Source organism: Candidatus Ancaeobacter aquaticus, assembly GCA_030765405.1.
Classification (GTDB): domain Bacteria; phylum Auribacterota; class Ancaeobacteria; order Ancaeobacterales; family Ancaeobacteraceae; genus Ancaeobacter; species Ancaeobacter aquaticus.
The window spans coordinates 1-57,671 of the sequence record JAVCCP010000045.1; the positions used below are offsets into that span (position 1 = coordinate 1).

Consider the following 57,671-nt stretch of genomic DNA (forward strand, 5'->3'; position numbering starts at 1 on the left):
AATGCTTGCCTTTTCTACTATGCTTTGTGCCATGGTATTGTTCCATGCCTTGATCCTTTCCTCTAGTGTTTCCTGTTTAGGACCACTGAGGATAACGTTTCCGGGCATGGAACGCTTCCCTTTATACACCTACGGCATTTTAATTTACACTTTTCAATACATAATGCTTTACGGGAATTATCTTGACAATAATTGCATAATGATTTAGAATTCCACTCAGAAAATTGATATTCGTGTAACTCTATATTTTTAAAAAGGAGGACGTATATATGAAAAAGTTATCAATGGCTATTGTAAGTTTTATGGTGATTATGTCATTATCTTCACCAGTATTTGCGCGTGATCTGCTTGATGCTATTGTAGGTAACGATGGCGTTTTACACACGGTTTGTAAGGTAGCCGCGGAACTCGGTTCTAAACCGGTTAAAATTGTTTCCGAATTTCTTGGTGGAAATCATTCAAGAGATTATGGGTACGATGGATATCGCCACGGCGGATATCAGCATGAAGAAGATTATGGACACTATCACAGTGAAGAAAATGGGTATGGATACTGTCATCATGGTTTAGACGGCAATAGATTTTCTGGTGTCTAAGTGAGATATAGTTTATGAAATAATAAAACCCTCCCGGTAAATCGGGAGGGTTTTTTATTTCACTTGGTGGATTGAGTTTGTGTTACTTAAAGATACTTTATGTAGATAAAAAAGTTAGTGCTATTTTCATTCTGAGGTATTCTTGCAATGGAAACGAGAAGAAAATTCATTGAAAAAATAATTAAGGGAACATGTGCGTTAACACTTGCATCAAGAATAGATTTCTCCGGCGCTAAACATTTTAATTATTTTGGTAAAGATGCATACGCATCGACTCCTGCATCTCATGAAGCGCTCTATTATACTAAGATGAAAAATACCAGTGTGGTAGAATGCAGCTTATGCCCTTGGATGTGTCGTGTCCCTGATGGAAGTAGAGGGTTGTGTAAAGTAAGAGAAAACAGGGCTGGTACCTATTATACCCTTAATTATGGAAAACCATGTACCATTCATACTGATCCCATAGAAAAAAAGCCTTTGTATCATTACCTTCCCGGAACAAATGCATTTTCTCTTGCTACTGCAGGATGTAATATGGGGTGTGAGTTTTGCCAAAATTGGCGTATATCTCAATTTGGTCCTGAAGAAGTCCAGAGTATTGATATGCCACCAAAAAACATTATTACTGCGGCAAAAAAAAGTGGAGCGCCAACAATTGCATATACGTATTCTGAACCTGTCATATTTTATGAATACATGAGAGATATTGCGCAGTTGGCACGCCAGGAGAATATTGGTAATGTAATGATCTCAAATGGATTTATACAAAAAGAACCAATGAAAATATTATGTAAAGATTTAACAGCCGTAAAAATTGATTTTAAGGGTTTTACCAACACCTTTTACAGAAAAGTATGTCATGGGGAGTTAGAACCCGTAAAAGATACGTTATTATTATTAAAAGAAATAGGAATATGGTTTGAGATCGTTGTGCTTATTGTGCCGACATTGAATGATTCATCAGCAGAAATAACTGAAATGTGTCGATGGATATATAAAGAATTAGGACCAGATGTTCCGGTTCATTTTTCACGCTATTATCCTACGTATAAAATTGTTAATATTCCTCCCACACCTATTCGTACCCTCGAAAGAGCAAGAAAAATTGCTATGGATTCTGGTATGCATTTTGCCTATACGGGTAATTTACCCGGTCTTGATGGGGAAAATACTTTTTGTCCCAATTGTAAAAAGGCAATTATAAAACGTGTTGGATATTTTATTGAATCTGTAGATATGAAAGATGGACATTGCGCATTTTGTGGACAAGCTATACCGGGTGTCTGGAGTCAAAAAAATGCTCTTTCTTGGTATACTAAGGGGATGTGAAATAGAATAGATACAGTTTTTTGTGCTGGATTAATCTATTGTGATACGCTATACTGCACACCCATAATAATACATAACTAAAGGAGATACAAATGAGCCATAAAATTAATGAAAAATGTCAAAAAGCAGGTGAGTGCTTAAAGGTATGCCCGGTTGATGCAATTTCTGAAGGAGATCCCATATATATTATAGATCCAGAAGCGTGTATTGATTGTGGTGCATGTATAAGTGTTTGTCCTCATGATGCTATCGATTCTGAATAGAAATATAATCTCAGTTAAACGTATAACTAAAAGGAAACGTGTCCTATGAGTGATTTCAAAATTGTTTTTGGGGGTGTCAGAGGAAGTCATTGTGTTCCTGGCGCAGATACCGTTGCCACTGGTGGAAATAGTACATGTGTTGAAGTTATTGCAGGTGGAAATAGAATAATTTTTGATGCGGGGACAGGCATTATTCCTATAGGGAAAGAAATTCGTAAAGAATATTTTTCAAAAGCGAATAAAGGCAAGAACAAATCTTTAGTAATGTATCTCTTCTTTACACATACTCATCATGATCATACTGAAGGCCTGCCATTTTTTGAACCCGCTTATTTTGGGACAACGAAGATATATATGTTTGGCCCGCGTACCTTAAGTCAGGATTTGGAAAAAGTTCTTGAAAATGCGATGATCCCACCATTTTTTCCTATTACTATGGAAGATATGGGGGCTCAAAAGATTATTAATAATTTAACCGAGAAAAATATTGTGCTCATTCATAGTAAGGGAGCAAAGCCAGTTACCTTAAATAAATTTATTGATTCGTATACAATGAAAAAGGAGTCGGTAAAAATAGGTGTTTTAAAGAATTATAGTCATCCACGTGATGGGGTGCATGTATATTCAGTTGAATATAAAGGGAAAAAAGTTGTTTTTTCAACTGATGTTGAAGGATATGCCGGTGGAGATCAGAGGCTAATACAATTTTCTAAAGGAGCAGATGTGTTGATTCATGATGCGCAATATGTAAAAGAATCTTATGCAAATCCTAAGTATCCTAAACAGGGCTGGGGGCATAGCACTATTGATATGGCTGTTGAAGTTGCTCAAAAAGCAGAAGCAAAGAAATTAGTATTATATCACCATGATCCAGATGATACGGATAAAATGGTAAATGAAAAGGAAAAGCAAGCGCAAAAACGTTTCCCAAACACGTTAGCAGCTCGTGAGGATTTGATCATTACGGTTTAGTGCTAACGCTTTGAATACACATGCATAAAAAAACATGGGATTATATATGAAAAAAATTTCATTTATTTGTGTGCTACTTCTTTTCTTCGTATCGGCATGCTCAACAGTGCAATATACAAAACGAAGTTCATTGATTCTTGTTCCGGAGAGTCAGGAAATAGCTTTAGGGATTACATCATTTCAAGAGATAAATCAAAAAGAGAAAATAAGTACAGATGCTAGTCAGAAGGCTCTTATAGAAAAAGTTGGCCGCAAGATTGCCGCGGTAGCTGATAGACCTGACTATAAGTGGGAGTTTGTTCTTTTTGACGCGCCTGATAAAGTAAATGCCTTTGCGTTACCAGGAGGGAAAGTTGCGTTTTACACAGGTATAATGCCTTTATGTGCTGATGAAAACGGTGTTGCGGTTGTCATGGCGCATGAAATAGCTCATGCAATAGCGCGGCACGGTGCGGAAAGAATGACACATCAATTAGCCGCAGGTTTTGCAGGAGATGTTTTATCATCAGCAATTACTAAGCAAACGCCCAATGCCCAAAAAGCAATTTTGACCGGGTATGGACTTGCTTCGCAATATGGGGCAATTTTACCTTTTAGCAGGAAACAGGAGTATGAAGCAGACCATATAGGATTGATATTGATGGCCAAAGCAGGATATAAACCTTCACATGCGGTTGATTTTTGGTCTCGTATGAATACATTAAATAAAAAAAGCAAAATTCCGGAGTTCCTTTCGACGCATCCTACCGATGAGAAGCGAATTAAGCAGATACAAGAGAGGATTCCTGAGGCAAGAGGGTACCTGCAACAATAACTGTCACAGCCTGCAAAAGTTGACAAAGAGATACCCACTCTGAAATTCAATAATTTTTTATTAAAAATTGTTGACAAAACTATGTCAGCTGGTATACTCACACACTCTTACCGAAGTGTAAAAGGTGAATATAGAATATAACGTGCTTAAGTAGCTGCAATATAATGGAGTTAGAGAGATGAATAAAACGTATAGTGCCAAACCGGCAGAACAAAAAAGAAAATGGTACGTAGTTGATGCGAGCCAATATCCACTTGGTCGACTCGCAACAAAGGTTGCAAATGTATTGAGGGGAAAACACAAACCAATATTTACATCGCATGTTGACACTGGTGATTATGTTGTTGTTATTAATGCAAGCAAGGTAAAGGTTACCGGCAAGAAAGCTGAGACAATGGTATATAAGCATTATTCAGGTTATCCAGGCGGACTTAAAATTGAAACGTTTAAGACAGTCCTCGGGAAAAACCCTGAAAAGATTATTATTATGGCAGTCAAAAGAATGCTTCCTGATAATAGACTCTCAGCTCAAATAATTAAAAAGTTAAAAGTGTATCCAGGTGTTGAGCATAAGAATGAAGCTCAAAAACCTGAGACATTGAAGTTCTGAAATAATGGATAGATTATAAAGGAGGAATATGTCTAGCGAAGTTGTTTTTTATGCTACTGGAAGAAGAAAGACTGCAATAGCAAAAGTGCGTATTTTTAATGGTAAAGGACAGATGCTGGTCAATAACAAAAGTTTTGACGAGTATTTTAAAAGAGAAATTCTTAAAATGATTGCCTTACAACCATTAGAGCTTACCGAATGTATGGGTAAATATGACATTTCTGCGAGTGTTGTAGGTGGTGGGCTTGCTGGACAAGCTGGTGCATTACGGCATGGTCTTACACGTGCTCTAGTAAAAGCCGATGATAGTCTCAAAGCTGTTCTAAAGAAGGCAGGGCTTTTAACGAGAGATCCTCGAAAAAGGGAGCGCAAAAAGTATGGTCAGAAAGGTGCCCGAAAAAGATTCCAGTATTCGAAACGATAATACGGTATATTGTGTGTATCTAATTATTGCTAAAAGAGAGCCCCGAGACGACAAATCGGGGCTTTTTATTTTTATACAGTAAGTTTAATATAATAGAAATATAAGGAGCGTCCTATGATCAAAGTCGCTATTGTTGGAGCTACGGGGTATGGTGGGCAGGAACTTATTAAGCTTTTGTTACGGCATCCTAAAGTAGAGATTACACAGCTAGTGTCTCAATCAAACAAAAATAAATCAATAGGTGAAGCGTTTCCATATTTCAAGAATCTTATTGATCAAAAATTTGTATCTTTAGATCTTGCGCGAATTTCAAAAAAAGCAGATCTTGTATTTTTGTCTCTTCCGCATAAATCAGCGATGAACATTGCGGGGAAGCTCTTAAAAAAAGGTATGCGAGTAATTGATTTTAGCGCTGATTTCCGATTAAAAAATAAATCATTGTATAAATTATGGTATGGCATTGATCATCCTAATGATGATCTTCTTGCGAGTGCTATCTATGGTTTGCCTGAGTTTTATCGTTCGAAAATTAAAAAAGCTACGTTGATTGCAAATCCAGGCTGTTATCCAACTGCGGCACTTTTATCGATTCTTCCCGCATTGAATGAAGGATTGATTAATAGCGAGGATATAATAATTGATGCTAAAACCGGTGCTTCAGGTGCGGGACGGATGCCATCCGATGCGTTACATTTCCCTGAATGCAATGAATCAATAACTGCATATAGAGTAGGGACACATCAACATATACCTGAAATTGAACAAGAATTATCGTTTTTCGCGAAAAGAGATGTTGAAGCTGTTTTTATGCCGCATTTAATTCCGATGAATAGGGGGATTCTTTCGACATCATATTGCAAGTTGAAGGCAGGCATTTCTCTTAAAGAGATGAGGGCTTTTTACGCCGAATTTTACAAAAAAGAACCGTTCGTACGTGTTTTAAAGAAAAATATGTTTCCTCAAACAAGGAATGTTTCAGGGCTTAATTTTTGTGATATAGGTATTCATGTTGATGAAAACTCTCAACGACTTATTGTTGTTTCAGCTATTGATAATCTTATGAAAGGTGCCGCTGGACAAGCAGTGCAAAATATGAATATCATGTACGGCATTAAGGAAACGATGGGTCTGATCTAAACAAACCTGGTGTGCAGTGTATAAGAACGAATGGGTAAAAATATGAAAATTACAAATGGGTCAATTACAACTCCAAAAGGATATAAGGCAGGTGGAATTTCCTGTGGGACAAAAACGAAAGGCAAAAAAGATTTGTCTTTTGTTGTTAGTGATATCCCTGCTGTTGCAGCCGGAGTTTTTACGACGAATGAGGTAAAAGCCGCGCCGGTAAAACTTACACAAAAACATTTGAGAAACGGAATGCTGCAGGCAATCATTACTAATAGTGGTGTCGCTAATGCCTGTACGGGCAATGAGGGAATGGAGAACGCTCTAAAAATGGCTCAGGCAACTAAAGAGGCATTGGATCTTAAAAAAAGCACGCTTGTCGCGGTCTGTTCTACCGGTGTTATAGGAAAACAATTACCAATTAAAAAGATACAAAAAGGAGCGCATGAGCTTTCTAGTAAATTATCTCGTCATGGCGGAGTTGAAGCCGCAGAAAGCATTATGACAACAGATACGCATGCAAAGCATTGTGCAGTTAAATGCAAGATATCCGGCAAAGAAATCAGTATAGGCGGTATTGCTAAGGGTTCTGGGATGATCGAGCCGAATATGGCTACTATGCTTTCGTATATTACGACAGATTGTGCAATATCAGAAAAACTTTTGCGTAAAGCGCTACAACAGTCAGTAGATAAAAGCTTTAATTGTATTTCAGTTGATGGCGATATGAGCACAAATGATACTGTGCTTATTATGGCAAACGGGAGTGCAGAAAATAAACAGATAGCACAAGAGGACAGTAATTATAAGATATTTTGTAATGCTCTTGATATGGTAACTACATATCTCGCGAAACTCGTCGTCGGTGATGGTGAGGGGGCAACAAAGTTTGTTGAAGTAAATGTAAAAGGCGCTCAGAGTGATTCAGATGCTCATGATGTTGCTCGTGCTGTTACGCGAAGTAATTTATTTAGGGTCGCACTTTACGGGGAGGCGCCCTATTGGGGTCGTATCATGTCTGCTATCGGTTCGTCAGGTGTACTGATAAAAGAAGAAAAACTATCGATACAAGTTAATGGTAAGAACATTGTCTCAAATGGTATTTCAGATGAAAATAAAGTGGCTATTATGAAAAATCAGTTAAAGAAGAAAAATATAATCATTACGATCGATCTTAATCAAAAAAAAGGTTCTGCATGCATGTGGATGTGTGATTTATCACATGGATATGTGGCTGTTAATGTTTAATAGTACTTAGCGTAGGCGATAAAAATGGAACGATATATTGCAAAAGCAGCAGTACTTGTTGAAGCACTGCCATATATCCAGGCATATTCTAACAAGTATGTCATTATTAAATATGGCGGCAGCGCTATGAGTGATAATGAACACGCTGATAATTTATTGAAAGACATTGTTTTTTTAGAATGCGTAGGAATAAAGCCAATTCTTATTCATGGTGGCGGCAACCTCATAACATCACGTATGAAAAAGGCAGGAAAACATTCATCATTTGTTCATGGGTTGAGAGTAACGGACGAAGAAACAGTGAATATAGTCAATGATGTCTTATTAGAAATAAATGGTCGTATTGTTTCAAAGATACATGAATATGGAGGGCGTGCGCAGGGACTTACCAGTAGTGATAAGATAATTGTCGCAAAAAAACACTATGTTGAAGAAATAAATAAAAAAACAGGCAAAAAAGAGAAGATTGATATTGGGAATGTTGGAGATGTTGTTAAAATTAAAGTCTCCCCAATTAAACAAATAACTGATAGAATAGGTGTCCCTGTAATCGCTCCGGTCGGTGTTGGTTCTAATGGGGTGCTCTATAATATAAACGCAGATACTGCTGCATGTGGTATTGCTGCGGCAGTTAAGGCTGAAAAGCTTGTATTAATGACTAATACAAGGGGTATTATGGAAGATCCACATGATATAAAAACATTGATACCATCGCTGAAGACAAAGGATATTTCGACATTAATTGCCAATGGTGTTATTAACAGTGGAATGATACCAAAAGTAAAGGCATGTGTACTGGCGTTGAGGAGCGGTGTGCATAAAATACATATTATTGATGCACGGATCTTGCATTCAGTTTTATTGGAGATATTTACGGATAAGGGAATCGGAACACAAATAATGCGATAGCAGAAGAATGTGCTGTATGAAGGGATTTTAAAACCAATGAATAAAACAATTAATTTATATGACAAATATGTGTTAAACACCTATACAAAAACGCCGATTGTTTTTGTAAAAGGCAAAGGATCTTATTTATGGGATGATAAAGGAAATAAGTATCTTGATTTTTTCCCCGGGTGGGGCGTGAGCGGACTTGGACATTGTCCAAAAGCCGTTGTTTCAGCTATAAAAAAACAAGTCGATACGCTTATGCATATATCAAATAATTACTATAATGAATTACAGGGTAAACTTGCAGAGATTATTTCCAAACAGTCTTTTGGCGGTAAAGTGTTTTTCTGTAATAGCGGCGCAGAAGCAAATGAAGCGGCGATTAAGCTTGTACGTAAATATGGATCAAAGGTTGGTCGGTATGAAGTTATTACCATGTTAAAGTCCTTTCATGGAAGAACACTTGCTGCGGTAAGTGCCACAGGACAAAAACAATTTCATGATGGGTTTCGCCCGCTTGTTCCTGGGTTTCGCTACGTAAAGTTTGGTGATATTGAAGAATTAAAGAGATCCATTACTGATAAAACTATCGCAATTATGCTTGAGCCTATACAGGGTGAAGGCGGGATAAATTATGCAGGTAAAGAATATTATACGGCACTAAGAAAATTATGTGACAAGAATGGCATTCTTTTGATCTTTGATGAAGTGCAGACAGGAATGGGCAGAACGGGAAAAATGTTCTGTTATCAAAATTTTGATGTTGTTCCAGATGTAATGACTTTGGCAAAAATGATTGGCGGAGGTATGCCGATCGGTGCGATGGTTGTTAAAAACGAACTAGCTAATGTTCTTGGGCCAGGGACACATGCCACGACATTTGGGGGAAGTCCTTTAGCTTGTTCGGCAGCTCTTGCGGTATTTGATACAATTAAAAATGATAAACTAATGAATAACGCCAAACAGATGGGAAGTTACTTAAGGAAACAACTGGAATATTTGGCTGATTCATATCCTATAATTCGTGATGTGCGAGGACTGGGTTTAATGATAGGCGTGGAACTGAACGCTGATGGTGTTGAGATAGCTAAAGCATGTACCGAACGAGGTCTTCTCATTAACTGTACTAATCAAGTTGTTCTGCGGATAATGCCGGCGTTAAACGTGAAGAAGAGTGAGATTGATAGTGCAGTTTCAATTCTAGATGGGGTGTTAGGGTCCTTACAATGAAAATAAAAGATCTTATTTCTTTAGCAGATTTATCACACACACAGATTAAAGATATACTCACGGTAGCCGATAAACTTAAGAAGAAGAACCAGCCAATGCTTTTAAAAGATAAAGCGCTAGCTCTTATTTTTAAAAAATCATCGACGCGTACACGAGTATCTTTTGAAGTTGCCATTTATCAATTGGGTGGATATTCAACGTTTCTGCGGACAGAAGATGTTCAGATAGGTCGCGGTGAATCTATAGCTGATACCGCAAAAGTATTGTCGCGATATATTGATGGGATCGTTATACGGACATTTGATCATAGTGAGATAATAGAACTTGCTCAGAATGCCACAATACCTGTCATTAATGGATTAAGTGATTATTCTCATCCATGTCAAGTCTTATGCGATTTAATGACGATAAAGGAAAAACGGGGAAAACTTAATGGATTAAAAGTTGCCTTTATAGGTGATGGATCGAGCAATATGGCTCATTCATGGATGTTTGGCGCAGTTAAAATGGGTATACATTTAGCGGTTGCAACACCTCGCCAATATCAACCGCTTCCAGAGGTGCAAAGAATCGCTAAAAGCTGTAAAGATGGTAAAGGCAGTTTTTACATTACCTCAGATCCTAATGAAGCTGCTAAAAATGCAGACATTCTTTATACTGACGTTTTTGTAAGTATGGGGCAAGAAAAAGAGATGAAAAACCGGCTCAAAACATTTAAACCGTATCAGATAACACAAAAGCTTCTTGATCGTGCACATAAAAAATGTATGGTCATGCATTGTCTTCCTGCGCATAGAGGGCAGGAGATAGCAGCGGATGTTATTGACGGGCCGCAATCAGTTGTTTTTGATCAAGCTGAAAATCGATTGCATGTGCAAAAAGGGATATTGGCGCTGCTTATGAGCGGCAAAAAGATTTAAATTTAATAGAGAGTGTGAGTATAAGGGGGTATGATGAAAAAAGTTGTATTAGCGTATTCTGGGGGACTTGATACATCCATTATCATACAATGGCTTAAAGAAAAATACAGTTATGATGTTATTGCCTATTGTGCGGATCTGGGTCAAGGTTCAGAACTTACAGGATTACGTAAAAAAGCGTTAAAAACAGGCGCGTCAAAGGTGTATATCTGTGATTTACGTGAAGAGTTTGTGCGTGATTATGTGTTTCCTTTAATTAAATCCGGTGCGATTTATGAAGGTGTCTATCTTATGGGCACGTCAATTGCACGGCCGCTTATTGCAAAGAAACAGATTGAAATCGCACATAAAGAGAAGGCTGAAGCGGTATGTCATGGGTCCACAGGGAAAGGGAATGACCAGGTACGATTCGAGCTTACGTATTACGCGATGGATCCATATATTAAAGTAGTTGCGCCGTGGCGTGAATGGGATTTTGATTCTCGAGAATCATTAATCCGTTATGCGAAAAAACATAATATTCCGGTGCCGGTAACAAAGGCAAAACCGTATTCGAGTGATAGAAATCTATTTCATATTAGTTTTGAAGGAGGCATATTAGAAGATCCCTGGAGAGAACCGCGTGAAGATATGTTTCTATTGTCTCAATCGCCTGAGAAGGCGCCGAATAAAGCGACGTATGTTGAAATAGAGTTTAAAAAGGGTACGCCGTGGGCAATTAATGGAAAGAAGTATTCTCCATACGCGTTGCTCAAACGATTAAATGAACTTGGTGGTAAAAATGGTATCGGTCGAATAGATATCGTTGAGAATAGATTTGTAGGAATGAAGTCGCGTGGTGTGTATGAAACGCCAGGTGGGACCATATTGCATGTCGCTCACCGAGCAATCGAATCTATTACTATGGATAGGGAAGTAATGCGGTTAAGGGATTCGTTTATGCCAAAATATGCTGAATTGGTATATTACGGATTCTGGTTTTCTCCGGAAATGTCTTTAATGAACACTATGATCGATGAGACGCAGAAAAATGTGACTGGTGTTGTCCGGCTTAAATTATATAAAGGGAACTGTATAGTGGTTGGAAGAAAGTCAAAAAAATCATTATATCGAGAAGATGTTGTCACATTTGAAAAAGATGACGGGGCATATAACCAAAAAGATGCTGAAGGATTTATACGCCTACAGGCTCTTCGACTGAAGATACACGCTATGCTTGAAAATAAATAATAAAATAAGGTACCATTATGGTGAAAAAATTATGGGCAGGGCGATATAAGAAGGATACCCACAAAGATGTCGAGCAATTTACGCAATCGGTATCGTACGATAAGCGTTTAGCGCAATACGATATCATTGGAAGTATTGCACATGCAAAGATGCTTGCACATGTCGGCGTTATTTCAAAAAAGGAGAGCAGCACGATACAAACTGCTCTGAAGAAAATTGCTTCTGATATTAGTAAGGGTTCATTTCGGTTTAAGGCTGAACTTGAAGATGTCCATATGAACGTTGAGGCAGCACTTATTAAAAAAATTGGTGCTGTAGGGGGGAAATTACATACTGCACGAAGCCGAAACGACCAGGTGTCTTTAGACTTGCGAATGTATTTGCGTGACGAGGTAGATGCAATCATAGATGGTATAACTGTGCTGCAGAAATCGCTTCTAGAATTGGCGCAAAAGTATAAAAAAGTGATTATATCCGGATACACTCATATGCAGCACGCGCAACCGGTTCTTTTTGCCCACCATATGCTTGCATACGTAGAAATGTTTGAACGAGATAAAGATCGGCTGTCTGATTGTAAGAAACGGATTAATGTTCTTTCCTTAGGTGCATGTGCGCTTGCGGGAACATCAATCCCTATAGATCGGGCATTTGTTGCTAAGGAATTAGGGTTTAAGAGTGTGTCTCAAAATAGTATTGATACGGTATCAGACCGAGATTTTGTAATAGAGTTCTTACAAGCTGCGTCAATTATGGGAATGCATTTTTCTCGCATATCAGAAGAATGTATTTTATGGGCTTCAACAGAATTTGATCTTATCGATATCGATGAATCTTTTTGTACGGGATCGAGTATTATGCCGCAAAAAAAGAATCCTGATATTGCGGAATTGATACGCGGGAAATCAGGGCGTTTATATGGTAATCTCACAAGTGTTCTTGTGATGATGAAAGGATTGCCGCTTTCATATAATCGAGATATGCAAGAAGATAAAGAACCGCTTTTTGATTCTGTTGATACAGTAAAAGCAATACTTGGTATACTCTCAAAAATGCTTAGTTGTATTACACTTAAGAAACAATCGAAAAATGTATTTAGCGGTGATTTCTCGTATGCAACAGATGTTGCAGAATACTTAGTGAAAAAAAGTGTTCCGTTTAGAAACGCGCATGAGATTGTAGGGAATTTGGTATCTTACTCAATAGAGAAGAATATCGAGATGTATGATATCCCTTTAAAAGAATTGCAAAAACATGCACCTCAGTTTCAGCGTGATATCTATAAGGTAATGGAAATAGGAAATGTAGTATCGTCAAAACGTTCGTCCGGTGGAACAGCGAATGTAAATGTTGAGCGTTCAATGAAAATCTGGAAAAAGAAGCTTTTTTAGTGAGGATACTTATGCATGATTTTACATATAAAGGATTAAAGCTATATGCCGAAGATGTTCCTGTAGAGAAAATCGCAAAGAAATATAAGACACCCGTATTTGTATATAGTTATAAAACTCTTGTTGATCATTTTACTAAACTGCAAAAAGCTTTTACCTCTATAGATACGTGTATTTGCTACTCAGTAAAATCAAATTCTAATGGCGCAGTCTTAAAGGCTCTAATCGAAAAAGGTGCCGGACTGGATGTCGTCAGTGGCGGTGAATTATATAGAGGACTAAAGGCCGGTGCCGATGCGAGTAAAATTGTTTTTGCCGGTGTAGGAAAAGGATATGATGAAATAGAGTTAGCTATTAGAAAAAATATTTTATTTTTTACGGTAGAGTCAAAACAGGAGTTAGAAGTGATAGCGCGTGTAGCAAAAAAATGCGGAAAAGTCGCGCATGTTGCTTTACGCGTTAATCCTGATGTTGATCCAAAAACACACAAATATATTTCGACCGGTAAAAAAGAGAATAAATTTGGACTGAATTTCAGTGCTGCATTAGCTTTATATAAAGATATAAAGAAGATGAAAAATATTGTAGCTCGCGGTGTGCATATGCATATCGGGTCTCAAATTACCTCAATACAGCCTTTTTTAACGGCAATTGATAAAATGCAGCGTTTTATTGAAAAAGTGAAGTCAGAGGGTATTAATCTTGAATATTTCGATATAGGGGGTGGGTTAGGCATAATATATAAAGATGAAAAGCCTCTTACTGCCGAACAATTTGGTAATCATGTAATTCCTCGATTAAAAAAGTTGCAGCTTAAAATTGTTCTTGAGCCGGGACGATTTATTTCAGGCAATGCAGGGATAATGGTTACGCAGGTACGGTATGTTAAAGAAAGTGGGAAGTATTTTGCTATTGTTGACGCGGGGATGAATGATTTGATACGCCCATCGCTTTATAGTGCTTACCATGAGATACTACCGGTAAAGAAAAATAGCAGGAAAAAAGTCAAACTTGATGTAGTGGGTCCTATTTGTGAAAGTGGTGACTTTTTTGCGCAGGATAGAATGATGCAACTAGTGCATCCCGGAGAATATATTGCTGTTATGAGTGCGGGAGCATATGGTTTTACTATGTCATCAAATTATAATTCACGTCCACGAGCAGCTGAAGTACTTGTTAAAGGTAAATCAATGTATGAGATAAAGAGAAGAGAAACATATAAAGATTTGTTGCGAGGAGAAAGTATCCCGGACTTTTTAGCGTAAAATGGGGTTGAGAAACAATACTATGACTATGAAAAAATCAATTCAGTTCACTAAAATATCGGCGGCAGCGAATGATTTTATTTTGATTGATAATCGAAAAGCTGTACTGAAAAAAAACTTAAAGAAATGCGCTCAAATACTCTGTAATAGAAAAAATGGTATTGGCGCGGACGGTTTGATTATTATTGAGCTTTCACGTAAAGCTGATTTTAAAATGAGGATTTTTAATCCTGATGGTTCTGAAGCAGAAATGTGCGGTAATGGGGCACGTGCATGTGCGCTTTTTGCTTATGAAAATGAAATCGCGGGTGGCATGATGTGTTTTACAACACTTGCGGGAGTGATAGAGGCTCGGGTGTTAAAGGACGGGGTTTCTATTAGGATGGTTGCTCCGAGTACAATAAATAAAGATATCAAGATAACACATGAGGACAAAATATATTCTTTTGACTTTGTAGATACAGGTGTGCCGCATGCGGTACATTTCAACAAAAACATTAAAAATATAGACGTAAAAACACTCGGGAAACATGTCCGGCAGGCAAAAGAGTTTCAGCCTCATGGGACCAATGTTAACTTTGCTAAAATAATTGATAAGCATGCTATTGAGGTGCGTACCTATGAACGTGGTGTAGAAGATGAAACATTGGCTTGTGGAACAGGGTCTACGGCGTCTGCACTCGTTGCCGGTGAAAGATATGGATGTCTATCTCCAATAAAGGTGTTAGTGCAAAGTGGAGATTATTTAACGATAAGTTTTAAACGAACAAGAGATAACAGTTTTGAAAATATTTGCATGAAAGGTCCTGCTAAAGAAATATTTGTAGGTACTCTTTCGCATATACTATGATCTAAGATATTAAAGAGGAGGTTTGATATGTTTAAAGGTTCCATCGTTGCTTTGGTAACACCGTTTAAAGATTCTCAAGTAGACTATACAAAGATTGAAGAGCTCGTAGAAATGCATGTTTCCTCTGGTACGCACGGGATTGTTCCTTGCGGCACTACCGGTGAAGCCCCGACACTTGATTTTGAAGAACATATAAAGGTAATTGAGACGACAGTTAAAGCTGTAAATAAAAGGGTTCCAGTTATTGCAGGTACAGGGTCTAATAGTACTGCTGAGACAGTATATTTGACAGAACAGGCCAAGAAGGTTGGTGCTGATGCTGTTTTAATAAGCACCCCATACTATAATAAACCGCCACAAAAAGGGTTGTATGAGCATTATAAGAAAGTAAATGATTCTGTTGATATTCCGATCGTTCTCTATAATGTGCCTGGAAGAACTGCGGTGTCGTTTACCACTGAGACTGTAACGCGTCTTGCCGAACTTAAAAATGTAGTTGCACTTAAAGAAGCAAGTGGCTCTGTTGATACAACATCACAAATCATCGCACAATCTGATATTACCGTTTTATCAGGTGATGACTCATTAACATTGCCCTTGATATCTGTTGGCGCAAAAGGTGTTATTTCAGTTACGGCAAATGTCGCTCCAAAGGAAATGAGCGCGCTTGTCGAAGCGGCATTAAAGGGTGATTATGATACTGCACGTAAAATGCACTATTCATTAATGAGTTTGTTTAAGGTTCTTTTTGTTGAATCAAATCCTATACCGGTTAAAGCGGCCTTAGAGCTTATGGGTAAGATTTCAGGGGATTTGCGGTTACCCTTATGTAGAATAGATGATGCCAATAAAGAAAAAGTAAAAAAGGTATTACAGGAATGTTCATTAGTTTAGTTATGGAGGATATATGATACAGGTTGTTGTTTGTGGTGCGACAGGTAAAATGGGACGAAGGATTATTGCGTGTGCCGCCGAGGATGCAGATATAAAGATAGTTGGGGCAGTAGACAGAAAAGATAATCCAGATATTGGAAAAGATAGTGGTGAGCTATCAGGATGCGCTAAAAACAGTGTTCCAATTTCTGGTGATCTTGCAGCTGTTATAGATGGGGCTGATGTTGTAATAGATTTTTCGTTTCATGAAGCGACAGTAGATGTGGCTGAATGTTGCAAAAAGAATAAAAAACCATTGGTAATCGGTACAACAGGATTTTCAACACAAGAATTAGAGAAGGTGAAAGCAAATGCTGATTCTATAGCTCTTTTAATTGCCCCAAATATGAGTATTGGTGCAAATGTGTTATTTCATAAGGCGGGAGAGATTGCACGTATATTGGGGGATGATTACGACATAGAAATTATTGAAGCGCACCATAAGTTTAAAAAAGATGCTCCGAGCGGTACGGCAAACAAAATTGCGGAAGTATTAGCCGAAGCACGTGGGAGTGATATAGAAAAGTGTGGTGTTTATGGACGTAAAGGTGACAATGCGCTGAGAAATAAAGAAGATATTGGAGTGCATGTTGTTCGTGGCGGTGATATCATTGGCGAACATACAGTGCTTTATTGTGGTATGGGTGAACGTATTGAACTCTCACATAAAGCGTCTACAAGAGATAATTTTGCTAAAGGTGCCCTTCGTGCAGTAAAGTATTTAAAAGATGCCGCGCCGGGTATCTACGATATGGGAGACGTTTTGTCGCTGAAATAATATATATATATTAGACAGCTATTAAAGAGAATATGAAGGAGGATATATGAGTATGAAAATAGAACTTTCAAACAGAATAAAGAGATTGCCACCATATCTTTTTGCTGAAATTACGAGGATGAAAAGAGCATTGGAAGAGCAGGGTAAAGATATTATTGATCTTGGTGTCGGTGATCCTGATCACGCTACGCCCCAACATATCATAGATACTCTGACTGAAGCAACGAAAGACCCGAAGCATCATAAATATGCAACTGATTACGGAATGATTGAGCTCAGGGAAGAGATTGCAAAATGGTATAAGGAACGTTTTAACGTTACGCTAGATCCTAAGACGGAAGTGCTTCCACTTATTGGTTCAAAAGAGGGTATAGCGCATATACCGCTTGCGTTTGTGAATAATCACGATGTTGTTTTAGTTCCTGATCCTGCATATCCAGTGTATCAGTCAGGATCAATATTCGCTGGTGCCGAGATATATTATATGCCGTTAATGGAAAAAAATAACTTTTTGCCGGATTTTGATGCAATCGATCTTCAAATTGCGCATCGCGCAAAAATGATGTTTTTAAATTATCCGAATAATCCAACGGCTGCGGTATGTGAAAAAAGCTTTTTCGATAAAGTCGTGGCATTTGCCCAAGAGAATAATATTATTGTTTGTCACGATGGCGCGTATTCAGAAATTGCTTTTGACGGCTATAATCCACCTTCTTTTCTTGAAGCTGAGGGGGCAAAAGATGTGGGAATAGAGTTTCATTCGTTATCAAAAACATATAATATGACAGGGTGGAGAGTCGGTTTTGCAGTAGGAAATAAAGATATTATTGCGGGTCTCAGTAAAGTTAAGGCTAATCTTGATTCGGGCATATTCATGCCTATTCAGGTTTCAGCAATTGAAGCGTTACGCGGGCCTCAGGAATTTAGAAAAGAACTGATAGATATTTATCAGGAAAGGCGTGATGTTCTTGCAGACGGTTTGGAATCACTTGGATGGCATGTAAAGAAACCGCAAGCCGCATTTTATATATGGGTAAATGTTCCTCCGGGTTACACATCAAGTGAATTATCAAAATTGTTGCTTGAGAAAGCAAATATTGTTGTTACACCTGGAAATGGTTTTGGTAAATACGGTGAAGGTTATATCCGAATGACTCTTACTATGCCTAAAGAACGACTTGTAGAAGCAGTACAGAGAATAAAAAAAATGCATGATGAATGGAAGTAACACTATACTATATACCATATGCTAACAGATTTTCTTGATAAAGAAATTGTATATATAGGTCTTGGCTCAAATATGGGGGACAGAGTTTCTCTTATACGTAAGGCCGTAGAGCTTATTCGTAAAATACCGAGAATAAATGTGCTTGAGGTATCATCACTCTATGAAACCGAACCGGTTGATATGAAAAGTGATGATTGGTTTATTAATTGTATAGTGGCAATTGAAACTGATTTGGCTTGTTTTGAGCTTCTATTCATACTTCAAGAGATTGAAACAACTATGGGGAGAAAAAAGAGTGCGGAAAAGGTTTCACGACCAATAGATATAGACATACTTGTATGGGAAAACAGGGTGTTAGGAAGTGAGTCTTTATGCATTCCACATAGCGAGCTCCACAAGAGAAAATTTATATTGATACCTCTTGATGAGATTAATGCTAATATGAAAATACCCAAACATAATATGACGCCGCAGGAACTTTTGGATAATTTAGAAGGTGAAGATGCACGGTATGAGATAAGAATAATGGAGGACAAGATTGATATCTAAAGTAACAACCACAGTGCTTAAAGTTAAAAAAGAGAAAAAAGAAAAGATCATTGCGCTTACTGCATATGATTCTATTACTGCAAGGATACTTGATCAAGCAGGGATTGACATTATTCTTGTCGGAGATTCATTAGGGAACGTGCTCTTGGGGTATAAAAATACGCTTCCTGTGACGCTTGATGAGATGGTTCATTATACAAAGGTAGTTTCACGTGGCGTTCAAAATGCACTCCTTGTAGGTGATATGCCATTTATGTCCTATCATATCAATGTTGAAGAATCTGTACGAAACGCCGGTAGATTTATCAAGGAGGGAATGGCTGAAGCTGTAAAGCTTGAAGGTGGGAAAGAAGTATGTGAGAAAGTAATGGCTATTGTTGGTGCAGGTATCCCTGTTTTAGGGCATATCGGGCTTAAACCGCAGGAATCGCTCCGCACGGGCGGGTATAAAATTCAGGGAAAAGATTCTGTTTCCGCGCAAAAAATTATTAAGGATGCTGTAGCACTCGAAAAAGCAGGTGCATTTGCTCTTGTCGTAGAATGTATCCCTGCTGTTCTTACAAAAAAAGTCACCCAATCTGTATCGATACCAGTAATAGGTATAGGGGCAGGGAAAGAATGTGACGGACAAATACTTGTTACGCATGATATTCTGGGACTCACAAATGGGCAGACACCGAAATTTGTAAAAAAATACGCAGATATATCAGGTGAGATGACACGAGGGGTAACAAAATTTATTGGTGAATGCAAGAAGGGGACGTATCCAGACAGTAAACACAGTTACTAGAAAATAATAATACATATTGTAAGTGCGCAAAATTATCATTTTGCGCTTTTTCATTATATAGGAAAAATATGAAAGTTATTGGCAACACTTTACATATACATAAAGAAATAACGAAACTCAAACGCAGAGGTAAAAAAATAGCCTTTGTGGCAACCATGGGTGCGTTACATGCCGGACACTCAGCATTAATAAGAAAAGCACGAAAAACTGCTGATATCGTTATTGTAAGTATTTATGTTAACAAACTTCAGTTTGGTCCACGTGAAGATTATTCTCGATATCCGAGAAATATTAATAATGATTTGCTTACGTGTAGAGCACAAAAAGTAGATATTGTTTTCAATCCTAAAGAAGATGATTTTTACTCTGATACTCATTCAACATATGTAAATGAAGATGTTCTCTCAGTAGGTCTGTGTGGAAAAAATAGAAAAGAACATTTTGAGGGTGTAACAACCGTTCTTGCGAAGTTATTTAACTCTGTACGGCCGGATATTGTTTATTTCGGGCAGAAAGATTATCAGCAATATAAAGTTGTTGAACGTATGGTTCGTGATTTGCAGTATCCGATTAAAGTAGTTATGGTTCCTACGGTAAGAGAAAAAGATGGGCTGGCACTTAGTTCACGTAATGCCTACTTGACTGCCGAACAGCGAAAGAAAGCAGCTAAAATAAATATGATCATTAAGGAAGGAATAGAAAAGTATGCTCAAGAAGCAAACGTAGCAACCGCAGAAAACTATATGTGTAAGAAGATGAAGAGTATCGGCATTCATAAGATCGATTATGTGAAAATTGTAAAAAAAGATAATTTATCTGACAAAATCGAGAAAAATAGTGATATAGTATGCGCAGTCGCTGTGTGGGTAGGGAAGGTTAGATTAATTGATAACATAATAATGAAGTGTAGAAAAGGTGCTTGAAAATGAAATTTAATGAAACTGCATATAAAGAAAAACTCGTCGCGGAGATACGTGAGCTGAAAAAAGAGCAAGATGCTGTTATATTGGCGCATAACTATCAGAGGGATGAAATACAGGAAATTGCTGATTATATAGGGGATTCACTTGAATTGTCACGAAGGGCTGTTACGGTAAAGAATAAAACTATTGTATTTTGCGGTGTCCATTTTATGGCTGAATGCGCGGCGATCTTAAATCCTGATAAAACCGTGCTTTTGCCGGTTAAAGAAGCAGGATGCCCGCTTGCCGATATGATTACGGTAGATAAGTTAAAGGAACTCAAGAAGAAACATCCCGGAGTACCGGTTGTCTGTTATGTGAACACTTCAGCTCATATAAAAGCTGAAAGCGATATCACCGCTACATCTTCAAACGCAATTAAAGTAGTGAATTCACTCAAATCCGATAAAGTTATTTTTGTTCCAGATAGAAACTTGGCAGTGTATGTTGCAAGTCACTCTGATAAGGAAATAATTCTCTGGGACGGCTACTGTATAAGCCATAAAATATTAACTGAAGAGGATGTTAAACGGGCAAAACATCGACATCCACAAGCAGAGTTTCTTGCTCATCCTGAATGCCGGATTGAAGTATTGCAGCTTGCTAACCATATAGCGAGTACAAGCGGGATTTTAAAATATGCCAGAGAATCTAAGTGTAACGAATTTATTATTGGTACGGAAGTAGGGGTTCTGTATAAGTTGCGGCAAGACAGTCCGAATAAGAAATTCTATTCGCCGTCACAACATCTATTATGTGCGAACATGAAGTTAACAACCCTTGGATGGCTTGCCAGATCTTTGAAGAATATGCAGTATAAAGTAACGGTAAAAGAGCCGGTTCTATCAAAAGCTAAAAAGACATTGGAACGAATGCTCGAGGTAGTGTAAAACCACTTCTTATAAGGTTTTTGCAATGATTAAGAATATCGGGATAATTGGGTGTGGTAATATTGGCTCAGGTGTTGCTCGTTATATTGAAGATAAGCTTACAGGGAAAGCATGTCTTAAAGCTTTATGTGATACAGAAAAAGATAGAATTGATAAACTTACTCACTCCCTCAAATTAAACCCGCTCATACTCCTTCAGGATAAACTTATTGATGAATGCGATATTATTATTGAAGCGGCGCATATGGCTGTGGTGCGTGATATTCTGCATCAAGTAATTTCACGAAAGAAAACACTTATTCTCGTTAGCAGTGGGGGAATTCTTGGGAATGAAGATCTTATTGATATGGCAGAACATAGTGGCGCTCAGATACATGTAGTGAGTGGCGCTATTGCGGGGTTAGACGCATTAAAAGCGGCAAAGATCGGTGGAATAGATTCTGTCGAGATAATAACAAGAAAACCCCCTAAAGGGCTTCTTGGCGCGCCATATTTAATCGAACAGGGAATTAATCTTGATTCATTAGAACAAGAAACAGTTATTTTTAGCGGCACAGCGACAGAAGCGATTAAAGGTTTTCCTAAAAATGTTAATGTAGCCTGTACACTGGGCTATGCGGGTATAGGCCTTGATAAAACCGATGTAACAATAATATCTGGTCCTCACATTACCACTAATTCACATGAAGTCATAATTAAAGGCTCATGCGGTGAAATTAGAACAATAACAGATAATCTTCCCAGCCCAGAAAACCCCAAAACAAGCTATTTAGCAGTTTTATCGGTAATGGCTAAGCTTGAGGATATAGTAAGTACTTGTCATATAGGATCTTAAATGACATTTGTTTTTATACTTATGTAGTTGACTCCACCACATACAATATATAGTTTAGGGAACCAGCTTTTTCACAGAAACAAGGGCAGTCGTGAGAGCTTGTTGCACCAATCGAAAAAAGCACCCCAACCCCTTGACAAAACCAATTTTATAGTTTATAATACCAATGTGAGAAAAGAAAATGTCTTTGTATCTAAAAACTAAGAGGTATTAATGAATAGTTTTAGTAAAACATTATTCTATTCAACTACAATTAAAACAATCGCCCTTGCGGTAACAATATCCTTCCTTTGCCAAAACATCGCTTGTGCGAATTCATATACTCTTGCTCCTACTTCTGGCAATAAAAAATTTGAGAAGTTTAGAAAAATATGTGAAGAGCTAAAGGGACATAGAAAAACTGTTGAGGAAGAAAAACCCAGCAAAGCATCTGAAGAATCAGAAAAAAAGGTTACTCAACCTGATTTTGCCGAAGAAGATTTATTGAGAGTGTCTGAGATAGAGATGGATTTTGAATTTGGCAGGACAAAAGTAGCAGTCGTTGAGATAGATCCTAATATTTATGGAGTTCATCTTATTGCAAAAAGTGATTTACAAGGGTCGTATTCTCTGAATAGGACTACGGAGACTTTGCTGCTTAATATTGGAGAAGGTGTTGTTTTAACTGATCCGGATAAAATTCGAGAGCATGTTTGGACAGATGAAGATGCTATAGAAGTTTTTAAAAACCAATATCCAGATCTTAAAGTTGTAGCATATATAGATAACTGCAGCCTTTTTTCGAACCGTGGATTTGTTGCATATATTAATGGGGATCTATTCTATTTTACGGAAAATGTAAGTAGCAATAGAGAGAAAGAAAAAGACAAGCAAAAAGTTCTTTCTAGTTCTCACACTTCCTTAGTAATAATGAAAAGTGGGGAGATTAGAATGGGGGAGGTTTCGTATAGTGAAGTAAAAGGTACGATACATGTTGCATTAGATGGTGCTGATATAACAGACGAAGTTGCATATGCTACATTTGGCCAATTCCTTTTAGATGGCCAAGGCGTTCCCCGAAGAGATATGAAAGAAATTGTTCCGCAGTTTCAAGATCTCCGACACGTGTATAAAACCCCAAAAATCACAGCGAATGAATTATCTGGAATAAAAGCTGAAGTGCAAAAAGGAAGAGAAATGGTAAGCAAGCCAGAACTTTTCTTTGGAATATTGCAACTTTCTGAAAACAACTATCAGTTGGCAAAGGATGCCTGGAACTTCCCTGTTTCTCTTCCATTAAAAGTAAAAGTTAGTTTTAGTGATGGCGATGAGTATATTGATGTAGAACCAGAACTTTTGAGCAAGGGTCTTGAGGAGATAGGTTATGTAGAGAAACCTAAGCTGAAAGAGATTAAACAAGAAGGTGATTTTTATATTGGCAGGAAGAGATTACACATCTTTTTCAAGAAGGGACCTTATCCGCGTACGATTGTGGGTATTGTGCCTGTTGGTAAAGAAAACAGACTTGTGGTTGCTGGCGTTGAAGGTCTATCTGGTATAAAAGGTACTACCATTATTGAAAGTGCCCAACTTGCAGCTCAACTGGGTATGAAACAGGCCATGCTGTTGGATCACGGGATGAATGCCAAAATATTTGCAAATGGACGTTGGCTAGTTCCTGTAAAAGCGACCAATAGACGAAAAGGAAAAACCTCAGCACTTTTTATTGCCAGGAAGAAAGAACCTGTCCAAGAGCTTGTAGAGCTTGAAAAAGCAGAGAAAAAAGCAAAACTTACTAAAACTAAGGGAAAAGAGCTTAAAAAACAGCCACTATTGCTTGAACATAAACCTCTTGAAGTAAAATCAATCGAAGTAAAATCAATCGCTGAATGTCTTTTACCGCCTGTTTCCTTAAGGTCTCGCGGAGATTTGGAAAGAATGCGCGATAAATTGATGGATGTGTTCACCCTGGAAACATTGAAAAATATATCAAAGACAATGCCTGAGGTGTGGGACAGCGGAGACAGGTTAATCCATTTGGATAACGGGGCTTTCCGTAATTTTGTCAATAGCATTGCGGAAATCGCGTCTAAAACCGGCAGGACAAAGTTCCAGTTGAGAGATAAGATCACAATAGAAGATCTAAATAAGCGTTTTTTAAAATTACCCGAAAGCGATGTAAGGGAAGTAATGGTCGTTGAAGAAAGCGAGTTACCTTTTAATCAAGCCTATCAGGCATTGGGATATTTAGTGAGTGCAGGAAAAGAACAATTTAATTTGGCTTATACGGCTAAAATCCTGGGCAGGACAGGTTTGATATCAGCTGGTGTTTGGAAGATGATTTTGGCAACGAACCGTGCAGAAAAAGATTCTGCACAAAAAAGAGGTATGTCCAGAACCAGAACACTCTTATTCCATATTTTAAAGCAATGCCGTGATTTTATGTCTGATGCTGATGATTATGACGGATTTTTATCGGATAAGTTTTCAATTGAAGCTGTAGAAGGAATAGCCGGGCAATTAAATTGGGGAGTCGGTATCGCGGGTAATAAACGGCAGTTGATGCTGACGGAAGAGATAACGGAGTCCATGACGGAGTCCATGAGAGAAGAAATCAGCGGGATCAAGATTGCGAAAATCGCTGTTAATGTTGATAAAGACAAGCTTGAAGAACCAGAAACAGCCGGTACAAGAGATATGACTGTTTATTCTCCCGGAGTTCTTCAGATTGATGTTAAAAAACTTTTAGACAAACCGCTTGTTGATCGGATCAAATTTCTCCTTGACGAAGATAAATGTAAAGAAGCAGCGGTGCTTCTGTTTATTGGCACAGATCCTGAAGAATTTAAGATAATTGTTGAGTTTTTGAAAGGTGATGATATGTGGCCATATAACGCGGCGTTACTCGTAAAAAATGTTGACCCTGCTTTTGGCGCATATTTTCTTGTGCAGGCTGTACAAATGCACAAGCAGGGATGGCTTAAGAGGATGTTCCGTGTAGGGGACGAACAATCTATTAAATGGGTTATAGATATTTTAGATGTAATAGATATGGCAACTACGAAAGCAGATGGAGAAAAGACGCCGGCAGGTGAAATATTATGGGAAATGCTTATTAACGATAAAATTCCAAAAGGAGAAGAGCTTGTGGGTAAAGTTCTGAAAAAAACGCTGGGAGATGAAGGAGTGAAGCTTAGTGATTGGAAACTTGGCATATCTTTTTACGAACAATTACTATCTAAAATGGGTGACTTTAGCGAATATCTTAACAGTGTTGAAGACATAAAGAAAACAGGAGAACTGCTTAAAAAGGCTTTACCAAAATCATTGTCAAGTGACCGGCAGTTTGGTATGGCAGGCGAAGAGAAAATTATAAAAATAATAGAGAATTATTTAGATGGAAAAGAATTTCGGCAGGTGAGTGACATTTTATTTCTTAAATTATCTCCTACGCATGGTTATAGGCTGTTAAAAAAGATTTTAAAAGAAGATAAATATGGAGGTGATATAACACAAATCTTTGCATTTGCACAGCCATGGATTGCCGCACGCTTTTTTAGTGAAATCTTTAAAGCCGGTGACGATGAGGATAAAATGTATAAATGGATTATAAAAAGGTTTACCGATATTTATAAAGATAAAGAAATTCCTAAGAAAGAAGGCGATATAAGTTTTGCCGCTAGGATTCTGTGTGAGATGATATTAAACCCTGCTGAAAAAGGTGGAAATCGTATGCTTGCGGTATCTTTTCTTGAGCTGGGAAGGAATATTGATTATGCGGATGAGATACAAGATATATATGATGAAATCCATAAAGATGTCCCGGACGTTGTTGACTGGCAGACATTTTCTCAAACAGGCAAGTTTCTTACGAGTGAGTTAAACGATAATGACAAGAAAATAATGTTAGCGTATTGGGAAGAGCGCATGACACCTGTCGGTAGTCTGGAATCAATTAATGCGGTAAGGGCAATAGGAAGATTAGGAACCTCTTCTGCGTATGATATTCTTTTTAAACAATTTTATGAACTGGATAAAACAGGTGACGGATATTTTAGCACATATGGGAAAGAGAACTATGATGAATATAAGAGTACGGTTGTAAAAGGATTGGTGAGATTCGAGGCGACTTCACTTGCCAAGTCTTTTGTGATGAAGGTTAAGGCCGGAGGAGAGATGTGTAGTGACACAGGCCTACAAAATCTGTTTAAAAAAGTGGGACGGGAAGGACGGCTTGATTTTATTCTTAGCTGGCTCAAGGAGGGAGGCGATGATAATACATTAGATAAATTGCTTTCGTTTGCAGAAAACCGATTTCTTGAAGAAGAAGAGTTGGCTATACCTGTAAGACTAATCAAATTAGAAGGAATAGATGAACTAATAAAATATAATGAAAGGATAAAAAAGATAAAAAAGTCCGTTGGTGATTCTCGGACGAATGAGACATTAAGGAAGTGTTTTATTAAGTTATATATTGAACCTGCAGTTGAAGTAAAAGGTAGTTTAGCAAAAGATGGATTAACGAGGATGTTAGATGTTCTTTATATTATGGAGATAAACGACGCGCCTTTAGGTGATGAAGATATGAAATCTATGGTTGAACTCCTTAGAAGAAGCCGTGGTCATATTTCGGACAAAGAATTTAACAAGGCTATTAATGTTGTTTATTCTCATCTAACTAAATATGTTTATGAAAAAGGTGTTGGACTTAGGAATGAGTGGACAATGAAAACTATGTCCGTAGACGAGATGGGAAAGCTATTAGTAGTATTAAGCAAAGGTATGTGGACCAAAAAAGATATTAAAAATACTGTGAAGGCGTATAAAAATTCTCCGGATTTAGTTAAAGAAATTATAAATCTTGCAATAAGACTTGCAGGAAGAGGGGTTACACCTAGAGGTGCCCATGCTACCCTCATATATGGTGTTCCAGCCATTGCAGGTGTTTTTACTGACACAAACGATTTTAAAGAAGGACTTGTACAATTAGAAAAACTGGTAGTTGCATTTAAAAAATCAAGGGGTAATATCATTTATATCTACAAGGATGGTATTCCAGCAACTGCGGAGGCGTTAAAAGGTAAGCCGGAAATGTTAAAAGAATCTATAAACCTTGCAATAAGACTTATGGAAAAAAACATTGAGGCTAGATATACCCTTGACTATGCTGTTCCAGCCATTGCAGGTGTTTTTACTGACACAAACGATTTTAAAGAAGGACTTGTACAATTAGAAAAACTAGTAGTTACACTTGCAGAAAAAGGGGTTGATCCCTTTGCTACTTCACGAATCATCTACCAGGGTATTTTAAAAAGTGCGGAGGCGTTAAAAGGTAAGCCGGAAATGTTAAAAGAATCTATAAACCTTGCAATAAGACTTGCAGAAAAAGGGATTGATCCTTGGCAGACCCTCTACTATGGAATACCAGCAACTGCAAAGGCGTTAGAAGGTAAGCCGGAAATGTTAAAAGAATCTATAAACCTTGCAATAAGACTTGCGGAAGAAGGGATTGATCCTAATGATACCCTAAAAGATATTGCAAGCAGCGCAATAGAGCATCCCGAATCGATTAAAGAAAAAATGGATGAAATGTATAAAGCGAATGCTTTGCTTGAGGGCAGTTTATAGGTGGGGGTGTGAAGATGAGATTGTTTTGTTTCGTTCGCAATAATGGGTTTGTCAAAGTTATCGCGCTTGCGGTAACGATGGTGTTTCTGTGTCAGAATATCGCCTGGGCAAGCCCAGACTACAGACTACAGACCACAGACCATAGACCACAGATTGAAAGAGAAAAACTCGCTACAAAATCTCTTCTAAAATACCTTGAAAAATACACTAATGGCGGACAAGAACTTGTTATCAAATCTACGGCCCTCGATGAATTTTTAAAGGACGAAAAAACACGAGAAAGCATTTTTAAAGAAAAGAAATTTCCAGCACTTCCACCTGAGTTAGAGGAGTTTCTAGGTGATTTCTTTAAGGTTGACGGTCATCTGCGGTTTGATGATGAAAAAGGGATAGCCTCCCTTCCTGTTATTTTAGGCGACAAAGCAATGTATCTTACATTTTTCAAAGACCCTCAAAATGCCAGACCAATCCCGGAAATACAACTGAAAGCAAAAGACATCCCAATTGTACAGGAAAGAGCCTACCGGCTTGAATTAATGGACAGGGTTACAACCCTTTCCAAAATTGCTTATGCACAGATTGACCTGGATCAAGTTGAGGTAGGGGCATTTGATGTTTTGGTTGATGACTATAGGTTATTTGCTGCAAGAGAACATGGCGAAGCTGGGGTAGAAGAGCCTTTGTATTTAATGATCGAAGACGGCATTGAAAGGCTGGAGAAAAAGGATCCTGCCGTGGCAAAGGTCATGAGGGAAAGGATAGAACTGACCGATCCCCGCGATGAAGATGCTTTGCGGTATCTGAGCGAGGACATCCAGTGGTTCCTGGCGCATGAAAGGTCTTATTACAGGTCCAGTGAGGAGCCAAGGGTTTCATTTGTTATTTTGCATTATGGACGGAAACCTGATGATACACTGCGGCTTTTAAAAAATCTCAGCCTTCAGACCTATAAGAATTTCGATGTTATTATTGTTGACAACAATTCTCCGGATAATTTTTCCGGCCATTATACGGAAGCAGACCTTGCAAAGAAACTTGGTAGGCCTGCGGATCATGTCAAATTGATTTCAAATAAAGTAAATCTTGGTTATACGGGCGGGAACAACCAGGCCTCGCGGGAGGCCCTGAAACGAGAAAGTGATTATATTTTTTACATAAACAATGATGCTATGATCGAGAAAGATTGTCTTGAGAAGATGCTGGATATTGTTAAAGACAGGGATGAAATAGGCGCAGTTCAGCCGAGCCTGTACGTGTACAAAGACGACAAGGATGTTGAAACTCTTGCTGAAACGGGAGTATTGACGGGAACCAGCAGAGAAACAGCCCGGATAAAAGCGGAAAATTATGCAAACAGTCTTTTGGTTAGAGACGGGAGAGGTCTTGTTTCAGGGACAAGTAACCTCTATTATAAAGAACCCACAATGCTGGGAACAGCGCAATTGGTTCGTTCGGATATGATCCGGTTAAGCGGCGGATTCGACACGCGCTTTCATACTTTTGCCGATGAAGGGGATATAGGATATTCCTATTGGAAGACGGGTTTGAAAAAGGCGTTGATATCGGATATTTATCTCGCCCATCCGCAATTTGAAAGCGCAGTCAATTTTCGCTCGCAGTATCTGATCTGGAAAAATTACCTGCTCTTGTCGCAAAAATATTATCACCGGGGTCCAATCGGGAGAGAAATCGCTACACCTGAAACAACTCTCAAAAACTTTTTTAATCCTGACACGGAACGCGTTCGAAGCTATTTGAAAAACTTGATTGGCCACGATGACTTTATGTTTATAGGGGTTTTTAAAGGGATAAGTGACGGACTGTTGGACAGCTTTGCCCCTACAAGAGAAAATGAAATCCTTAACGAAAATGAAAGGATACGCGAATATGCCGTAGAATTTTCCAAAATCAGTGATCCTTTAATCGTGCTGAAGCGGCTGTTTGCGGAAAGTGATCCCTATCAGAACCGTCTTATGATCTTTGCCCTCCATCAATACAGGGATATGATGAAATTCGATTCAACTCTGGATGAATGGCTAAAAATACAACTACAGGCAATATTATATTTCTATATCGATCAATGGAAAGAGTGGGTGATGTCAGTTGAACAAAAGCCCGCAGATATTGCAAAGATCAGGGCGAATTTTGCGCACGACATCATGCATGTCATGGATGAATATCCAAAGATGATAGAACAGTTGGAGGCTGGTGATGTAAAGAAAATCACCGGACTTATCGGAGCTAAAGCTTATGAAATGGAAGAAGCAATTAATATGCTCAAAAATCCGATTTCGGATGATAACGGCAAGCCGGTTTTATTTGTCATGTATGAAGGAAAAGACAGGATGGTTTTGTCTCCGGTAACTAAAGCGGAGAGGAGGAAAGGTAGAGGACCGGGAAGACCTAAAGAACCGTTGAAAGGAACAGTCAAAAAGCCGAAAAAAACGCCAGCCAAAGTTGAGAAAGAAGCAAAACTTACTGAAGAAAAAACAAAACTTGATAAGGCGAAAACAGCGGAGGAAGTAGATAGTAAAACGCAAGTGATGCGAAGTGATTTTCCCATTGTAATTGATGTGTATGATCCTAAAGAGGTTGAAGTGTTAGTGAAGTTTCATGATAAGGGAGTGGGAAGGTTTGTATGGGATCGGAGAAATGTACCCACGCTTGACGGGGTCGAAGTCAATTTCCAAGATATAGCTGAAAGTATAGAGGTAATGGTCAGGCCTATTGAAAAAGATCAAAGACATGAAAATGTATGCACTTATTCTTACGGTAATTTTTTAAATAATGACTGGTTTGTTATTTACGATGGCAGCACCCGCAGGCTTTTACATCGGCTCGGAGAACCGGTTTATGAGCGTAAATACACAATGGTCGTTGTATGGAATGACGGACGTAAAACAGGTGAAGAGGTGAGGTTTCAGCCGGGTAAAAATAAAGGTGAAGTCAAAGTTTATTTGATAGGGGAAATAGGTGATCAGTCATCAAAGATTAAATCCGCGTTTTTTGGTCAAAGACTTGTTCATAAGGGTAATCCCGTAGGTTTAGAGGAAAATAATCTGTATAACCAATTTGATGATCTGTATCATCTGTTTTTTCTTCCTCAATTTGTAGAAGTGGTCGAAGGCCGGAATAAATACGGGGATGCAATTGGACACGATGAGCTTTTTGTTGATTTTCCCGGTGAAAGGAACCCTGTTGACAGGACTTTGTTGCGTGATGTTTTGGCAAACGACGGTTATATGGACCTTGATTTAACGGCATATTTGGCAAAGTATACGCTGCAAAAGATAAAGGATAATGCCCTGGCTACCCGCGGATATAAAGAGAAGGAAGGACCGGGTGAGCTGAATGTAGGAGAATATCGTATTGTCAATAACCGTCTTCAAGTACGGCTTATTAGGGGTAAAAATCCGCAGAATCTTATAGGTATTACGGAAAGCGGTAAGGTCGTTATGATGGACTTTACGGGGGACAAAAGCATAGGTGTGGGTTATACCATTGAGGAGCTGCAGTCCAAAGCGATAGAAGAAAGCAGACGTTTGGAAGACCCTCTCCAAGAGGTCTTTCTGCTCGCCAATAGCCGGGATGTGGTAAAGAGGATAAACGGTAAAGTTATTGAAAGAGAGAGTGCGGCCAATCCTCGTTCCAAACAGACTGCTTTGATTGTGGTCGCTGAGTTGGCTGAAGCAGGCGTTAAAACAGAAATTCCTATTCCTACTCCGGATAATTTCCTCGAACGCTTACAAATGTTTATTGAAAAGTATAATAAAGGAAATCTTCCAAGCATTACTGCCATAGGTGATATCCATGGTAATGACAAGAAGCTAGACAAGATTCTTAAATATCAAAAGATTTATAGTCAGGAACGAAGAGATGAACAGGTTGTTTTTATGGGAGATTATATAAATAGGGATCCTGATGGCTTAAAGGTAATGAGAAGAGTTAGGGGACTTGTGGAGGCGGATAAAGCGGTAGCATTAATGGGCAACCATGAACCCATGTTTATTACCGCAATTTTAGGTAAAGATGTTAAGAGTGCTATTCCTGGAGTGAGTTTTTCTGTATTTGAACAGTGGATTTTTACAGGTGGAGGAAAGGTAATTGAAGAATTAGGTGGAGATATAGGGGAGATAGGGAAAAATTTACATAATCTCGTATTAGATTACTGGAAAGCTTGCGATTTAGAAGGTAAAGAAAAAGTATCAAAGTTAAAATCGCAGTTGATGAAAAAGATAAAAAAGAACAGAGACGATATCAGGGACAATAAGCGATTGCAGGAAGAAGCAATGTGGATGTTGAAAAATCTTAAGCTCTATCATATCGATGAAAACCTCACATTTTATATACATGCATCCGTTGGTCCTATAGATCAAGATGGTAATTTACTGTTTACCTACAATGGCAAGGAAGGGTTTGAAGCATTAAGTGAGTATCAGAAAAAACTCGAAAAAATTCAAGAAGCTCTAAAGGATAAAGAGGATTTAAGAGATCATTCTGATATTGTTGAGTTTATTTCCAGCCCACAGTTTATATCAAATGACTTAGTCAGCCAACATTGGTGGTTTGAGAAATTATTCATGCCCGGGAAGATTGAACCGGGGGAAACTAGAAAGGTGTTTTCGAAGGAGGAAGTTAAACCGGAATGGGTTAATGATAAGGCGGTTGATAATCTCCTGCGGCAATTAGGGGCCTTAAGAATAGTATATGGGCATTCCGTACAGGAGGATAAGAAAGTCCCGGAAAAAGTGGCAAAGGTTTTTAAAGGCAGGATTTGTGGGATTGATTGGGGCATATCTGAAGAGGAGCAAGCGTCTGTATCTGGGGGATTTCTTGTGATTGGACAAGATGGTGTTAAGGTGCAGTTGTTCAAGGACAGACAAACTGTGGAGCTTAAACCCGAAACAAATGTAATTGATGGTAATGAAATGCTTGCCCAAGCCAGCCGTGAAATTGCGGAGGGCAGGGCGAAATTTACTGAAGGCAAACTTGATCAAACACCTGTTACCAAAATAAATAATCTTAGTGCATCTGAGTTACGTTCAATGTTACGTGAGGGATACAAATCGGGACAAATCAAGTGGGATTCTCAATATAAAGAATGGAAAAAATTACAGACAGAAAAAGATAAAATTTCTGCAGCAGGTGTTTTAGTACTAAGAAAAATTAATGGGGAGTGGTGTTTATTATTAGCGCAGAGAAATCCTGAAGGAGCGAAAGATAAACACGGCTTTTTTGTAACACCAGTAGGTGCAGTTGATCATCCTATAGATTTTGATATAGAGATACCTGAACAAATTCAGGAATTAACTAATTTAGGCATAATATCGAAAGATGATTTGGATCCTGATGGAAAGAGAGAATCAATACCAGGAGCTGCTGTGCGTGAATTAAGAGAAGAAACGAAAATAAAAATAACTATTGCTGATTTGAGTGGAAGAGTAAGTCATTTCAGAGGTGATCATGAAGGTATTTTGCTTAATTACATGGTGTATATAGATGATTCAGAAGATCCAATGGTTGCCAAAACAAAAGAATTGACTAATCCCCAATGGGTTCCTTTAAGCGTAATAATGAGGCAACCAGCTGAACATGTTGGCAAGGAGGTCGAAAAGTATTTGCAAGGAATTGTGCCCGGTTGCAGTTTAATGCATGGAATGAAAACTGCTGGAATGAAATATTTTCAAAGCCTTATCCGTGAAGTTATGATCATAGCAGAAGCCAAACCACCCGAAGAAGTTTCCACCCCGTCTGGTAAACTTGCTGATGGTGAGGGATTCACAAAAATATATACAAAAAAGGACGCGAGAACTCTCCTCAAACGCTACGGGATAAATGATGATATGGACAAAGATAAGATATTGGGGGTAACAATACCTAGGTGGATGAAATCACATAATTTGTTTTTAGATTCGGTTCCGTATGTTGCTGACCATGAACTAAAAGAATTTAATGAGATTGTGGATGTTTATACGAAATACCGTTCTTTAAAAAAAATAGAAGAATTTATACTTTCATATGCCAGAGGTGTCGGGGAAGAAGCGGGAACACAAAGATGGGTTACGTCTCTTAAGCGTTCAGCACGTCAAAACGGAGTTAGTCAGAAAAAATATCTTACGGGAGTAGCGGGACCGCATAAGGTTAAGGGATCGGACTCTCCTTTGATTTGGGCTGCAAAGGGTAGATATTATAGGGATGCAAAAAAGACTAGAGAAGGGAAGTTGTTTGGTAAAATGTCCGTAGATACTATGGTGCTTAAAGACATGCCGATATGGCCTGTTGATAGCGAGGGGAATATTCTTCACCATTTGCTGGAGTGGATCAAATTGAAAAATAAGACCCCGACTCAAGGGTATTATAATGCTCCCAAGAAATCGCTTGCGGAATTATTTCCGAGTACTCTTGCCGCAACCGGGCAGTTACTATTTGATTTTGGTGATGACATAAACGGGCAAATCGGCAAACGCGCCTATGTAAAAGATGTCTCTAACGAGCGAGCAGTTGTAATTGATCACAAAGGAGATGAGAGAGATATTGATCTAACAGCGCATGCAGCCATAGATATGAAGGTGTTTAAGATAAAGATATCGGAGAATATCGATAATGATGTCCCGTATAAAGATATGCTTAATGAGATTATAGAGATGTATGAAACATCTCCCCCAAAAATTGTGACCTATTCTGAACTTGTTGATGATCTCTTCGGTTTTGCTGGTCCTGAAAAATCTGTTATCGCTCTCTACAAAACACTTGCGTCTAATCCTCTCGTACAATTTCATGAAATACTCGAATACCTAATACTATCTAAAAAAATGAAAATATCCTATAGCAATAATGCTCTCTTAATTGAAATAGGTGATAAAAGCCATGCTATTCAATTAACAGAAGAGGCCAATGCCATAGCTCTCAAGGATCCACTTGATTATCATTATCTCATACGCGCGCTTGCAAGAGAGATGTCCGGGGAAAATGATAAGGCGTTAACTCATACTATAAAAAATATACAGATAATTCACCAAATTATGCGAGATCTGGAGAAATCGGAAGAACAAATTCTCAAGGACTTACGAAATATACTAACGGAGAATCAAGAAAACAGGTTCATAGACGAAGAAATCGCTCATGCTGTTAGCAAGATTATCGACATTGAATATTTGGGGACTTTGGCTTACTTTGAATGCGCAAATCTGTACTATATTATCGCTTCACGTGACGCTCAGAATATTAACGATGATATGGTTAGCGGTCTTGTCCTGATCCTACGTAAAGATCTTGGCGGTGAAGTATATGAAAGTGTTGCACGCGTACTTGGGACTATTTGGAGCACGCGATCTGATCTAGTTGGCATTGATGTTATGAATGCTATTTTGGAAAGACTTCTGGCTAACAATGTAGAAAGTAGTAAAACGACAAGTATATTGTTTGCGCTCCTGAATGAGATAGTATCAACTCATCCAGAATATATTCAGCCGCAAATGATAGATAGTATAAAAGCAATATTGGAAAGTGAAGATTACTTGCCTGATATATATAGAGAGGCAATACGATTTATGATAGTTGTAGCTCAAGAAGAGCCGTCTCTCATAGACATAAGTACTGTTAAATATGTAGAAAAACTTTTTGAATCGCAAGCACTCTATGAGGATGGATATGTTGTTGGGGCAGTTTTCTTAAGGAAAGTATATAAACTAAAATTGCCAAGAATATCCATGGCCGCAAAGAAAACAATCAAAGCTTTTCTTAGGACCAAGAACCTTCCTAAAAATATATATAGCAGTGTTAAAAAAACATTTGAAGAAGGATCTGAGCTCTACAAAGAGGAAAAAGCACTTTCTCGAAAAATGCTTTCCGGTAGAGATAAGATCAATACTGTGAAAATAAAATTAAAACAGAAAATAGCGGCATTAAAAGATGCTCCTACCGTAGATCTACACTCATTGGACTCTTTAAATGGATTTATGAGCTGTATAAGTCTCTATGAGGCGGAAAAATACACTGAATCAATAAGAGCATATGAAACGGTTTTAAGAAGCATGAAAACTGAAGGAGTTAAAGAGAGACTAAAGCAGAAATTGCTCTCATTGCTTGAAGCATTCAGGAAGACATCGGCCGGGAACACTATTTGTGAGACGCTTATCGAAAACACATCCTTAAAGAATATTGTTGGCGGGGAGGTTGACACCGGCAAGATATATAATGTGGTTAATGTCATTTTGTATGAAGGGTATGATAAGGAGAATAATCATATAAGGATATTATTAGAAGATACAATAAAAAACATAAGACTGTATGTTAATGGAGAAGAAGCCGGATATGCAACAGTTCTGGTTAAATCAATAGAGGATAATGGAGAGTATATCTATTATCCTACACTGCAAATGATTAAAATATTCCCGAAACATCAAGGAAAAGGATATGCAAAACTTATGATGAGGTCAGCCCTTCTTGTTGCTGATCATTACGGCTTTAAAGAGTTGTTCACAACGGGGTCATTTAGAGAGGCCTTGCCTGTTTGGGAGAATGTGTTAAAACACTTTGAATATAAAGGGGCAATAAAGAAAGAATCCGAAATAAGCATACTGGCGTTAAAAAGGGCTGATACGCAAGGCCTGCATGATATTGGAAAGAAATACGAACAGGGATCGGTCTATAGTGTTGATAGCATACCGGCGGTGAAATTTATTCTGCGTATGAATGACGTCAATCTTATCAGTGATTATCTGACTAGTGCTATTCTAGCAGTGTCCAAACAAGATAATGTGCAGAAGAAACAGTTAGCGTTGAAAAAAATACGCGCTCTAAAAATCGCGCTGTTAAAGATATACCTCAATAAAAACACTGATATAGATGCAATAGAGTCATCACGGAAAATTAAGGAAATCATAAACAGGGTATTGATCAGCGACAACGATAAGCTTATTAATGCACTTCTCCTTAATAGGTTGGCGCTCAAGATACCGGCAAATGGCGTAAATGGTGTTATGGAAATGATAGATATAATAATCGCTGATCCTCATTCAGTTCTTTCAATGATGTATTCTGGACTTGTCAACTTAGATGAAGATAGCCTTCGCTATTTGGGAATAAAAAGTGCTGCTATTAGTGCCTTGAAAACACAAAAACAAGATTACGATGATGAAAGGAATAAGGAATACGGCGTTCCTCGATCAGCGCTTGAGGCAGATACGTTAAATAAAATGTTGGTAGCGTGCACCAGAGGGATAGAGTGGAATGAAAAGATCGGGATCGTTTTTGATGCGTCAGGTATAAATCTGGAATCATTTGATTCTCAAATGAATGTAATTCGTAAAGTTGCCAAAAGAGGTGTTGAGATCGTTGTTGGTGTAGCAGATGGGAATTTATATAAAACCGAGATTTTGTATACATTAGGAAATATGAACGGGATAACGATTATAGGCGGGGCAAGAGAAGAATTATCAGATCGTGTAAAAGAGTATGTTGATGAGAAGATAGAAACCGGCCAGTGGAAGCGTATAACCTTGCTCGTATCCGATGAATACTTATCAGACTATACGGAGTGGGTTGCGTTAAAAGATTTAGCATTACTACTTGTTACAGATAGAGATGGTACGCTCAGAATTACTGATATAGCAATAATTAAAAAGATTGGATTACATGAGATAGCTCAGCAATTGAAAAACGGCGATGTTGAACTTTTAAATGTGATTGATCTTGGACCGCCATCCATAAATGATGCTGATAGAGCGTATCGAATGCTTAAACATCAGGCATAATATAAATGGTAGCTAAATGGTAGCTGCTACCATTTATATTGTCGTATCCGTAGCTATATATCAACTGCAAAAAAGAACTCTGTCAATCCCATTGGAGTTCTTTCCAACGCCATTGCCGGCAAACCCTTTATGGCAACACTACATAGGGCACCTGAGTAGTTACGAAAAAAAAGAAGCAAAAAAAGAAAGAGAAACCACTACTAACATTATATCTTAACTTTCTTAAATATTGGGCTCGACATTGGGGAGTTCTTCAGTTCCTTGGTTGCCCAGATTTCTTACTGTCCCTTCCGTATCCTTTCGTTTCTTGAGCATCAGGGCTCTCTTCCTGGTACTTTGCTCTATGCCCCTCCTGACTCTTCTGGCTTTCTTGTTTTTTGCGGCCGTATCCTGAGCCGATCTCTGCCGACCGACCTTTAGTTTAATTGCAGATGAACCTTTCTCGATCGCTTTCTCTCTGGCTCTTAACTTTTTACCGGTAGAAGCCTCGCTCCTCGAAGTCTTTACTCTTTTTGCCTGCATCTCTTTACTTATGATTACGGCATGGCACACATCATCGGTCTTCTCTTTAGTCATCACCTTGGCTACGGCATCGGGCATCTTCGTGCCGGATGATACCGCTTTTTTTATTTCTTCCATGGCCTTACCGCCTGTATTAGTACCGGCTGTATCACCGATACTTTTACCGTCTTTTACGATGTTAAGGCTCTGTTTGGGCGCACCATCCTTAACCTCTGTTACCACCTCTGCCCAGTTTATTTCTTTGCCGTCTTTGTCGCACTCTATATTTGCCTTCGTAACACTCTTTATTAATTGTTCGTCTTTTAAATGTTTCTCGTTGTACACGGTTTTATTTCCGTCTTCGTTATACTTTATATCGCCGGTTAGAACTGCTATCCCGTCAACAACCTTGGTTGTGGACTTAGCTTTGCCTATCCACGATTTATCCACATTGTCCTTTTCTGAATAGGTTTCTGTTACCTTTTCTTTATCTGCTTTCCGCTTTTCTGCCTCTTCTGCGGTCGCCTTCAATTGATCGCTTGATGCCTCTTTTGTTCCGGCGGCGTTTGTATCAGCGGAAGATGCCTCCAACTGCACGCCTCTATCGGCCTCGCCATTTGAAGCCTCCTTATTCACTCTTTCATAGGATTTTTTGGCTACCGGCGCGACTGACGACGTAACTGTTGGAGCATCTGACTGTTCGACTACTGGTGAATTTGTCGTAATGACTGCCGTTGTGTCATCTGTTGGAGCGGGTGCAATGGTATTCGCTAAAGTATCTGCCGGCGGTATCCATGTCATTTTCGATTTATAACCTTTAGGGGTAAGCTCCGTGATAAGTTTCCATGTGCCTGACGGAGCAGTAACTGATTGAGAAACTGATGCTGTAACTTCTGTTGGATATGACGCTGTATCTGCCGGTGGTCCCTCATACGGTTGTCCCTCAAAAACCGCAACGACTTCCGGAAGAATATTGTCGGCTTCCCTTTTCCTAATGTCAGCAATCTCTACGTCTAAGGCTATTATTTTATCTTTCGCATTTGTTAACGTTTTATTCAAAGCAATGATTTCATTTTTTTGCTCTTCTATAAATTCGCTAATGGAAGCCATTCTAGCGCGCGCAATTGCCACCCGCCCCGCGAGGTTGTCTAAAAAAAAATCTTTGTAATCGGTCATTTTCTTATAGTTTTTAGTTTCTTTTATTGCGTTGGAATATGCAGCACTATAAACGCCTTCATCTTTCTGTGCATTGTGCAATACCTTACCGGCTTCTTTAATTAAGGGCTGATATATTTTCCACGCTGGTAAGATTTGCTCATTATTTTTATTTTCTACCAACTTTTCTAGTAGTTTTATACTTTCCCCTAAGAAGGGCTTATATACTTGTATCAGTATCCGCATTTCCGAAACTGTTATATTACCACTACTATGTGCCACGTTTGTGTAATGCTTGTATCCTCTTATGAGCTCATCGTACCTGTTTTTCGCTCTCCATGCCCGGTCTTTTGCGAGTGGCAATTCATCCGCATAGTAACTTTCCATTTCCTCAGCCTGTTCTAACTTCTTGATATTATGATCATGGATACGCCTCATCTCGCCTACCCCTCCGCCGTACGGATCTATTAGTTTTCCAGTCTTTTCATCTCGTGGTCCCTCGGCAGCGATAATAAAGCGCTCCAGTCTGCCCCTAGCATCTTGGTAATTCAAAACCAGCTCCTCAAACCCAAAACTCCCCACTTTTGCATCTTCATCTTTATATTGATACATCTTCTTATTCCCTTTTGCATCCAGCGCCCCCTCAATCGCCAACTTAGGAATCTTCCAGCTTTCATCCTCCTCAATCGTCAACTTAGGAATCATCCATTCCTCCCAATCGTTGAATTGCACGCCATTGCGCCTCACCAAAATAATTTTCTTTTCTACCTCTTCACATTCCTTAAGATATTTCTGCCTTTCCTGCAATTTTGCTCTGAGGGCAGAACTCTCCCCATGAATAGAAGATGCCACGGCAATATATGCACAGAAATGAACAAACATAAGAAATAATAACAATATCAGTATGCGCAATCCATATTTTGTTTTCATAAATTCTCCATTTTCCTCTTGTCTTGAACTTTAATTATACATCATACTCTTTATAACATCCACTTTTATAACAGCATATATCGTGCCAACTTTACATCCTTGAAAACTACATAAAAATGAGCATATTATGCTTCATTATGGCATATTTGTGGCATTTTGAAACACTTTAACTCTATAAATGGTAGCAGCTACCATTTATATTGTACTACCTTTTTGTCTCTGAATCTCGAACTCTTATCCCTGCAAAGAAATACGCAAAAAATCCCCTTGATTCTTCAAAGCTGAAAAAAGTGGGGGGGGGCTTGACAAGTGCGAATCTTTCATGTATAATTGTGTTCAACTAAATGGTTTATAGATAATTTTAACTTTTTTATGAGCAGGGGATTTATGAACAGGTATCCTGCAAGGCATAATATTATAACTAAGACAATATCACTTGTGGTATGTGTTTCTTTCATATTTACAAATATTGTTTTAGCCGCTCCTCAAAATTCTAGCAGTAAATCTTGTCTCGCTCCGCAATCAGAAGGTCAACAGAACGGATTCAATGATATTCTTGCGCAAGTTAAAGCTAAATGGAAAAAGAAAGTAAAAGCCAAGAAGATTCCGCAAGATCCTCTAGCTGTCCCCAATCCTGATTCAATCAGTGAAATGATGCCCGATCCGATAAAATTTATCATGGTTTATCTCGAACAGGATGCAATCCGCAGGGCACTTGAAATTCTTTCAAATGCGAAGAAGATGGTTCAGCCTGACCCTGCGGAGAATGTCGAACTCTACAAAGATTTATGTGCTTTAGAAGATGATATCCTGAAAACACTGCTTGTTAAAAACATGGCGCCGGAGTTTTTTAAAGAATTCCAACGGTTTGCAAAAAAATCCGTTAGCGAGATGTCCTTCAAGGAAATGAGAGAGCGTGTCACAGCCTTTAACGGTATCATCATGAATCAGTACAACAGGATACATACAAAGGCGGTTAATGAAGACCCGCGCGGGATATTTTCGCTCAATTATATTCATGATCTCTTCTACGATCCTCTGATGGATGACGATGATATCCAAAGGGATATTTTTGAAAAATATGGTGTTGTTGTAGGCGGTGATGCGGTCATCATACTGCGTGATACCAATGGTGATGTGTATATATTTGAGATTGATGCGACCGGCCATGGCGCGGAAGCGGCGCGACTCCTTGATCCTGTTATCCCGTATATCTACAGCTCATGGGAAGAGAGAGTCGAGGGCGCTGAGTTTATTAATGACGAGCTGTTTATCAATTTTAAGAAAATGTATGATGAGTTTGAAACTCTAAGAGATAATTGTGTTTTTTTAACTATGAACGCAGTGCATATCCGTGCGGAAGACGGTAAAGTGTCCCAATATAATTTTGGAGCTGATCCGGCGCTTCTTATATCTACCAAAGGTGACGTGAATAAATTTACCTCAGAGGGGATGCCTTTAGGAGTCTCTTTCGATAAGAATGTTGTTCAGAGATTAAACATGTCGATGCGTCCCGGAGAAAGAATGCTTGTGTATAGCGACGGCATCACAGAGGCGCAGACTTCAGAAATCGGTGTATATGGGGACAGTCGTTTTAAGGAGTTTATTACCGGGCACATTTCTCTCTTGCAGGGACTGCCGATAGAAAAAGCGGTTGATGAGATATTGAAAAAGATAATATCGGTAACGACATTATCCAAAGAGGAAGAGAAAACTTACAGAAAGTACATAAAGGAACGATATGAGGACTTACAGTTTTATGATAAAAGATTGCAGAACCTGATAGCCAACCAGCCAAAAGGCACTTCCAGTGATTTTAATAAGTCGATCATGAGCGATATGATCGAGTGGACGGAAGTCGAGGGAGAGGCGAAGGAGTGGGATGATTATATAGTCAATAATTTCGATCAGCTGCTTGATGGGCTTTATGAATTTGGTGCCATGATTGATAAAAAAAGAGACTTAGTGGGTAAAGACGCATTTGATAGTCTTCTCAACGATGATGAAATTTTTAATGGGTTTTTAGATGAATGCCGAAAAGAGCACAAAGAGCTGTATGAAAAATATGATTTTGATCAGTTTAAGAATTATCCGAGCATTGTCATAGCTATTTCAGACGAAAAAACAGCTGATCCGAAAGTTTTATATGAACTCATTCTTAGAAATTTTAAAAGAGTAAAGAACATCAAGAAATTGTGCAATAACAGTTATGCGGGTAATTCCGGTGAGTTGTTTATCCTTATAAAAAAACATGCAGATATGAGTTTAGCTGAACTTATAAAATTGCTTAAGGATACTCATCACGAATTTAGTAATAAGCCCGTGAGTGCAACCCAGACCGTTAACGATGATATAAGCTTGATCAGTATTCAATATCTGAAAAAACCAAAAAAACATAAGGTGGCAAAGCAGGATGTAATTATCGGCACTGTTGATATTAGTTTTACTGATAAGATGAGCCCTCCGGTTATTACGGGCACCGTGCATGTTAATATTATTGAAAACGCAATAAACCCCTGTATAAAGCAAAACGCTGTAATGAGAACAAATTTGTTGCATATTGGCGATGCAAAAATAGAAATATTTGACGGAAAAAGACTTTCGTACGTAAAGGACGGGAAGATATTTATAAATAATACCCTTTTTATGTCGAAGGAACAGATCGATCAGCTCAACGAATTACGAGAAAAAAGCGATACAGCAAAAATCGATAAACAAGAGGTTCGTGAGTTGACTTCACTTGAAAAGCGATATGATAGAATGACCTGTATGCTGCATTTTGTACTCATTTCAAATGTGTATATGATTGCGCATCCGGATATGAAACTGCGTGATGTCTATAATCTAGCGGTAAAATACTACCAGACGCTTTCACGCACAGAGCAAAATGCCATTGTTAACGGGCTCATGCCTTACAAAAAATATGACGTAAATGCTGAGGGATATCAAAACCTGTTTCGCATTGTGCAAAAGCGCGGAGTAAATACAGAAACAAAAAGAGAGCGATTTAAAATAGCGTCATATGTTGCAATTAAACAAAATCTTGAACGTATGCAAATCTTAAACAGAGACGCGGCGAAAGGAAACGCTGTCTGGTCGGAGATAAATCAAGCGCTTTCAAAGATAAGCGGAATCAAGCTGATTGATTATGATTTGGAGTCAGACGGACAAAAAATCGTAGCAATGTTATGGAATCTTATTACTGATAGCGACATATCGGTTGATGAAGAAATAAAAAAAGATATCAGTACATCACTCAAAAGAATAATGTCTGATCTTGTGACTCGAAAGCAGGAGATCAGAAAACTATATATTCAAAAATATGAGCTTTTGAAAGATCTTGAAGAAGTATCACCAGAAAGTATATCGTATTTTAGGGATTTCTTTTTCCCGGGATTGATTAATGGAGACATGAAGGTAAAAGGTCTCGTGTTTAAAAAAGATATATCACAAATATGCATCAAAAAAGGCAAGCATGAGTTTGGAACAGTTCCTTTGAAGAACATGAGGGTGTACAAGAAAGGCACAAAAGAATATATACTGATAAATATTGAAAAACAGGACCCGATCATACTTGAGGTGGATGTTGTGTTAAGAAAACTGAAAATTGTAAAATATAAAGGTGATACTGCACTCGTATTGCTTTTTCCGGAAAAAGCAATAGACATCAAACGAGCGAGATTAACGACATCTGGTATTAAGCTATCAAGATTGCGTCCAAATGATCCGGTATATTTTGTTGCTGATGGAGTTTTAAACAAAGATGGAAAATTAGTAATTGATAAAATATATCCTGGAAAAGATATTCCCCGTGTAGTACCTGATCTTGCGGATAAGAATAGAGTAGCGAAGATTAATGAGGTAATGTCACGGGCATTGGAACACTATCCATTAGGTGAAGACATAAATATCAAATTTGTGTGTGGTAATGATAGGGCGGCGTGTTCAGTAATTCGTCAGGGTGGTAACAATGTAATTGTTATTGATATTGAGGATATCCGTTTACCTAATCTACTTTATATGGATATTGAAGAAGAATTGCTTCACATGAAACTTGCAAAAATGCCGTATAATTATCAACCGCCTTTGGCAATTGAAGAAATTATGGCGGCACTCTTGAAAGTATATAGATTTAAATCCTTATCACCTGCATCACAGAAGAAGATTCTGGATGTGTCAAAAGATGAAAAGAATGATCTAGATGACCAGGAATTTTACAAAATACTCTCTTTGCCTCTTACAACAAGCCTGGATACGGTATTGGACGAAATAATTAAATATGTACGCCGTCCCGGTGTGTTTTCTCCAGAAATATCAGAATACCTTGAGGTACGATCAATAGATGATATTAAGGACGAACTTTACGGGAGAATACCCACAAAAGATGGCCGTCGTACGGACTGGTTTGCCCTTGTGTATGAAGAGTATCCACAGGAAGTTCTTAATCCTGCTGTTGTACCAGCCGTAGTACTTCCTGTTGATGAGGTGATAGGGAAGATCTATAAAACTGATCATGAGAAAATGCTCAAACATATTTATGGTAAACCCCAGTCATTGTTAGGGATAGAGAATCCATATGAAAGATACATGGACATACAAAAACGATACAAAGATATACTGTTTCACATGGATCACGCTATTCGTGTGCGTGAAACTGTAGCTTTAATGGTTTTGGAGCAACGTTTGTCTAGCGATGCTTTGCGCAATAGATTTGAACAGATGTATAGGAATACAAGCTCGTCAATTATTGCCTACAAGGCATTGATTGAAGAGTATGAAGGATTAAAAAGAGTATCTGAAAAGACTAAAGTTGATGTTATTGCTTCCTTGCTACGCGTTATGAACGATATTAAAGATTGGAATAGCTCTTTAAATCAAGATCTTAAAGAACTTAAAGCTGCTCTTCGTGAAGCGGTGACAAAAGAATATATGAGCCAAGAAGCGTTGGATAAAACTTTAAAGAAAATTGAGACTGTATGGAACAATAGTTTTAAGGGTGCACGTGAAAATGACGACTATAAGGCATTGGCATATTATAAGTTTATGTCGACAACCACAGATAATCCCATGATAAAATATGAAAGTTATAACAAAGCACGAGAATATTTTCAGAATATTGTTAAAAGTGAAAACATAATACTTCCGAATGTGCTCACACGTTTACGCCCACGATTAAGTGTATCCTTATTAAATGAAGATGGAGTATATGAAGATAAAACTATTGAGGATCTTATCAAAAGCATGTATGTGGATGGGAATGAATCACCGTTTCTTTTGAGTAAACTCAAGATGCTTCTTAACTATTATGGGCTCGATTATGTGCCGGGTATATTTCTATCTAAAATAAATGAAAGATCACCGCCTTTTCTGTATGTTATAGGCGGTATTCACAAAAAAGGTCCTAAACGTATGTATTTTGGCGAGGTGTCAAAAGGGCCGCTTGCATTATCCCGAGAGACACCAAAAGAGTTTAGTGAAATATATGACGGTGTTATTGAACCAGGGAAGATCATTATTAATAACATGCAAAAGATCAAGACTGATCCGGATGCAGAGAAGTATTTTGACATTTTTTTAGAGTTTAAGCAGTTTAACGGATATACCTTAGATGATAAGGTCATTGATTTTTATCAAGGTGCACTTGTAAGAGAACGACCCGCATATATAAAACAAGTTCCATTTGTTCCTGTAGCAGTAGATGTCAGACCGCTGGTTGAAAAGTTCCGTGAGATATTCAGCAGAATAGGTATATATGGTAAAGACGCGGATCTTGAGGAAGCATTCGCCGAGAAAGTAAAGGAATTAGTTAAAGATGCAGATTCAGTAAATCCACAAATAGATATTGATTACACAGGACTATCTGAAGATGATCTTACAACATGGTGGAGTTATATTGCTTCGAAACTTGAAGAGAATATAAAAAATCCCGGATACGATTTTGAGGATGTCAGCATAGATGATTTTTATAGACATATAAATGTCCCGATTTATAAATATGAAGCACCTTTAGCCGCATTACCGGTCCTACAGCATGATATCAATACAGAAGCACGGTACATTATGAATAAGGATGGGGATATAGAACTTGATAAAGAGTATTACGTTTCACTTGGGTCATTTCTCCCTGTATATAAAAATCAAGTAAAAATTATTAAACGTTATTTTAAAGATTTCTTTGATGCAGGCAATATTAAAGCTGTACGGGTTGTAAAAAGATTGCGTGAAGGAAAAGATGTTAGGATCACTGACGGTGAGCTGATCATCCCCATAAGCATATTTTGTAACGAACAACATGTACGGAAGTGGTTAGATTTTGTTCTTGCTCGACAAGAGGGTTTAATTGGAAATGAAAAGATAGATGATGTATTAAGTGGAGATTATGATGTATTTGTGGAGTATAAAGTAAGGCTAAACAAAGAGGGACGCTTTGAGTTAAAAATGGATTATAAAAATCAGGATAGAATAGGTGTGTTCTCATCGGTTTTTGATGAGAGAGCAAAAGAAATTACAGAATTCTTTAATAGGGAAGGATGGCCATTGGGATTACAAAAAGTACGCATTGAAAGACAATTAAAACATGGCGCTCATGTTGATAAACCGCGTGGCCTCATGGTTTTTCCTCTCGATATGCTCAAAACGAGGGAGAAATTTAAAGTCATGGGGCTTCCACACGAAAGAGATCATTTTCAGATCGATGAGGAACGTGAGATAGAAGAAGTTCTGAATATAAGCCGCGATATTCTCTACAGGATAATGCCGCTAGCTGAAACCGACAAAGATTCATACCGCGTGTTTCTTGATGAGCTTGAATCAGATGAAATAAGAGCTCAAAAAGCCGGACGTGATTATCTTCCGCGTTTAAAAAATCTTATAAAAAAGTATAGAGGCACACCTCAGGAATTTGAATATCGATATGAAAAAAGAATGATCGAACGTCAGCTAGGGAAACAAGTAGTCCCGTTTTATGCATTTTTGGAAAATGTGATAAATAAAACTGAACGTATGAAACAACAAGGTCTCAAAGAAGAAGATATACAAAAGGCGGTAATAAAAGAGGTGTATGGATATGTAGCTATGAATGAAGGTGTGTATCCATATGAAAGTCATATGTTGAAGATACGGGGATCTAAAAATGTTGTTGGTGCTGTTTTTGATGCGCTTAAAAAATATCCGCCACCGAGAACTTATGTGAAATCGGTAACAAAAGAAATAGTTCCAGTAGAGGATGTAAAGAAGATATCATGGCAGGAATATATTCCGGGTATGAGCTTCTTCAAATCGCGTATTTCTCGTTATTTAATGATAGCTGCGCTCGTTGTTGGGTTCAATATGCTTATGTCTACACCGGCATATGCCTTTGATGGCAAGACAGTTATAGCCGGGGCTGCGGAATTTGGCGCAATTGCCGGTCATTTGGTCATTTTCTATATCATATTTACGATCATACATGCACTTATACCGGGTGGTGGATTGGCATTGTCATTTATACTTAATTTGCTCATTATATTCGGCTATCGGCAGTACTCGAAATGGAAACAGATGAAGCTTGAAGAAGAACAGTATATTCAGACCGCTCCAGTGAAAAAAGGTGTACCAATTGTGAAACCAGAGATGCCTGCTTGGGTTGCAAAAAAGAAAAAATCAAATATCGTTGATAATGAGACATTCCAGAAATTCTTAAAAATAGCTGAAGAAAGAAAGAAGCAGCAGGTACAACCGAAAAAAGGAAGTAAAGGCGGAGAAATAATACGCTTCCCAGTTACCAAAGAAGAAAAACCTATTGTGCTGGATAAGGAAAAAACTGTACCACCAAAGGGGTTAAAGATGTTATCTCATTCAAATAAGACACTGATAATTCTTACCAATTCGAAGGACAAAGCCATCAGTGAGGCGGCACGTGAAGAGTTAAAGGTAAGAACCCCTGAAGACGAAGATGAAAGGGAAAAGATTGAAAAGGCATTAAAGAGAGAAGTTAAACCAGAAAAGGCAGAAATGACTGTACTGGAAGAACCTTCGGTTTGGCAGCGGATATACAGATCATTGAGCGTTTTGCCCAGAATTTTTGGTTTTTACTGGCCGCTTATATTAGGAATTAAATTATTGTCAGTTTCTCCGTTAGATGCAGCTATTATTAAGCCTGAGGGCCTATATTATGATAAAACACTAACCGATTATGAAAGTGCCGCGATTATCTTAACGGTAGCGGGCATAGTGGCTATTATTACATATATGTATAAATCTATTCATAAGAAATCGCCTCCTGTTGATGTGGCTTTTATGTCAGTATCTGATGGAGCGAAAAGTACTATTTTTGACAGAAATATGAGTAAGTTCTGGAAAGAGTTTTTTAAAAAACCTGCCGGTAAAAAAATACAAGCCAAATTGATGGATAAATATTACAAGAAGCTCAATAAAATTGCAGTTTTTAATATTGTAAGTACCGAAGAAGGCTTAAAACCAGTACTCGATGATGAATTTATGGGCGGGAAAAATGAACAATCAGAGAAAATCCTCAAAGAAAAAGGCATAACCATGCAATATGTAATAGACAATATTAGAGACATTGTCAAAATGATTGAGGTCGAACCTGCAGGAGATCAGGTAAAAAAGTTAGTGGTTATTGATGAAGATAATTACTATATCCATGCAATCAAAAACACGCAGACGATATATCTCAGAATAGAATTATTTGACAAAAAAGCACTGCTGAAGATACATTTTATTCCGCACGAGGTTTATCATATGGTGGTTGAAGGAGAAATTGCCACAGAAGAAATACTTGTGCATGCGCTTACCTTTTTACGTGATGTAAATAATTATAAAATGGGGAAAATGGATCCCCAGGCAAAGCAATTATTTGATCAAATGACAAGTGAACTTGCGCAATTAGAGGCTCCAAGAATGGAAAAAGGGAGGATTACGCAAAGTAGCATCATAAGTAAACTTATATTCAATGTTGAGGAAGAGGAGAGGCTACAACAAAGGGAAATTACAAGTGAGGAGATATTTGCTCTTGCATTGCCTCTAACCTTAGAATATTGCCGGGCAAATGAAGACCTGTTTATGTTTAGAGGGATAGCGCATTATATTTCTCAGAGGAGTGATCCGAAGCTACTGAAAGAAGTTGATGATATGTGGATGGCCCAGCGTGATAATATGCTGCGTGGAAATCGGCTTTTCAGTTTTTTGCTACCTTTTGCGTTTCTTGATTTCTTTAATTATTCGTCAGATTTAATTTATATTAGGGCTCTTATTAATCTTGGTATTATTGGTTTAGTTGTAACTGATCTACGTTTGGTGTATGAGTTAAAGAATTATTTTAATAAGATTACGGGTAGAAGAGTTGCTCTGATGCCTCCTCAACCAGTTTTAGAGCCGCCATTAGATAAGTTTGAAATAATTTTGAATTCACTAAATCTTGTTATAGGAAAGCTTGAGGACAGTAACATTCCATCCCCTGATAATCTTTTTAGTGATGGAGTGCCGTACACATCTGGATATTTTATAAATTCAAACCCGTCTGCAAAAGAAATAATGGAATATGAAAAAAGAATTAAAACTATGCTAAGAGAATATCCACGTGCATATCTGGCTTTATTGTCAATTGCCGGATTAATGACAGAGCGTGCTATAAAACAATACGGGTTTTCAAAAACAACTGATCGTGAGGTTATAGATGAGATCGGAGCGATACAATCCCAATTAAATAAAAGATTTGTGTTGAGCGAAATTCTGGATTCCTCAGGAATAAAGGGTGTCCCTGAAATTTATAAAGGTTTTATAGAAGAAAAAAATGAGATTTTAAAAGGGAAAGTAAAAGATAACATTGTAAGAGGTCTTGATATACTTGACGGGATACTTATCGGTGCAAAAAAGGATGTATCAGCCGAGCAAAAAGATGAGGCCCTAGATGCTGCATGCGCGATTAATTTTTTAAATTTATTGATTGCGCCTTCGAATATTGCAAAGACCGCTGATATCATCGAGCCGTTTTGTATTTATGAAAGTATGGTATCGCAGGAAGAAGGGTTTTCTGCATTTAATGCTCGGCCGGACAAAGTTGAAGGTGACCTTGAAGTTGTTGTTTTGCATGCGGAAAGTTTCTATAAAATGAAATATGACCGGAAGATTGACAAAGAGGTACCTGTACTGAAAGATTTGGGGAGCAGTCTATTGCTTAAAAGTCTAATGAATGGCAGGTTGACAGGAAGCACCCGTAGGTTTGTATGGGTGGCGACGACAGAAGCCGGCCATCGTATAAGGAAGCTTGCCGGCCTTCCTGATGCGGATTTACAGGTTGATCCGATGAATTTTGAAGGTGAGCTTGAAAAACTTGAAACAGATACCGAAACTGCACGGCAATTTGTTGCTTTTGTGGAACAAGAAATTGAAAGTGGCCTCAAAAAAGGCGAAGATGCGGATAAAAATCTTAGTATCACGGTTATAACCGAATCCCGTTATTACAAGAATATATGGAGTGAAGATATCAGGGATTTTCTTTTCGCGATTTTATCAGGTGAAGAGGCTATACCATCTACAGCTCTAGTAGCAGTATTTGGCGATAAGATACCTCGTGAACTTGAAGGTGTAGTGGAAGAGACTGATACAGGGATTATAATAATAGCCCCAAAACCTGAGATAAGAGATATTAACTATTTAAATGAAATAACCCGCCAAAGCGCAGAACTTGCTACAAGCGCATAAATTACATGGCTTTCCTATTGACAAAATCGTTTTCAACAGGTATACTTCAGTTAGATACAAAGGAGTGATTTATGCTTATTAAATTGAAAAGGTGTAAGTTAGTGAAGGTGATAAGTATATTAGTATTGAGTATATTCCTGTCATCAAATTATGCATATGCCGTACGAACATCACCAATATCTTCAGCATCTGAAAAAGCCCCTGATGATTCAGCTAAATCCGGTATACGACAGGTAGATGTTAAAGATATTATTGACATTAATATTCCCGCAAACTTTGGAAAAGTAGTAGAAAAGTTTAAGGGCACTTCCAATAAGGTTGTTATCCACTTCCAGGATTCACACTGCAACTTTGAGGCCCAAAAAAACTTTGCGGCACTTATTAGGAATTTCAAAACAACAAAATTCAAAGATGATTTAAAGCTCATTACCGTAGAGGGTGCAACAGGGCCGATAGATCTTTCACCGCTTGGTGTTATCAAAAACAATGATATTAAAGACATGATTTCACTGTATCTTATGCGAAACGGTTTTTTAACGGGTTCTGAATATTATGCGGTTTTTGATAAAAAACCGATGGAGATCTACGGTGTTGATAATAAAAAGCTTTATATTGAAAACTATCTTTATTTTCTTAAAACACAAGCCTATAAAGCTAAAACACAGCCCATTATGAACGAAATTGAAAAGATGCTGGCACTTTTGCGTGCCAAGATCTTTGGCCCGGAAATGCTTCATGTGTCGCGATTAACAGAAATATACAGCAGGGGAGATATGAAGCTCACCAAGTATTGCATATCACTTATGCAATTGGCAAAGAAATTCAATATATCATATATACGTTACCCGGATTATACAGCCACGGTAAGAGCTGTAAAGCTGGATGAAAAGATAGACAAAAAATTACTTAGGGTAGAACGCTCACGTTTTATTTCCGAACTTCATAAAAAATTATCTCAAAAAGGCCTTTCACAGCTGGTTAAGATGTCGCTTTTTTTCAGGACAGGAAAGATATCTGCCGCGTCATTTTATAGGTATCTGATTAAAACGGCAAAAAAAATGTCGTTTGATACATCTTCTTACAAGAATTTCATGTTATATACAAAATCAGTTAAGCTTCACAGCAAGGTATCACCCAACAAGTTGTTTTTTGAGCTTGATCAGCTGCTTGCTGATATAAAGGAAAAAGCGTTTAAAAACAGGCGTGAGAGAGATTTTGATCGACTTATAAAGAATGTTACGATAACCAAAAAACTTTTAAATCTTGAACTCACCAAAGATGACCTTACATACCTGAAAGAACATAAAAGCGAAATAAATGGCAGTAAATTTTACAGCCGAATTAATGTGCTTTTAGCGCAATATGGCCTGCTAGCAAGGCTGCCACATGACACTGCGAAACTTACCGAACACATGTCAGTTATGGAAGGTTTTTATGATGTGGCATTAAAACGTGATAAGGCCTTGGTTGAAAACACGCTTACAAAGATGAATGATAGCGGCCTTAATGCGGCCATAATGGTAACAGGCGGATTTCATTCAGACGGTATAATAAGACAGCTTAAAAGCAAGAACATCTCTTATATGGTTATTCGGCCGAGAATGACTCTGAGCTATGATCCCGATGTGTATATGTCCCGGATGATGGATGGGAAAAATCCGTTTGAAAAACTTCTTCTTACCGCACCTCTGTTTTTAAGTCCAGTGGACTGTTTTGCCGAAATGCCTTACGAAATGATAACCTATCAAATTCCAGGTTCAGATGAAGTCCAGATCATTGATCCAAAAAAGGAGATAGAGTTAGTAAAAGAAATGATAGGTGTGTTAGACACTGCGTGTGAGAGCCTTCTCGTTGAAGGCGGAAAAAGTGTTGTGTTCGGTGATCTTTTAATAAAGAAAATCAAGCAGGCAGGAAAAGATCAAGATAGTAATGTGGTAAATATTGTCTTGGAAGGAAAACAAAAACAAAAAATAATACTTTGCTTGACACGTAAGATATCGGAAAGAGAACGGCAGACGTATGTTTTGCTTAATGATTTGAAAGAAGCAGTTTCTGAAGAAGCGATACAAACATCTCAAAACGCACTTATTAAAATTATTAATGAATATATCGGTGAAGAAAAGTACGAAGATGCTACAGAAGTGTTTAAAAATATGGTTTCACGTATAGAAGAAATTACTCCGGAGATAGAAGAATACGCTCAAAACTATTTACAAACTTTGGTAGCCAAAGGGGATTTTAAAGATGCGTTAAAGGTCCTGAATAGTTTCGCTGCAGAGAGCTTCTTCAACACGTTTTTGGTTGAAGGATTGAAAGGGATGACATATTTAGATCTGGATATATCAGAAGAGAATATACTCTTTCGTACAATTACAGTATCCAAAGATTTCTCGCGAATTGCTCTTTTGGGTGTGATTGGAGAAGAAGGTGATACAACAGAATATATTAAATTTTTACGTGGACGTGAACGGAGAAAACGGAGCATGCTTGGTGATACAAGAATGGCCGTTGATAAGGCGGTAAAAGAAAACGAGGTCTATAACTTTTCTATATGTTTCATTGAAGCAGTGTTGGACCAAATTAGAGAAGATAAAACATTAAATCCAGAATTAGTAATGACAGTAATTGATAATACCAATCGTTATCTTGAGCAATTATATCCGATGGCAAATATTCAGGACAATATCGAACAGTTGTTTAGAAAACATGACCGTGTATATATGCTTAACTTTTCTACCCCTGGTGTAGGAAGGAGATCCAAATATGGGATTAAAAATTTAAATGATGAGATCTTGAAAATGCAAAACACAAATCTTTGGATTAAACTTAGGCAGGAAAAGGAGAAAGAAGCGTACGAAGATGTTATGGAAAATTACAATTTTAATAATGAAGGTAAATTTATAAGTCTTTTGTATAAGGAAGATAAATATGCTTTTGCATTTTCGGGAATGTCCGATGAAGAGGCGGATAAAGTAATAATAGAAATTGGAGATGAGGCAGTCCGGCTTTTGGAAGAGAAAATCAATAAACATTTGGCAACTGAGGAAGATGATATTTCAAAGATATACAGACAATATTGTATTGATAACGATTATGTTATAAGGGATGAAAGCGGTGAAATCACTGAATACACACTTTTATGTTCGATATTTTGTGGTATAGCAAAAGTCGAAAAAGAAGGTACAGATGGTGTTGTCGAAGCTGACGCAAAATCGACACAGGCAAGCCGTATTGCGCGCATAAACAATGAAAAACAAAAAGATGGTATGACGGCTAAATCGGTTATGTTTGACTATAAGGCAGTAAGCAAACAGTTTGAAATGTTCGATAAACTGCTTGAATATCTTAAGGGTCCTCGTGCTGTTAAGCTCGAATCAAATAAAGACGGAACATATGATATGGATGAGCGATTCGGTATATATTGCCGAAAATGGGAGGCTTTTAAAGAGTCTGATTTATGGAAAAATGAAATGGAAAAATTACCCACTACTATAGATGAAGATTTTTTTAGTGAACTGCGCCAGCATTTCAATGAAAAAGAAGAAATATTAACGCTCGAAGCGTTTAACAAAAATAAGAGGTATAATATAAGTGAAAAACTTTATGATTATTTACTTGCAAAATATTACTTTGATATAGGCGGAACAATAGATTACATAAAGACTGTCTCGTTAGAGTCAGGATTAGAAGACACGCAAAAAGTCCGGGAATGGATGGGAGAAACCCGGGAAGTGCGTGCGTTAATAAATGAAATATGGGATTTAGAACGTGATATTCAGCAATTGCAGGAAAAAGATGTTAGTGAATTATCAGCCAATAGCAGATTAGAAATATTAAAGAAGGAAATTGAAACTAAACAAAAAGATTTTAAAAAGAGACTTAAAGATAAAGATGGATTTAATAATAAGCTCTCGGAAATATATAAAACTATCAAAATCGAACCAAAATTCAGGAATATGATGAAATATTTTGAGGGTAGGGACTATGATGTGACATCGGGGATGGAATTTTTTAGGCGTTCTCTTGGGCTCAAAAATGCGCGGGTAATAGGGCTCGATATAATGAATATAGGCGGTATGAACAATAAATCAACTCAACGTGCAATGCAGAAGTTTAATGAAAAAGCTAAAAAGGAAAAATGGAGCAGCGATGAATATATTAAACATTTAGTGGATGATGTGTTGACGAAGTCAGGCGATGATGTGACAAGAGATGTAATCATGAAGAACCTTAAAACGGTGATTGAATTATTTGAGACGCGGTTAGAGGCTGCTTTTAATGAAGGAATAATAGGTAATATGTTTGATAATTTAAACGCGGAGGAACGAGCTGAACTCGGAGTAGTTAATGCTAATGAGCTATATGAGAAGCTTAAAACCGAAAACAATATTATATTGGTTGGAGGTGATGAGCTGACTTTTACTCGGTCAGGGCTCTTTTGGGATGCGGTCAATGATGAAAGTCATGGCATAGAAATACTCCAAGAAATGCAGAGATTGACCAATACCAGAGTTATCAGCACGGTTTTGGCAACATTTGAGCGTGATGATACCAGGGGTGCGGATATAGGGCAGGCAGTGGCAATGATCAAGATTGATGACGGCACCACTGTAGCAAAAAAACTGGAAGAGATGGGGTTAAAGGGATTTGTAACAGATTTTGATGCAAAAACACAAAAATGGATAGCAAAGTTTCAGGTAGGAGATAGCCATGAGGATGTTGTTATTATAAACGCTGAGGAATTGATTGCCTTTCAGGAAAGTTATCTTGCGGATATAAAGGGCCGTGTGGCAAAAAATGCTAATAAGATTGCCAAGATGCAGCGTGAAAGGAGTCCTCCAAGTGAAATTGAAATAGAGAGAATTAAAAATAAAGATTTGAAACTCATTTTAGAAGATATAACTAATGATATAATGGATACCGAGACAAAAATAGGAAACCTGCTTGATGGCCTTATTGAATATGTTAAAACCGATGGAAGCCGCCCTAAAGCAGATATTATTAAATTGGAGAAAGCGAGAGATAACCCTCGAGAAGCGTGGAACGCATTTTCTGATTCAGTTGTAAAACAGTTATTCGAGGGATCTCTTGCGGCTATACAGGTCGATGATAAAGAAAAGACGCCAAAAGCTTATACACTTGAAGATCAGAAAAGTATAGCAGATGATTTTATTAATGTTGTAAGAGAAAAAAAAGATGATGATAAAGTAGTGATTGAAGCCCTTGTAGACTCTTTTATTTATGCTGATACAAGTGAAATGTACGAGAAAAGGGAACTGGAATATTATGGTGAAGAAAACGTTAATAACGTTACTAAGATATTAGAAGTTATTGCGGCGAGTGATCCAGAGCTTTTGCGTCCAATTGTAGGTGTAGATGCTTGTGATTGGGATAATCGGCCTGGGGCAATGTTAAAACTGGAAAACATAATTAAGAATTTTCGACTTGATTTATATTATCAGCTTATCAGTACAGGGATTATAGAAAAGGGTGAAGTTGTAAACGAAGAAGATTTGATAGTTAAACTTAAGTATTTGAACGATGGGATGCAAGAAAAGATCAAAAAATGTAATTCTAATATAACAGTGTTTTTAGAAAAGATAGGTTTTGATGATGCGCAAATAGGAAAGTTTTTAAAAAGCGAAAAATTGCTCGATTTGATTACACAAGGATATCTCTCCATAAAACAAAACGGGCCTGTAAGGATAAGTATAGGACAGCTAAACGCACTTGAAAAAAGCGGGGATTTAATACTTGCACAAAAAATACTTGAAAAGATGAGTTTGCAGATGCCCATAGCATATGAAGACTATGACTATTTGGATAAAAATGTAGGAGAACAGAGAAAGTGGGCAGAAAACCAAGCTAAACAGCCAATGGTCGTTTTTGTATCAAGTGAGGGAGAAGGTGAAGGGACTGAGGTTGGGATAAATATGACCAAGGCAGTTGACGTGGCATTTAAGGAAAAAACCATTGATGTAGCCATGTTTCAGAGCAGGATATTCCTTACACAGGAAGAATATATAAAGTTTTATGAACTAGCATATCTACTTGATAACTTTTTCAATGTGACTATTACCAATGCGCAGGGAGTACAGTTTAAACTTTCTGAAAAGGATAGAGAGTTACTCGCCAAATTAGGAATAACCACAACTGAAGACAGCATAATCGTATTTCCCGAACAGAACAAAAACGCACAATTTATTAATGAATTATTTGATGCGATAACTACAGTAGAATTCCAGGCATGATCCCCCTTTGCAATGTACCGTTATGTTACAATGATGCTTCAAAATGAAGCATGTAAAAAAGTATTTTTACAATATTGTAAATATTTTGGAGGTATTTTATGAGTGATTTGCATCCCAGCCATTTTGTAAAACTTATAAGTGTCCTATATAACGTATTATATGCAAATATATAAAAATAGAAGATAATTGGCATGGGAAATGCATATAAACAAATTAGCTGTGTGGCCCTTGACAATACAGATATTATGCTGTAGAATTAAGCTACAGAGGTAAGGGCAAGTAATGTTAAGTGTAGTAAAATATATAATTAGGTTTGTTTAACAAGTCTATACGATAAGATAGGGGGAAAAGATGAAAACAAAATCTACCTTTAAAGTAAGCGGTGGTATCCCGCCTGTTATTAGGATTATCAGCCTTGTGATTGCATGTGTTTTCACTATTACATCAACCACATATGGTGTCCCGCGCAATCTGTGGGATCTGAGGACAACTGGAAAGTCCGCGACAGCGCAAAAAACCGGTCCGCTAACATACGTTGACCCCGCAATGTTTGTTGTCCCGGAAAATTTCGGGTCAGTGACTGAGCGGTTTAAGTCTGCCGGCACAAAAAACTCCAAAAAGCTCATTATACAGATACAGGAC

30 protein-coding genes (1 of these 30 running past the window's edge) are annotated in these 57,671 nt (G+C 37.9%); 29 read left to right on the forward strand and 1 reads right to left on the reverse strand.

What is annotated here, in order from left to right; all coding sequences use genetic code 11:
- The first annotated feature begins 269 nt into the window (after positions 1 to 269).
- From P9M13_05590 to P9M13_05715, 26 genes are all read left to right on the forward strand, one after another.
- On the forward strand, positions 270 to 596 hold the full coding sequence (locus P9M13_05590; protein ID MDP8262758.1) for a hypothetical protein: 327 nt from the start codon (positions 270 to 272) through the stop codon (positions 594 to 596).
- Between the two features lie 147 nt (positions 597 to 743).
- Complete coding sequence (gene amrS, locus P9M13_05595) at positions 744 to 1,925, forward strand: AmmeMemoRadiSam system radical SAM enzyme (GenBank protein MDP8262759.1); 1,182 nt, start codon at positions 744 to 746, stop codon at positions 1,923 to 1,925.
- A gap of 92 nt (positions 1,926 to 2,017) precedes the next feature.
- Positions 2,018 to 2,188 carry a 4Fe-4S binding protein gene (locus P9M13_05600; GenBank protein ID MDP8262760.1) on the forward strand — a complete coding sequence of 57 codons (171 nt, stop codon included), beginning with the start codon at positions 2,018 to 2,020 and terminating at the stop codon, positions 2,186 to 2,188.
- A gap of 45 nt (positions 2,189 to 2,233) precedes the next feature.
- Entirely contained in the window at positions 2,234 to 3,160 is a 927-nt protein-coding gene (locus P9M13_05605; GenBank protein MDP8262761.1) for an MBL fold metallo-hydrolase, read from the forward strand.
- A gap of 46 nt (positions 3,161 to 3,206) precedes the next feature.
- Positions 3,207 to 3,974 carry a M48 family metallopeptidase gene (locus P9M13_05610; GenBank protein ID MDP8262762.1) on the forward strand — a complete coding sequence of 256 codons (768 nt, stop codon included), beginning with the start codon at positions 3,207 to 3,209 and terminating at the stop codon, positions 3,972 to 3,974.
- Positions 3,975 to 4,152: 178 nt separating this feature from the next.
- Complete coding sequence (gene rplM, locus P9M13_05615) at positions 4,153 to 4,584, forward strand: 50S ribosomal protein L13 (protein MDP8262763.1); 432 nt, start codon at positions 4,153 to 4,155, stop codon at positions 4,582 to 4,584.
- A gap of 28 nt (positions 4,585 to 4,612) precedes the next feature.
- Positions 4,613 to 5,008, forward strand: a complete 396-nt coding sequence (gene rpsI / locus P9M13_05620; GenBank protein MDP8262764.1) for a 30S ribosomal protein S9 — start codon at positions 4,613 to 4,615, stop codon at positions 5,006 to 5,008.
- 114 nt (positions 5,009 to 5,122) lie between these two features.
- Entirely contained in the window at positions 5,123 to 6,145 is a 1,023-nt protein-coding gene (gene argC, locus P9M13_05625) for an N-acetyl-gamma-glutamyl-phosphate reductase (GenBank protein ID MDP8262765.1), read from the forward strand.
- 42 nt (positions 6,146 to 6,187) lie between these two features.
- Positions 6,188 to 7,381, forward strand: coding sequence for a bifunctional glutamate N-acetyltransferase/amino-acid acetyltransferase ArgJ (gene argJ / locus P9M13_05630; GenBank protein ID MDP8262766.1), 1,194 nt, complete (start codon positions 6,188 to 6,190; stop codon positions 7,379 to 7,381).
- 24 nt (positions 7,382 to 7,405) lie between these two features.
- Positions 7,406 to 8,290 (forward strand): acetylglutamate kinase, encoded by an 885-nt coding sequence (gene argB, locus P9M13_05635; GenBank protein ID MDP8262767.1) that lies wholly within the window; start codon positions 7,406 to 7,408, stop codon positions 8,288 to 8,290.
- A gap of 36 nt (positions 8,291 to 8,326) precedes the next feature.
- Positions 8,327 to 9,505: an aspartate aminotransferase family protein gene (locus P9M13_05640; protein MDP8262768.1), complete on the forward strand. Its 1,179-nt coding sequence runs from the start codon at positions 8,327 to 8,329 to the stop codon at positions 9,503 to 9,505.
- Positions 9,502 to 10,425, forward strand: a complete 924-nt coding sequence (argF, locus tag P9M13_05645) for an ornithine carbamoyltransferase (protein MDP8262769.1) — start codon at positions 9,502 to 9,504, stop codon at positions 10,423 to 10,425. The genes P9M13_05640 and argF overlap by 4 nt, the downstream gene beginning before the upstream one ends.
- Before the next feature lie 33 nt (positions 10,426 to 10,458).
- The gene (locus P9M13_05650; GenBank protein ID MDP8262770.1) at positions 10,459 to 11,655 is read left to right on the forward strand and encodes an argininosuccinate synthase; all 1,197 of its coding nucleotides are present in this window, start codon (positions 10,459 to 10,461) and stop codon (positions 11,653 to 11,655) included.
- 17 nt (positions 11,656 to 11,672) lie between these two features.
- The gene (argH, locus tag P9M13_05655) at positions 11,673 to 13,046 is read left to right on the forward strand and encodes an argininosuccinate lyase (protein MDP8262771.1); all 1,374 of its coding nucleotides are present in this window, start codon (positions 11,673 to 11,675) and stop codon (positions 13,044 to 13,046) included.
- A gap of 11 nt (positions 13,047 to 13,057) precedes the next feature.
- The gene (gene lysA / locus P9M13_05660; protein MDP8262772.1) at positions 13,058 to 14,311 is read left to right on the forward strand and encodes a diaminopimelate decarboxylase; all 1,254 of its coding nucleotides are present in this window, start codon (positions 13,058 to 13,060) and stop codon (positions 14,309 to 14,311) included.
- Between the two features lie 28 nt (positions 14,312 to 14,339).
- A complete protein-coding gene (gene dapF / locus P9M13_05665) occupies positions 14,340 to 15,161 on the forward strand; it encodes a diaminopimelate epimerase (protein MDP8262773.1) in 822 nt (273 codons plus the stop codon).
- A gap of 27 nt (positions 15,162 to 15,188) precedes the next feature.
- A complete protein-coding gene (gene dapA, locus P9M13_05670; GenBank protein MDP8262774.1) occupies positions 15,189 to 16,055 on the forward strand; it encodes a 4-hydroxy-tetrahydrodipicolinate synthase in 867 nt (288 codons plus the stop codon).
- Between the two features lie 13 nt (positions 16,056 to 16,068).
- Positions 16,069 to 16,872 carry a 4-hydroxy-tetrahydrodipicolinate reductase gene (gene dapB, locus P9M13_05675; protein MDP8262775.1) on the forward strand — a complete coding sequence of 268 codons (804 nt, stop codon included), beginning with the start codon at positions 16,069 to 16,071 and terminating at the stop codon, positions 16,870 to 16,872.
- Between the two features lie 46 nt (positions 16,873 to 16,918).
- On the forward strand, positions 16,919 to 18,100 hold the full coding sequence (locus P9M13_05680; protein MDP8262776.1) for an LL-diaminopimelate aminotransferase: 1,182 nt from the start codon (positions 16,919 to 16,921) through the stop codon (positions 18,098 to 18,100).
- Between the two features lie 18 nt (positions 18,101 to 18,118).
- A complete protein-coding gene (gene folK, locus P9M13_05685; GenBank protein MDP8262777.1) occupies positions 18,119 to 18,649 on the forward strand; it encodes a 2-amino-4-hydroxy-6-hydroxymethyldihydropteridine diphosphokinase in 531 nt (176 codons plus the stop codon).
- Positions 18,642 to 19,439, forward strand: coding sequence for a 3-methyl-2-oxobutanoate hydroxymethyltransferase (gene panB / locus P9M13_05690; protein ID MDP8262778.1), 798 nt, complete (start codon positions 18,642 to 18,644; stop codon positions 19,437 to 19,439). Before folK ends, panB begins: the two co-directional genes overlap by 8 nt.
- A 68-nt stretch (positions 19,440 to 19,507) precedes the next feature.
- Positions 19,508 to 20,362 carry a pantoate--beta-alanine ligase gene (gene panC / locus P9M13_05695; protein ID MDP8262779.1) on the forward strand — a complete coding sequence of 285 codons (855 nt, stop codon included), beginning with the start codon at positions 19,508 to 19,510 and terminating at the stop codon, positions 20,360 to 20,362.
- Positions 20,363 to 20,364: 2 nt separating this feature from the next.
- Positions 20,365 to 21,291: a quinolinate synthase NadA gene (gene nadA, locus P9M13_05700; GenBank protein MDP8262780.1), complete on the forward strand. Its 927-nt coding sequence runs from the start codon at positions 20,365 to 20,367 to the stop codon at positions 21,289 to 21,291.
- Between the two features lie 25 nt (positions 21,292 to 21,316).
- Entirely contained in the window at positions 21,317 to 22,126 is an 810-nt protein-coding gene (locus tag P9M13_05705) for an aspartate dehydrogenase (protein MDP8262781.1), read from the forward strand.
- A gap of 213 nt (positions 22,127 to 22,339) precedes the next feature.
- Positions 22,340 to 27,733, forward strand: a complete 5,394-nt coding sequence (locus tag P9M13_05710; GenBank protein MDP8262782.1) for a phosphodiester glycosidase family protein — start codon at positions 22,340 to 22,342, stop codon at positions 27,731 to 27,733.
- A 14-nt stretch (positions 27,734 to 27,747) separates the two neighbouring features.
- Entirely contained in the window at positions 27,748 to 37,488 is a 9,741-nt protein-coding gene (locus P9M13_05715) for a glycosyltransferase (GenBank protein ID MDP8262783.1), read from the forward strand.
- 222 nt (positions 37,489 to 37,710) lie between these two features.
- Here the strand turns inward: P9M13_05715 and P9M13_05720 are convergent, their stop codons facing one another.
- Positions 37,711 to 40,074 (reverse strand): hypothetical protein, encoded by a 2,364-nt coding sequence (locus tag P9M13_05720; GenBank protein ID MDP8262784.1) that lies wholly within the window; start codon positions 40,072 to 40,074, stop codon positions 37,711 to 37,713.
- 387 nt (positions 40,075 to 40,461) lie between these two features.
- On the opposite strand from P9M13_05720, the gene P9M13_05725 reads away from it, so the two are divergent.
- From P9M13_05725 to P9M13_05735, 3 genes are all read left to right on the forward strand, one after another.
- Positions 40,462 to 50,778 (forward strand): SpoIIE family protein phosphatase, encoded by a 10,317-nt coding sequence (locus tag P9M13_05725; GenBank protein ID MDP8262785.1) that lies wholly within the window; start codon positions 40,462 to 40,464, stop codon positions 50,776 to 50,778.
- 71 nt (positions 50,779 to 50,849) lie between these two features.
- On the forward strand, positions 50,850 to 57,029 hold the full coding sequence (locus P9M13_05730) for a hypothetical protein (protein ID MDP8262786.1): 6,180 nt from the start codon (positions 50,850 to 50,852) through the stop codon (positions 57,027 to 57,029).
- A 351-nt stretch (positions 57,030 to 57,380) separates the two neighbouring features.
- Positions 57,381 to 57,671: the 5' end (the start) of a HEAT repeat domain-containing protein gene (locus P9M13_05735; protein MDP8262787.1), read on the forward strand. 9,963 nt of this gene lie beyond the right edge of the window; 291 of the gene's 10,254 nt are visible here — the first part of the coding sequence; it begins with the start codon at positions 57,381 to 57,383; the stop codon falls past the right edge of the window.

Coding starts and splice junctions, on each gene's coding strand:
- P9M13_05590 (MDP8262758.1), top strand. CDS start 270: ATGAAAAAGTTATCAATGGCTATTGTAAGTTTTATGGTGATTATGTCA.
- amrS (MDP8262759.1), top strand. CDS start 744: ATGGAAACGAGAAGAAAATTCATTGAAAAAATAATTAAGGGAACATGT.
- P9M13_05600 (MDP8262760.1), top strand. CDS start 2,018: ATGAGCCATAAAATTAATGAAAAATGTCAAAAAGCAGGTGAGTGCTTA.
- P9M13_05605 (MDP8262761.1), top strand. CDS start 2,234: ATGAGTGATTTCAAAATTGTTTTTGGGGGTGTCAGAGGAAGTCATTGT.
- P9M13_05610 (MDP8262762.1), top strand. CDS start 3,207: ATGAAAAAAATTTCATTTATTTGTGTGCTACTTCTTTTCTTCGTATCG.
- rplM (MDP8262763.1), top strand. CDS start 4,153: ATGAATAAAACGTATAGTGCCAAACCGGCAGAACAAAAAAGAAAATGG.
- rpsI (MDP8262764.1), top strand. CDS start 4,613: ATGTCTAGCGAAGTTGTTTTTTATGCTACTGGAAGAAGAAAGACTGCA.
- argC (MDP8262765.1), top strand. CDS start 5,123: ATGATCAAAGTCGCTATTGTTGGAGCTACGGGGTATGGTGGGCAGGAA.
- argJ (MDP8262766.1), top strand. CDS start 6,188: ATGAAAATTACAAATGGGTCAATTACAACTCCAAAAGGATATAAGGCA.
- argB (MDP8262767.1), top strand. CDS start 7,406: ATGGAACGATATATTGCAAAAGCAGCAGTACTTGTTGAAGCACTGCCA.
- P9M13_05640 (MDP8262768.1), top strand. CDS start 8,327: ATGAATAAAACAATTAATTTATATGACAAATATGTGTTAAACACCTAT.
- argF (MDP8262769.1), top strand. CDS start 9,502: ATGAAAATAAAAGATCTTATTTCTTTAGCAGATTTATCACACACACAG.
- P9M13_05650 (MDP8262770.1), top strand. CDS start 10,459: ATGAAAAAAGTTGTATTAGCGTATTCTGGGGGACTTGATACATCCATT.
- argH (MDP8262771.1), top strand. CDS start 11,673: ATGGTGAAAAAATTATGGGCAGGGCGATATAAGAAGGATACCCACAAA.
- lysA (MDP8262772.1), top strand. CDS start 13,058: ATGCATGATTTTACATATAAAGGATTAAAGCTATATGCCGAAGATGTT.
- dapF (MDP8262773.1), top strand. CDS start 14,340: ATGAAAAAATCAATTCAGTTCACTAAAATATCGGCGGCAGCGAATGAT.
- dapA (MDP8262774.1), top strand. CDS start 15,189: ATGTTTAAAGGTTCCATCGTTGCTTTGGTAACACCGTTTAAAGATTCT.
- dapB (MDP8262775.1), top strand. CDS start 16,069: ATGATACAGGTTGTTGTTTGTGGTGCGACAGGTAAAATGGGACGAAGG.
- P9M13_05680 (MDP8262776.1), top strand. CDS start 16,919: ATGAGTATGAAAATAGAACTTTCAAACAGAATAAAGAGATTGCCACCA.
- folK (MDP8262777.1), top strand. CDS start 18,119: ATGCTAACAGATTTTCTTGATAAAGAAATTGTATATATAGGTCTTGGC.
- panC (MDP8262779.1), top strand. CDS start 19,508: ATGAAAGTTATTGGCAACACTTTACATATACATAAAGAAATAACGAAA.
- nadA (MDP8262780.1), top strand. CDS start 20,365: ATGAAATTTAATGAAACTGCATATAAAGAAAAACTCGTCGCGGAGATA.
- P9M13_05705 (MDP8262781.1), top strand. CDS start 21,317: ATGATTAAGAATATCGGGATAATTGGGTGTGGTAATATTGGCTCAGGT.
- P9M13_05710 (MDP8262782.1), top strand. CDS start 22,340: ATGAATAGTTTTAGTAAAACATTATTCTATTCAACTACAATTAAAACA.
- P9M13_05715 (MDP8262783.1), top strand. CDS start 27,748: ATGAGATTGTTTTGTTTCGTTCGCAATAATGGGTTTGTCAAAGTTATC.
- P9M13_05720 (MDP8262784.1), bottom strand. CDS start 40,074: ATGAAAACAAAATATGGATTGCGCATACTGATATTGTTATTATTTCTT.
- P9M13_05725 (MDP8262785.1), top strand. CDS start 40,462: ATGAACAGGTATCCTGCAAGGCATAATATTATAACTAAGACAATATCA.
- P9M13_05730 (MDP8262786.1), top strand. CDS start 50,850: ATGCTTATTAAATTGAAAAGGTGTAAGTTAGTGAAGGTGATAAGTATA.